Annotated in this window: 44 protein-coding genes and 2 pseudogenes (1 of these 46 running past the window's edge); 23 read left to right on the forward strand and 23 right to left on the reverse strand. The window is 69.9% G+C overall.

The genetic code is table 11. From position 1 onward, the window contains the following. Positions 1 to 157: 157 nt before the first annotated feature. The 3 genes from AB0L53_RS54240 (at position 158) to AB0L53_RS54250 (ending at position 1,267) form a co-directional block, all read left to right on the forward strand. A complete protein-coding gene (locus tag AB0L53_RS54240; RefSeq protein WP_364013278.1) occupies positions 158 to 406 on the forward strand; it encodes a hypothetical protein in 249 nt (82 codons plus the stop codon). Between the two features lie 67 nt (positions 407 to 473). Continuing rightward, the gene (locus AB0L53_RS54245; protein WP_364013420.1) at positions 474 to 635 is read left to right on the forward strand and encodes a hypothetical protein; all 162 of its coding nucleotides are present in this window, start codon (positions 474 to 476) and stop codon (positions 633 to 635) included. Next, on the forward strand, positions 632 to 1,267 hold the full coding sequence (locus AB0L53_RS54250) for a transposase (protein WP_364013417.1): 636 nt from the start codon (positions 632 to 634) through the stop codon (positions 1,265 to 1,267). The genes AB0L53_RS54245 and AB0L53_RS54250 overlap by 4 nt, the downstream gene beginning before the upstream one ends. On the opposite strand, the gene AB0L53_RS54255 is transcribed toward AB0L53_RS54250, so the two are convergent. From AB0L53_RS54255 to fxsT, 6 genes are all read right to left on the reverse strand, one after another. Continuing rightward, on the reverse strand, positions 1,155 to 2,165 hold the full coding sequence (locus AB0L53_RS54255) for a hypothetical protein (RefSeq protein WP_364013281.1): 1,011 nt from the start codon (positions 2,163 to 2,165) through the stop codon (positions 1,155 to 1,157). The genes AB0L53_RS54250 and AB0L53_RS54255 overlap by 113 nt on opposite strands. Positions 2,166 to 2,386: 221 nt before the next feature. Continuing rightward, positions 2,387 to 4,045 carry a protein kinase gene (locus AB0L53_RS54260; protein WP_364013284.1) on the reverse strand — a complete coding sequence of 553 codons (1,659 nt, stop codon included), beginning with the start codon at positions 4,043 to 4,045 and terminating at the stop codon, positions 2,387 to 2,389. A 176-nt stretch (positions 4,046 to 4,221) separates the two neighbouring features. Further along, on the reverse strand, positions 4,222 to 5,334 hold the full coding sequence (locus AB0L53_RS54265) for an FAD-dependent oxidoreductase (RefSeq protein WP_364013287.1): 1,113 nt from the start codon (positions 5,332 to 5,334) through the stop codon (positions 4,222 to 4,224). A 240-nt stretch (positions 5,335 to 5,574) separates the two neighbouring features. After that, positions 5,575 to 7,050, reverse strand: coding sequence for a S8 family serine peptidase (locus AB0L53_RS54270; RefSeq protein WP_364013290.1), 1,476 nt, complete (start codon positions 7,048 to 7,050; stop codon positions 5,575 to 5,577). Between the two features lie 27 nt (positions 7,051 to 7,077). After that, positions 7,078 to 7,338, reverse strand: coding sequence for a hypothetical protein (locus AB0L53_RS54275; RefSeq protein WP_364013292.1), 261 nt, complete (start codon positions 7,336 to 7,338; stop codon positions 7,078 to 7,080). Between the two features lie 120 nt (positions 7,339 to 7,458). Then, entirely contained in the window at positions 7,459 to 10,500 is a 3,042-nt protein-coding gene (gene fxsT / locus AB0L53_RS54280; RefSeq protein ID WP_364013295.1) for an FxSxx-COOH system tetratricopeptide repeat protein, read from the reverse strand. An 85-nt stretch (positions 10,501 to 10,585) separates the two neighbouring features. Between fxsT and AB0L53_RS54285 the strand changes: the two genes are divergently transcribed. Then, a complete protein-coding gene (locus AB0L53_RS54285; protein ID WP_364013298.1) occupies positions 10,586 to 12,610 on the forward strand; it encodes an alpha-amylase family glycosyl hydrolase in 2,025 nt (674 codons plus the stop codon). 26 nt (positions 12,611 to 12,636) lie between these two features. On the opposite strand, the gene AB0L53_RS54290 is transcribed toward AB0L53_RS54285, so the two are convergent. Continuing rightward, entirely contained in the window at positions 12,637 to 14,442 is a 1,806-nt protein-coding gene (locus AB0L53_RS54290) for a GMC oxidoreductase (RefSeq protein WP_364013300.1), read from the reverse strand. A 118-nt stretch (positions 14,443 to 14,560) separates the two neighbouring features. Here AB0L53_RS54290 and AB0L53_RS54295 point away from each other — a divergent pair, with 118 nt between their 5' ends. Then, the gene (locus tag AB0L53_RS54295) at positions 14,561 to 17,083 is read left to right on the forward strand and encodes an AAA family ATPase (RefSeq protein WP_364013303.1); all 2,523 of its coding nucleotides are present in this window, start codon (positions 14,561 to 14,563) and stop codon (positions 17,081 to 17,083) included. Positions 17,084 to 17,107: 24 nt separating this feature from the next. Here the strand turns inward: AB0L53_RS54295 and AB0L53_RS54300 are convergent, their stop codons facing one another. Both AB0L53_RS54300 and AB0L53_RS54305 read right to left on the reverse strand, forming a co-directional pair. After that, on the reverse strand, positions 17,108 to 17,974 hold the full coding sequence (locus tag AB0L53_RS54300) for an SMP-30/gluconolactonase/LRE family protein (RefSeq protein ID WP_364013306.1): 867 nt from the start codon (positions 17,972 to 17,974) through the stop codon (positions 17,108 to 17,110). Between the two features lie 41 nt (positions 17,975 to 18,015). Beyond that, positions 18,016 to 18,492, reverse strand: a complete 477-nt coding sequence (locus AB0L53_RS54305) for an MBL fold metallo-hydrolase (RefSeq protein ID WP_364013309.1) — start codon at positions 18,490 to 18,492, stop codon at positions 18,016 to 18,018. Between AB0L53_RS54305 and AB0L53_RS54310 the strand changes: the two genes are divergently transcribed. Then, positions 18,460 to 18,921: a MerR family transcriptional regulator gene (locus AB0L53_RS54310; protein WP_364013312.1), complete on the forward strand. Its 462-nt coding sequence runs from the start codon at positions 18,460 to 18,462 to the stop codon at positions 18,919 to 18,921. The genes AB0L53_RS54305 and AB0L53_RS54310 overlap by 33 nt on opposite strands. A 25-nt stretch (positions 18,922 to 18,946) precedes the next feature. On the opposite strand, the gene AB0L53_RS54315 is transcribed toward AB0L53_RS54310, so the two are convergent. Beyond that, positions 18,947 to 19,591 carry an HNH endonuclease family protein gene (locus AB0L53_RS54315; RefSeq protein ID WP_364013315.1) on the reverse strand — a complete coding sequence of 215 codons (645 nt, stop codon included), beginning with the start codon at positions 19,589 to 19,591 and terminating at the stop codon, positions 18,947 to 18,949. A 115-nt stretch (positions 19,592 to 19,706) separates the two neighbouring features. Between AB0L53_RS54315 and AB0L53_RS54320 the strand changes: the two genes are divergently transcribed. From AB0L53_RS54320 to AB0L53_RS54330, 3 genes are all read left to right on the forward strand, one after another. Next, on the forward strand, positions 19,707 to 20,330 hold the full coding sequence (locus AB0L53_RS54320) for a TetR/AcrR family transcriptional regulator (RefSeq protein ID WP_358182471.1): 624 nt from the start codon (positions 19,707 to 19,709) through the stop codon (positions 20,328 to 20,330). Between the two features lie 13 nt (positions 20,331 to 20,343). Beyond that, positions 20,344 to 21,780 (forward strand): aspartate aminotransferase family protein, encoded by a 1,437-nt coding sequence (locus tag AB0L53_RS54325; protein ID WP_364013318.1) that lies wholly within the window; start codon positions 20,344 to 20,346, stop codon positions 21,778 to 21,780. Positions 21,781 to 21,912: 132 nt separating this feature from the next. Beyond that, positions 21,913 to 23,052 (forward strand): monooxygenase, encoded by a 1,140-nt coding sequence (locus AB0L53_RS54330; RefSeq protein WP_364013321.1) that lies wholly within the window; start codon positions 21,913 to 21,915, stop codon positions 23,050 to 23,052. 105 nt (positions 23,053 to 23,157) lie between these two features. Here AB0L53_RS54330 and AB0L53_RS54335 read toward each other — a convergent pair whose 3' ends face one another. The 5 genes from AB0L53_RS54335 to AB0L53_RS54355 all read right to left on the reverse strand — a co-directional run bounded on the left by AB0L53_RS54335 (position 23,158) and on the right by AB0L53_RS54355 (position 34,774). Continuing rightward, the gene (locus tag AB0L53_RS54335; protein ID WP_364013324.1) at positions 23,158 to 25,224 is read right to left on the reverse strand and encodes a carbohydrate-binding protein; all 2,067 of its coding nucleotides are present in this window, start codon (positions 25,222 to 25,224) and stop codon (positions 23,158 to 23,160) included. Between the two features lie 214 nt (positions 25,225 to 25,438). After that, a complete protein-coding gene (locus tag AB0L53_RS54340; RefSeq protein WP_364013327.1) occupies positions 25,439 to 27,976 on the reverse strand; it encodes a carbohydrate-binding protein in 2,538 nt (845 codons plus the stop codon). A 10-nt stretch (positions 27,977 to 27,986) separates the two neighbouring features. Then, positions 27,987 to 29,156 (reverse strand): carbohydrate-binding protein, encoded by a 1,170-nt coding sequence (locus AB0L53_RS54345; RefSeq protein ID WP_364013330.1) that lies wholly within the window; start codon positions 29,154 to 29,156, stop codon positions 27,987 to 27,989. A 6-nt stretch (positions 29,157 to 29,162) separates the two neighbouring features. Beyond that, positions 29,163 to 32,243 carry a carbohydrate-binding protein gene (locus tag AB0L53_RS54350; protein ID WP_364013332.1) on the reverse strand — a complete coding sequence of 1,027 codons (3,081 nt, stop codon included), beginning with the start codon at positions 32,241 to 32,243 and terminating at the stop codon, positions 29,163 to 29,165. A gap of 104 nt (positions 32,244 to 32,347) precedes the next feature. Next, positions 32,348 to 34,774 carry a PQQ-dependent sugar dehydrogenase gene (locus AB0L53_RS54355; protein ID WP_364013335.1) on the reverse strand — a complete coding sequence of 809 codons (2,427 nt, stop codon included), beginning with the start codon at positions 34,772 to 34,774 and terminating at the stop codon, positions 32,348 to 32,350. Between the two features lie 364 nt (positions 34,775 to 35,138). Here AB0L53_RS54355 and AB0L53_RS54360 point away from each other — a divergent pair, with 364 nt between their 5' ends. Both AB0L53_RS54360 and AB0L53_RS54365 read left to right on the forward strand, forming a co-directional pair. Beyond that, the gene (locus AB0L53_RS54360) at positions 35,139 to 36,719 is read left to right on the forward strand and encodes a glycoside hydrolase family 88 protein (protein ID WP_364013338.1); all 1,581 of its coding nucleotides are present in this window, start codon (positions 35,139 to 35,141) and stop codon (positions 36,717 to 36,719) included. 152 nt (positions 36,720 to 36,871) lie between these two features. Further along, complete coding sequence (locus AB0L53_RS54365; protein WP_364013341.1) at positions 36,872 to 38,086, forward strand: hypothetical protein; 1,215 nt, start codon at positions 36,872 to 36,874, stop codon at positions 38,084 to 38,086. Between the two features lie 132 nt (positions 38,087 to 38,218). On the opposite strand, the gene AB0L53_RS54370 is transcribed toward AB0L53_RS54365, so the two are convergent. Together AB0L53_RS54370 and AB0L53_RS54375 are read right to left on the reverse strand one after the other, a co-directional pair. Beyond that, on the reverse strand, positions 38,219 to 38,920 hold the full coding sequence (locus tag AB0L53_RS54370; protein WP_364013344.1) for a hypothetical protein: 702 nt from the start codon (positions 38,918 to 38,920) through the stop codon (positions 38,219 to 38,221). A gap of 91 nt (positions 38,921 to 39,011) precedes the next feature. Next, positions 39,012 to 39,617 (reverse strand): hemerythrin domain-containing protein, encoded by a 606-nt coding sequence (locus tag AB0L53_RS54375; RefSeq protein WP_364013347.1) that lies wholly within the window; start codon positions 39,615 to 39,617, stop codon positions 39,012 to 39,014. 353 nt (positions 39,618 to 39,970) lie between these two features. Here AB0L53_RS54375 and AB0L53_RS54380 point away from each other — a divergent pair, with 353 nt between their 5' ends. Together AB0L53_RS54380 and AB0L53_RS54385 are read left to right on the forward strand one after the other, a co-directional pair. Next, positions 39,971 to 40,411 carry a cupin domain-containing protein gene (locus AB0L53_RS54380; RefSeq protein WP_364013350.1) on the forward strand — a complete coding sequence of 147 codons (441 nt, stop codon included), beginning with the start codon at positions 39,971 to 39,973 and terminating at the stop codon, positions 40,409 to 40,411. 11 nt (positions 40,412 to 40,422) lie between these two features. After that, complete coding sequence (locus AB0L53_RS54385) at positions 40,423 to 40,734, forward strand: LuxR family transcriptional regulator (RefSeq protein ID WP_364013353.1); 312 nt, start codon at positions 40,423 to 40,425, stop codon at positions 40,732 to 40,734. Between the two features lie 97 nt (positions 40,735 to 40,831). Here AB0L53_RS54385 and AB0L53_RS54390 read toward each other — a convergent pair whose 3' ends face one another. From AB0L53_RS54390 to AB0L53_RS54400, 3 genes are all read right to left on the reverse strand, one after another. Further along, the gene (locus tag AB0L53_RS54390; RefSeq protein WP_364013356.1) at positions 40,832 to 41,443 is read right to left on the reverse strand and encodes a hypothetical protein; all 612 of its coding nucleotides are present in this window, start codon (positions 41,441 to 41,443) and stop codon (positions 40,832 to 40,834) included. Further along, positions 41,440 to 42,204, reverse strand: a complete 765-nt coding sequence (locus tag AB0L53_RS54395; protein WP_364013358.1) for a hypothetical protein — start codon at positions 42,202 to 42,204, stop codon at positions 41,440 to 41,442. Before AB0L53_RS54395 ends, AB0L53_RS54390 begins: the two co-directional genes overlap by 4 nt. Positions 42,205 to 42,341: 137 nt before the next feature. After that, positions 42,342 to 43,370: an alcohol dehydrogenase catalytic domain-containing protein gene (locus AB0L53_RS54400; protein ID WP_364013361.1), complete on the reverse strand. Its 1,029-nt coding sequence runs from the start codon at positions 43,368 to 43,370 to the stop codon at positions 42,342 to 42,344. 262 nt (positions 43,371 to 43,632) lie between these two features. Here AB0L53_RS54400 and AB0L53_RS54405 point away from each other — a divergent pair, with 262 nt between their 5' ends. After that, positions 43,633 to 43,977, forward strand: a complete 345-nt coding sequence (locus AB0L53_RS54405; protein ID WP_357953342.1) for a hypothetical protein — start codon at positions 43,633 to 43,635, stop codon at positions 43,975 to 43,977. Positions 43,978 to 44,041: 64 nt separating this feature from the next. Here the strand turns inward: AB0L53_RS54405 and AB0L53_RS54410 are convergent, their stop codons facing one another. Then, positions 44,042 to 44,677 (reverse strand): Lrp/AsnC family transcriptional regulator, encoded by a 636-nt coding sequence (locus AB0L53_RS54410; RefSeq protein WP_357953344.1) that lies wholly within the window; start codon positions 44,675 to 44,677, stop codon positions 44,042 to 44,044. A gap of 107 nt (positions 44,678 to 44,784) precedes the next feature. Between AB0L53_RS54410 and AB0L53_RS54415 the strand changes: the two genes are divergently transcribed. The 9 genes and pseudogenes from AB0L53_RS54415 to AB0L53_RS54455 form a co-directional block, all read left to right on the forward strand. After that, on the forward strand, positions 44,785 to 46,362 hold the full coding sequence (locus AB0L53_RS54415; protein WP_364013365.1) for an ABC transporter substrate-binding protein: 1,578 nt from the start codon (positions 44,785 to 44,787) through the stop codon (positions 46,360 to 46,362). Positions 46,363 to 46,364: 2 nt separating this feature from the next. After that, on the forward strand, positions 46,365 to 47,432 hold the full coding sequence (locus tag AB0L53_RS54420) for an ABC transporter permease (protein ID WP_364013368.1): 1,068 nt from the start codon (positions 46,365 to 46,367) through the stop codon (positions 47,430 to 47,432). Continuing rightward, complete coding sequence (locus AB0L53_RS54425) at positions 47,429 to 48,304, forward strand: ABC transporter permease (RefSeq protein WP_357953351.1); 876 nt, start codon at positions 47,429 to 47,431, stop codon at positions 48,302 to 48,304. Before AB0L53_RS54420 ends, AB0L53_RS54425 begins: the two co-directional genes overlap by 4 nt. Beyond that, positions 48,301 to 49,143 (forward strand): ABC transporter ATP-binding protein, encoded by an 843-nt coding sequence (locus AB0L53_RS54430; protein ID WP_364013372.1) that lies wholly within the window; start codon positions 48,301 to 48,303, stop codon positions 49,141 to 49,143. Before AB0L53_RS54425 ends, AB0L53_RS54430 begins: the two co-directional genes overlap by 4 nt. Beyond that, entirely contained in the window at positions 49,140 to 50,048 is a 909-nt protein-coding gene (locus tag AB0L53_RS54435; protein ID WP_357953355.1) for an ABC transporter ATP-binding protein, read from the forward strand. Before AB0L53_RS54430 ends, AB0L53_RS54435 begins: the two co-directional genes overlap by 4 nt. An 11-nt stretch (positions 50,049 to 50,059) precedes the next feature. Beyond that, entirely contained in the window at positions 50,060 to 51,037 is a 978-nt protein-coding gene (locus AB0L53_RS54440; protein WP_364013376.1) for a M24 family metallopeptidase, read from the forward strand. A 205-nt stretch (positions 51,038 to 51,242) separates the two neighbouring features. Continuing rightward, positions 51,243 to 52,829, forward strand: coding sequence for a Na+/H+ antiporter (locus AB0L53_RS54445; RefSeq protein WP_364013379.1), 1,587 nt, complete (start codon positions 51,243 to 51,245; stop codon positions 52,827 to 52,829). 16 nt (positions 52,830 to 52,845) lie between these two features. After that, a pseudogene (locus tag AB0L53_RS54450) lies at positions 52,846 to 53,124 on the forward strand (transposase); the annotation flags it as partial. 116 nt (positions 53,125 to 53,240) lie between these two features. Further along, a pseudogene (locus AB0L53_RS54455) lies at positions 53,241 to 53,720 on the forward strand (IS5 family transposase); the annotation flags it as partial. Positions 53,721 to 53,797: 77 nt separating this feature from the next. Here the strand turns inward: AB0L53_RS54455 and AB0L53_RS54460 are convergent. Further along, complete coding sequence (locus tag AB0L53_RS54460) at positions 53,798 to 54,268, reverse strand: hypothetical protein (RefSeq protein ID WP_364013382.1); 471 nt, start codon at positions 54,266 to 54,268, stop codon at positions 53,798 to 53,800. Positions 54,269 to 54,303: 35 nt separating this feature from the next. Continuing rightward, on the reverse strand, positions 54,304 to 57,671 hold the 3' portion of the coding sequence (locus AB0L53_RS54465) for a LamG-like jellyroll fold domain-containing protein (RefSeq protein WP_364013385.1). 3,820 nt of this gene lie beyond the right edge of the window; the window shows 3,368 of its 7,188 coding nt (coding positions 3,821-7,188); its start codon lies off the right edge, out of view; the stop codon is at positions 54,304 to 54,306.

A 57,671-nucleotide genomic window follows, 5' to 3' on the forward strand; every position in this document is an offset into this window, starting at 1 on the left:
GACATGATCGTGTTTTCCCCCGAGATGGTGAATGATCTTTACAGACTTCCGTCTACGTTCGGTGATCATTTCCACACCTAGAGTGATACCCCCGGCAGCCAGGCGGAGAAGACTCGCGCTGCGGCTGCGCAGGCCAAGGTTCGACCGGGTATAGACGATGGACCGGATCGGCCTGGGGGCCGCGGCGCTCGTGAACGCCAGCGATTGCGCCTCGCCGGGGTGCCGATGTCGCGGCCGGAAACCGTCATATCCGACGGACCTGACCGATGCCGAATGGGCGGTGCTGGAAAGTGAGGCGCGGGCGGTGATGGCCGAGCTGGTCGCAGTCACCGGCAGGCCGATGGTGCATGATTTGCGAGCGGTGCTCGACGCGGTCACCTATATGACCCGGTACGGGATCGAGTAGCGGGCTCTGCCAGTGGACTTCCCGCCGCATGAGGCGGTGTACGCGTTCTTCCTGCGCTGGTCCCGGCGTGGCCTGCCCGAACGACTCGCCGGGCGGGTTACGCGGCCGTCTGCGGGTCATGGCCGGACGCGGCGAGTTGCCGACAGCCGGGCGCATCGACTCCCAGACGGTCAAGGCGGCCGAGACCGTCGCGGCCGCGGCCTGCGGTTTTGGCGGGGACAGAAGCTGAAGGGGCAGAAACGGCGTATCGCCGTCACCATCGTCAAGCGCTCCGACGACCTGCGCGGCTTCGTCATCCTGCCCCGCAGGTGGGTGGCAGAACGAACATTCGCCTGGTTGACCCGCTACCGCCGGCTCGTACGGATCTACGAACGCAAACCCGAACACCACGAAGCCATGATCTGGTGGGCCAGGGTGCACCAGATGACCCGCGAACTGGCAGGCCAACCGCCCCCTGGCCGCTGGAGCGACCCGCCCCCGCTTCCGAACCTGTCCAGTCCCGGCCGACGGCAGGGTCCTGCAACTCCTGGCCGCCGAGCCCTGGCGAGCCTGGAAAGGGTCGAACTGGCCGCCATCCTCGGAATCGAGAACATCAACAGCTTCCGCATCCAACTGTCCCAATGGTCCCACCAGGGTTACATCAACAAGATCGGACCAGCCCTCTACAGCCCCATGCCCACAAGGTCTAAAGCCTTTGCCAGCAGGCTCTTAAAGATCAAAGAATCGTCTACTCGGACGGCTATAACCGTCAGTACACCGAAATGTGCGGGTGGTCGTAGTGGTTGGCCGTGGTGCCGCCGCGGTCTGACATCGTGCGCCAGGCGCCGGTCCTGGCGTGCCAGATCCGCTGGCGGTAGATGATGTACATGATGCCCAGCCGCTTGGAGTTCTTGATCGCCCAGGCGGCGATCTCGTTGCCGCGTGCCACCTCCGCGGCCGTCGGCATCGAGCCGCCGCGACTCAGCATGAAGTCGCACGCCCTCCCGAGCGGGTGCTCGCCGCCGTCCTGGATCGCCCGGTAGCAACCGATTCCATTGGGTACGGCGAAGCGCTCCTTCACGAGGGTCTTGACCAGGCGCATCCGGGGAGTGATGTTGTCGGAGCCTCCGGGGAGCTGCGGGACCCAGGTGCCGTCCGACCGCCGGACCCCGGGAGCCTGGTAGAGCTTGTCGATCTTGTCTTTGATCTTCTTGATCAGCTGCTCGGCCTTGTCCTTGCGTTTGCCGAGGTCCGCGACCTGGTCGCCGAGTTCCTTGGCGCGGGCGGCCGCCTCCCCTTCGGCCTGCTTGCGGTCGTCCCTGACCTTGGCGAAGCCGGCCAGCCTGGCGCTCTGCTGGTCGACCAGGTGGTTGGAGAGCGCGAGGCGGCTCATGAGCGCGGAGGGATCCTCGTTCGCCGAGAGCATGGTGGCGGGGCTCGGGGGGCCGCCGTTGGTGTACTGGGCGACGGCCATCAGCCTGAGCTCGGCCGACTCTCGGTCGTAGACCTCCTGGGCGGCGGCCAGCTTGTCCTGGGCGGCCTTCTCCGCCTTCTCGGCCTTCTGATGGGCGATGCGGCCGTTGTAGTACTCGGTGATCAGCTTGTCCGACTGCTTCCCCAGGGCGGCCAGCTCCTTCTTGAGCTGCTTGATCGTCGGCTTGGGGGCCGCGTGCGCGGGCGTGGCCAGACTCGCTAACAGGAACACCGCTGTGATCATCGCGGTGAGCGCTTTGGTGAGGATCGGACGGCGCCGCCGGTCGGCGGGGCATGCAACCGCCACACTTCTCCTTCGCCCGAACTGCGGGGCCCAGAAGTACGCCCCCTATCCGAGGCTAGATAGTAGGGGATCACCTGTATCGGTCGGCAAATCAGCAAATTTTGGTATGGGCGAAATGTCCGACGGATGGGGGGCAAGCGGGCGCTTGGGCGGGCTCCGCGGTACAGCGGTCTCCGTAGTACAGCGGTCTCCGCGGACGCCTCGCTGCCGGCGGGCGGCGCGGATCACGGCTTGTCGATGTCCGGCGGAGGACAGGACGACGTGTGCGAGGAGCGGGCCCGCCTGGCTCTGCGGACGGCCCAGTGGCGGCCGAGCAGCGCGGAACCGGGGACCAGTACGGAGCCGAGCAGGCCGCTCCCGAGCCCGAGACCGAGACCGAGGTCGACGTCGAGCAGGCCGTCCTTGCCCTTGAGCACGGGTACGTCGATCGACACCTTGACCGACACCGAGACCAGCGGCCCGGCGGCCTTGGTCGGAGCGGGGGCCTGGGTGTCCGGGGGGCTGGTGGTGGCCGGGCGGGCGGACGGCTTGGGCTCGCTAGTGGCGGGCTTCGTCGTCGACGCCTGCTTGGTGGGCGGCTGGGTGGTCGGTTTGGAAGTGGCGGGTGCAGAGGTGGCTGGGCGCGTGGTCCGCGTCGGCTCCGGCCCGCGGGTGGGCTCCTGCGAGCGGGTACGGATGGGCTCCTGCGAATGGGTGCCGGTGGGCTCGGTCTGGTCCCCGGTGACCACTGGGTCCGCGGCGTCGGTGGTGGGCGGGGGGCTGGCGAGGTCGCTGGGCACCGGGGTGAGGATGGACGGCTCCGCCGTACCGGATGGCGTGGGGATCAGGGCCGACTCGGCGGGCGCGCTGACCGGCGGGAGCCCGGCGAGGCGCTCCGGCGGCGCGTCGTTCCAGATCACGAACGCCGACGCCACCGCGGCGGCGGTCGCGACCACCAGGCCGCCCGTCACCGCGACCTTGGTCACCGGCGCGAGCGCGCTGCTGAACAGGCTCGTGCCGCCGTTCCCCGACGTGGGCAGCGGCCGCGACAGAGGTAGCAAAGAGGTCAGCGGGATGGTCAGCAGGCCGAGCCTGGCGCGGCCGCGTACCTCCCAGCCGGTGCCGTAGGCGGTGTCGGCGACCTCTTCCAGCTCCGCCAGGAACGCCTCGGCCGACTCCGGCCGTTCGGCGGGGTCCTTGGCCAGGCCGTGCCCGACCAGTGCCCGCATCGGCTCCTCGATGTCCGCCAGCGGGGGTTCGGCGTGCTGGTGCTGGTAGGCGAGGGCGGCGAAGTTGTCCGCGATGAACGGCCGGTGCCCGGACAGGCACTCGAAGAACACCACGGCCGCCGCGTACACATCCGACGCCGACCCCGCCGGGGCGTCCGCCCACTGCTCGGGGGCCATGTAGGAGGGGGTTCCTGCGAGTGGGGCGTTCTCGCCGGTGTGGGCGGCGACGCCGAAGTCGACGAGCTTGCTCTGGCCGTCCTGGGAGACGATCACGTTCTCGGGCTTGAAGTCACGGTGTACGACGCCGTGCCGGTGCGCCTCGGCCAGCCCGAGCAGGGCACCCTTCAGTACGGCCAGCGCCGCCTCGGGGCCGGTGGCGCCCGCGTGCTGTAACAGGCGGCGCAGGGTGATGCCGTCCACCAGCTCCATCACGATGCAGGCGTCGTCGTGGCCTTCGACGTAATCGAGCAGGCGGGCCGTGTGCGGGCTGTCGAGCTCGCGGATCAGCCCGGCCTCGGCGCGGAAGCGTTCGACGAACAGCTCGTCGTCGCGTAATCGCGCGGCGAGGTGCTTGATCGCCACGGGCGTCCCGTCGGACGTCCGTAAAGCGAGCATCACCCGTCCGGTCCCGCCGTGTCCGAGTTCCCGAATTTCGGTGTAGCCGGGAACATCCATCGGGGGGACCTCCAGAGACGGATAAAGATCCTTTCACCCGACGCTATCCCGTGCTAACACCCCGTGTCGAGAGTGCTACCGGGCCTCTGCCTCAATCGGTATTTTTACTACTTCTCATAGTAGATCAGGCAGCTGGAATGGAGGGGGCGCGGCGAGGAGGCGGGGACGTCAGTAGGTCAGGCGGCCGGAACGGAAGGGGCCTGGGCGAGGAGGCGGCGGATGTTCCGGGCGGCGGTGCGGCCCGCGCGGTTGGCGCCGATCGTGCTCGCCGAAGGGCCGTAGCCGACGAGTTGCAGGCGCGGCTCGGCGATCACCTCGGTGCCGTCCACCCTGATCCCGCCCCCTGGCTCGCGCAGCCGCAGTGGGGCGAGGTGGTCGAGTGCCGAGCGGAAGCCGGTGGCCCAGATGATCGTGTCCGCTTCCACGTACCGTCCGTCATCCCAGCTCACCCCGCCGGCGGTGATGCGGCCGAACATCGGCAGCCGCTCCAGCGCCCCCTTGGCCAGCGCCTCCCGGACGACCGGCGTGTACCCGAGCCCGGTCACGGCGACCACGCTCTGCGGCGGCAGCCCGGCGCGTACCCGCGCCTCGACCAGGGCGACGGCGTCGCGGCGCGCGTCCTCGCCGAAGTCGTCCAGCGGGCGGAACACGGGCTGTCGGCGGGTGACCCAGAGGGTGCTCGCGGCGACGCCGGCGATCTCGGAGAGCACGTGCGCGGCCGAGGTCCCGCCGCCCACGACGACCACCCGCCGCCCGGCGAACTCCTCCGGCCCCCGGTACGCCGCGTAGTGCAGCTGACGGCCGCGGAAGGAACGCGCGCCCGGATAGTACGGCCAGTACGGGCGGGTCCAGGTGCCGGTGGCGTTGACCACGGCCCGCGCCGCCCACTCCCCCGCCCCGGAGGTGACGAGGAGCCGCCCGCCCTCCCCCGGCGCCACGGCCGTCACCTTGACCGGCCGTAGCACGGCGAGCCCAAGCTCCCGTTCGTAGTCCGCGAAGTACTCGGGGACGACCACGGCGGCGGGCCGCAGCCCATCGGCCCCGGACAGATCAGCACGACCAGCCCCAGGAAGATCAGCTCGACCAACTCCCGGCAGCCGCACACCGGGAAGGTCGAAGATGCCGTGCACCTTGTCCATGGTCAGCGACGGCGACCGGTGCCGCCATGCCCCGCCCGGCCCGTCGCCCGCGTCCAGCACCAGCGGCTCGAAGCCGAACCGGCGCAGGAAGTACGCGCTCGACAGCCCGGCCTGCCCGGCCCCGATCACCACGACGTCGATCTCGTCCACGTACGGATGCAACCGGCGAACCCCCGGCGCTCTTCCCGGGACGAGCGCAGCGTCCCGGGAAGAGCGATCGGGGCCGCGGCGGCCGCCCCCGCGTCACCGCCGCGGCCCCCGCCGGTCGAACCCCGCCACTCGGCAGGGCCGCCCGGCAGTCATTGGGCCCGTCAGACCGTCGACCCATCAGACGGCCAGCCCGTCAGAGAGCCGACCCGTCAGACCGTCGATCCATCAGGGGTCGGCCCGTCAGACGGGCGGTGGGACGGTGTGCAGGCTGCGTGGCGTGACCGAGCGCGCCAGCCGGTACGCCGCCGCGGCGTCCACGAGCCCCGCCCCGGTCGCCCCGTCGAAGCCCTCCCCCGCAAGTTCCCCCGTCCCGCTCTTGCCGTCGACGACGTCCCGCGCCGAGGCCCTGAGCAGCGCCTTCACCAGGTCGGGCGACAACCCCGGCTGGACCTGCTTCAGCAGCGCGCACACCCCGGCGATCTGCGGCGCGGCGGCGCTGGTGCCGCTGATCACGCTCCAGCCGTCGTCGGGCGCGGTGCCGTCCTTGACGGGGTAGCCGGGACCGGCCAGGGAGGAGTCGATGATGTCGCCGGGCTCGGTCGGCAGCATGATGTAGAGCGCCCTGGGCTGCCGTCCGACCAGCCCGCAGACGTCGGGCACGTGCCGGCCCGGATAGATGAGGCTGTCGAAGCTGCTCGCATAGTCGGACGCCTCCATCTTGAACTCCCCGTTGACCTGCGTCTCCTCCACGTACACGCCGCCCGCGGCGATGACGTCGGGCATCATCGCGGGGAAGGAGATGTGGCCGTTGCCCGCGGAGAAGCAGACGGTGATGCCGCGCACCCGTACGGCCTCCAGCACCGCTAACTCCAGCGGCCGCAGGAAGTTGGGCAGCCCGGTGAGCCCGTTGAGGTCGTAGCCCCAGCTGTTGGTCAAGACAGCGGGCGACAGGTCGGCGGCGGTCTTGAACGCGAGCGTGGCGTTGCCGCCCATCTTCACGCCGACGAAGTCCACGTCACGCGCGCAGGCGAAGATGTTGGCCGCCTCGGCCGTGCCGTGGCCGTACTCGTCGTGGTCCACGCGGGCGGCGTCCGGCGCGAGGGTGGCGTTGTAGTTGTAGCCGTGATGCGGATAGAAGGGATGTTTGTAGAAGCCCGTGTCGACCATGGCTACGAACACCCCCCGGCCGGTCACCCCCCGCTCGTGCACGTGGCAGGCGCGCAGGAGGAGCCCGACGTCGTCCGGCACGCGCAGGTGGTGATAGGACACCCTGGGCGGCAGCGGCGAGCCGTAGAACTGGGGCGGCGCCTGCGGGTAGGCCCGTTCGACCAGCGGTTCCAGGTCGGCGGGCAGCGTGAACGGGACCCCGGACACATGCGACAGATAGGAGACCTCGTCGCCCGGCTCGGCCGCCACGTCGGCCGGCGCGCCGCGCAGGGTGTGCGGCCTGACGGCCACGCGGGTGTTGAACGTCTCCTCCCACAGCCGGCGCGGGCCCTCCGCGCTGATGGAGAACGTCCCGACATGCCGGACGACGAACCCTCTGCGCTGCAGCGCGAGCGCGGTCTGCGCGGCCCGGTCCGGCGGTGGCCTGAGGTCGTCCAGACCCGCCGCCTGTACGGCCGACGACTCGGCGAACATGGAGGCCCGGCCCGGCGGTCGCACCACTGCCTCGAAGTGGACGGTGGACTCGCGGCGTTCGATGATCGTGGTCATGCTTCCCCCTCGGGGCATGTCAGTGGGTCAGTGCAGGTCGGGAGGCCCGGCGAGATGGATCCCTGTGACAAGTCCCCGCAGTTCGCGGGGGATGGCGGGCTCAGGCAGGCCGAACGTCCGCTCCCAGACCTCTTCCGGTGCGCTCACGCTGATCGTCGGGCCGAGGTGCAGAACGCGCAGGCCGAGCCGGCGCAACACGGCCGACGCCTGGTGCCGTCGTCCCGGCACCGGCTCCACCTCTGCGGAGATGACCCGGTGCCCCGGGGACGCGTCCGTGAAATCCGGCATGTCCCCAGAGTCGGGTCCGTGAGCTAATCCGGCCTCAGGTGACGGCTGAGGGCTAACCCTCAATGCTGAAAGCTGACAACGCTGAAAGCTGACAATGCTGAAAGCTGACAATGCTGAAAGCTAACCCTGAATGGGGCTCCTGCCACGGGCCAGAATCCGCTCGGCCCTCGCCCGGCAGGCGTCGGCCGACTCCTGCTCCACCAGCACCTCGTACGCCTCCGCGAGGTCGAGCAGGGTGCCCGCGACGTCGGGATGGCCACTCCCCAGCACGCGCTCGGTGCCCGTGAGCGCGCTGCGCAGCAGGTCCCGCGCCTCGGCGGCCCGGCCGTCGGCCAGCATGGCCTGACCCAGCCGGCGCACGCCGAGGTGGACGTGGGCATGGTCGTCGCCGTAGGCGTTCCTGAACACCTGGATCGCCCGCTCCTGGTGGTCCCTGGCCAGCTTCGGCTCGCCGGTGTCCAGGTAGACCAGGCCGAGGTTGGTCAGCGGCATGCCGACCTCGCCGTGGCCGGGGCCGTAGCAGAACTCCAGTATCGACAGCGCCCGCTCGTGGCTGACCCTGGCCTCCTCGAAGTGGCCCGACAGGCGCAGCGCGTACCCGAGCTTGTCGAGCGTATGGCCGACCTCGGGGTGCTCGTCGCCGTACACGGCGGTGAGCATGGACGCGGCCTGCTCCTGCAGCTTGACGGCCCGCTGCGGGCGGCCGGTGTCCTGGACTATCAGCCCCAGCCCGGACAGGGTGTGCGCGACGTCCGGGTGGTCGGGGCCGAGGATCGTCCGCGCGGTGGCCAGCGCCTTGGTCAGCCATTCCTGGCCGGCGCGCAGGTCGCCCGCCGTCCACGCGGCGAAGCCCAGCTCCCGGCTGACGCGGGCGATCTCCCTGCGGTCCGGCTCCTGCCGGGCGGTCAGGATGGCCAGGGCGCGTTCGAGGGTACGCCTGGCCTCGGGCAGGCGGCGCTGGCAGACCAGCACGTTGCCGAGGCGTCGCAGGACCCGCGCCACGGCCGGGTCGTCGCCGCCCAGGGCGCGTTCGGCCAGCACCAACGCCTGTTCCTGGGCGGCGCGGGCGCCGTTGACGTCGCCGGTGAGCTCCAGCAGGTTGCCGTGGTCGGACAGCACGGCCGCCAGGTCGGCGTCGGCGCCCGGCTGGCGCCTGACCAGCCGCAGCGCCAGCTCGAACAGCTCCTGCGCCCGCTCGAACGCCGCCCGTACCGTGAGGTAGTGCCCGGAGCCGCAGAGCATGCGCGGCAGGCCGGGCACGGCGATGTCCGCGCCGTCGGCCTCCTGGCCGAGGTGGATGACGTCGGGGATGACGCTGTCCCAAGTGCGCCAGGTGGTGGGGTTCTCGGCGTCGGCGGGCACGACCGAGCTCAGGATCCTGACGGCGCAGGTCACCCAGGTACGCCGCTCTTCGTCGGGCAGCCTGGCCCAGACCGCCGCCTTGACGAGCGGATGCATGCGCAGCCGTCCCCTGTCCCGCTCGACGAGCGAGTGGCGCAGCAGGTGGGCGATGGCGTCCTGCAGGGCCAGCTCATCCTCGACCGCGTCCCTGAGCGCGGGCGGCAGGACCTCGGGCATGGAGTCCAGCAGGTCGAGCGAGACGCCGCCGGGGCCCAGCGTCGCGCACAGGTGCAGCAGCTCGATGGCGACCGGCGATGCCCGCGCGACCCGCTCGAAGGCGAGCTGCCAGACCGTGGCGAACGCCTTGTCGCGGGTCAGCAACTGGTCCGCGCGGCGGCGGAACAGGTCGCCGTACTCATCCAGCTTCATGCCGGTCTGCTCGCTGTAGGCGGCGGCCTGCTCCAGCGCGAAGGGCAGGTCACCGAGCTGTTCGGCCAGCGTCCAGGCACCGCTGGTCCTGGCCACGCGGGTGGACAGGAAATCGACTGACTCGGCCCGGGAGAAGGAGCCCACGCGCACGCCCACGGCCAGCTGGCCCCAGGCGGGGTTGCGCGAGGTCACGATGACGTGCCCGGCCCGCAGGGACGACAGGAACGCCTCGATCAGCGTGCCGTCCTCGACATCGTCGAGGATGAGCAGCCAGCGGTCCATCCCGGCCAGGCGCTCGCTCAGCGCGGCGAGGATCTCGCCCCGGTCGGCCTGCTGACGTACACCAAGACGCAGCGCCAGCTCCGCCAGCACGCTCCAGAAGGCGACCGGCTCGGCGGCCGGCGCCTCCCAGACCACGTCGTAGTCGGCGGCGTGCCGGTGCGCGTACTCCAGGGCGATCTGCGTCTTGCCGGTGCCGCCGAGCCCGTGCAGCGCCACCACCCGGGGCGGCGGGCGCGTCGTCGGCTCGGTCAGCGCGCCCTCGATCTCGGCCAGGATCGTCTGGCGGCCGGAGAACACGTGGTTGCGCGAGGGCAGGTTGATGATCCGCCGCGGCGGCGCGTCCTGGCGCGGCGGCGGGGCGGGGCTGCCGTCGAGTCCCGGATCGTGCAGCAGGATCGCCTGGTGGGTGGCCTGGAGCGCCGGGGCGGGGTCCACGCCGAGCTCCTCGGCCAGGATCCGGCGGACCCGGTCGTAGACGTTCAGCGCGTCACCCTGCCGCCCGCACCGGTAGAGCGAGCGCATGAGCTGGGCGACGGACCGCTCGCGCAGCGGATGCTCACTGACGCGCTGCTCCAGCCGCGGCAGCGCCTCGGCGTGCCGTCCCAGGGCCAGCTCGGCGTCGGTCCTGCCCTCCTCGGCGCTGAAGCGTAACTCCTCGAGCCTGATGGCGTCGCACTGCGCCCACGGCTCGGTGGCGAACTCCGTCAGCGCCGGACCGCGCCACAACTCCAGCGCCTGGCTGTACAGCGCCACGGCCCCCGCCCAGTCCTGCTGGGCCAGCGCGCGGGCGCCCTGCTCGACCAGCCGCTCGAAGCGGAAGGCGTCCACCTTGTCCGGCTCGACGACGACGCGGTAGCCGGAGCCGTAGGACTGCAGGATGTCGGCGCCGTTCAGCGCCTTGCGCAGGCGTGACACGTGCGCGTGCAGCGCGCTGAGGGCGCTCTTGGGCGGTGTCCCGCTCCAGACGTACTCGATGAGCTGGTCAGAACTGAGGACCTCACCCTGGTGGAGGAGGAGGACTGCGAGAATGGCCATCCGCTGCGGTCCGCCGAGCGCGACGGAGTCGCCCTCGATCAGGACGTCGAACGTGCCCAGAATCCGGATGTCCACGCCTCTCCTCTCCTCTTGCCTGCGACTGTAACCCGGTTCAGATTGGGCAGACAGGCAGGAATACACAGCCAAGGAGCCCGGCGCCATGGCGAACATCGACGAGATCATCGGCCAAGCCCCGCCCCGAAGCATTTGGGAGGCCGTCTGGCCCCAGCGTGAGAGCTATCACCCGTCGCCGTTCGACTGGCGGGACGAGGTCATCTATTTCCTGCTGCCCGACAGGTTCAGCGACGGCCGCGAGCACGGGCGCGAGCTCGTCGACCGGGCCCGGCCGGCGAACTCCCGCCCGGCCGGGTGGATGTGGAACCAGTGGGCGGCCTCCGGCCGGGACCGCTTCCAGGGCGGCACCCTGCGGGGGGTCATCTCCAAGCTCGGCTACCTGCGCGACCTCGGCGTGACCGCGCTGTGGATCGCGCCGGTGTGGAAGCAGCGGCCCGTCACGACCGTGGACGGCGTCCCCGCGCCGGACGACCCCCACGGCTACTCCATCCAGCACTTCCTGGATGTCGACCGCAGATTCGGTACCCGCGAGGACCTGGTGGAGCTGGTCGGCAAGGCCCACGAGCACGGCATCCGCGTCATCCTCGACATCCTCATCAACCACACCGGCGAGAACTGGGACTATGACCTCGGCACCCCGGGCTCCCCCCAGTACGTGGTCCGCCCACCGTACGCCGGCCGGGACGGGAAGCTGCCGTTCGGCGCCTGGCGTGACGGCACCGGGGGGCGCCTGCCGCACGGCAGCGCGCCCACCGAGCCCGACCACGGCGTGTGGCCGAGCGAGCTGCACGACCCCGACGCCTACACCAGGGCGGGCGGCGACGGGCTCGGCTGGGGCCAGGGCGGCGACGACGAGCCGGACGCGCCCTACCGGCGGGCCGACTGGTTCAGCCGGGACCTCGACCAGTCCAAAGAGCTGCAGACGCTCATCCGAATCTGGACCTACTGGATGGCGCTCACCGACTTCGACGGCGTACGCATCGACACGCTCAAGCACGTGCCGCCGCGCGACGCCACGCTGTTCTGCGGGGCGCTGAGGGAGTTCGCCGACGGGCTGGGGAAGGCGAACTTCCTCATCGTGGGAGAGGTCGGCGGCGGCGACACGATCGAGGAGCGCTATCTGGACCTGATCGGGCGCAACCTGAGCGCCGTCCTGGAGACCGGCGAGACGCGGCGGCTCCTGCGCGATGTCGCGCTCGGCCGGGAGGGCTTTCCCTTCCCCGACGCCGTCGAGGAGTTCTTCCGCAGGTTCGCCACCCAGGGGGTCTCTCATCGCTCTCTCGGTTCCGTCTACGTCTCGATGGTGGACGATCACGACGATCTGTCGATCGATCCCCAGCTCCGGTTCGGCGCGCTGACGCCACCGGGCCACAGTGAGCCCGATCCCCGCCAGGTCACGGTCGGGGTGGCGCTGCTGCTGTACTCGCTGGGCATCCCGTGCCTCTACTACGGCATCGAGCAGGGGCTGACGGGCCCGGAGGAGAGCGAGCGGGGGTGGCTCATGGGCGAGGGCTGGGGCCGCCGCGAGCTGTCGGGGGATCGGTATCTGAGGGAGGCCATGTTCGGGCCGGAGCATCCGCGCAAGGCGGGCGCCGCCGGGCGGCCCGCCGACGGCGAGTCGCCGACCGCGGCGCACCTGTTCGACACGGAGTTGCCGGGGTTCGGCCCATACGGCACCACGAGCCACCACGTCTTCGACCAGGACAACGAGGTCTACCAGCGGGTCAGGATGCTGCTGGCCGCGCGGACGGCCCACCGGGCGCTGCGGGCCGGGCGGCAGTACCTGCGCAGGCTCGGCCGGGCCGACGGCGGCTACGCGCTCCCCCGGCCCGGCGACGTACTGTGCTGGTCGCGCGTACTGGCCGGGACCGAGGTGGTCTGCGTGGTCAACCCGAGCCTGACCGAGACGCGCGGCGCCCTCGTCGAGATCGACGGCGCCCTCAACGCCCGCACACAGGGGCTCACCGTGGTCGCCAACACGGCCGAGATCGGCGGGGTGACGAAGCACCCGCTCAGGTCGGCCGTGACCGTGCTGCCCGGCCCGGGTGCCTCGCGCCACATCGAGCTGCAGGATCTGCCTCCCGCGTCCGCGCTGGTCCTGACGAACTAGCCCGCGTTCGTCAACTCCAGCACTGATCAACCAGAAAGGTGGTCCGCCAACCGCATCGCCAAGGCCGTGAGCGTCAGCGAGGGGTTCGCGGCCGGCGATGTCGGGAAGACCGACAGGTCGCAGACGTAGAGGTTGTCGTGCCCCCACGCCTTCAGGTCGGGGTCGACCACGCCCATGCCGGGGTCCTCGCTCATCCGCAGCGTTCCGACCTCGTGACCGACCGCCCCGAGATCGGCGGCGAACGGCTCCGAGGCCGCCGGGTCGCCGCCCATGATGCGGATGATCCGGCCGCCGATCTCCCGCACCGCGGCGAGGTAACCGGGGACCTCGACCGGCTTCATCGTGATCACCGGCCGGCCGGTGTCCGGGTCCAGCTCGACGGTGTTGCCGTCGAGCAGCGGCACCGAGGGGAAGAAGACGATCTCGCAGTCCATCCTGGAGACGTCCGCGTGCGCCGGGACGGCGTCCTCGTCCACCCGGTACTGGTTGAGCCCCACACCCATCTCCACCACCACGTTGAGCGGCATCGCGCCGACCGAGCCGCGCAGCAGGATCTTGACCGAGTCGTGCGCGGCGTATCCGGGCGCGTCGCTCGGCAGCGTGAACTTCCAGACGTACGTGGGGTGGTCGGTGATCCCCTTGCCGACCCACTCGTTGTCGACCCGCGCCCGGCGGGCCAGCACGGCGCTGCCCACGGTGCCGGCCGCCATGATCACCCGCCCGCCGTCCGCCACGCGGAACACCCGGTCCTTCCCGGCGATCAGGTCGCGGGCGCGCACGGCCGCCACCCTGGCCCGGCCGCCCGAGCGGTCCCACTCGAACCCGACGACCTCGTGGTTGAGGTTGACGTGCAGGCTCTTGTTCCAGCCGTCGCGCAGGCGGTCCTCCATCAGTAGCGCCGCCGTCGAGAAGATTCCTGAAGGGATGCCCAGCCGGTGCGCCATCGAGTTCTCGGCCGCCACCTGCACCTCGTGCTGGCGGAAGCGCTTCATCTGGGTGCGGAGCAACTCCTTGATCGTCCTGCGGTAGTCGCTGAGCGTCGGGCGCGTGCCGTGCATCAGGTCGGTGGCCTCGTCGTACCACTCGGTACGCAGCTCCTCTCGGACGCCACGCGGCCACGACTCGAACTCCCGCCCGTCCATCGGCGGGATCAGCGCCCCCCAGAAGACCGACTTGCCGCCCAGGCAGAACGCCTCGGCGACCTGCATCCCGGACGAGCTCGTCCGGTAGCGCGCCGACCGGTACTGGTACCACAGCCCCCAGACGGTCCGGTTGGCCTCCGCGCCGGAGCTCTGCAACCTGGGCATGTTGCCGACGTGGGTCGAGAACAGGTACCCGCCGGCCTCCAGCACGAGGATCTGCGGCATCCTCCCGCCCTTGGCCGCGGCCATCCTCGTCAGCTCATGGGCCAGCACGCCGCCGCCCATGCCGCTGCCGACCAGGATGTAGTCGTACACCGCGGCCTCGTCCAGCTTGGGGGCGAAGTGGCGGCGGGCCGGGAGCGGGTTGGTGACGATGATGTCGTCGCGGGTCGGGAACAGCTCCGACTGGGTGCCGGTCATCGTCTCGATCCGCTGACCCGCCGCGATGTCCGCAGGCCAGGCGGTACGGTTGCCGTCCAGCGCCTCCCACGCCCCGTCACAGTGGAACTTGAACTCCACGGCCGTCCCGGCGGGCGGCCTGTCGAGCTCCACCCGCCACTCGTCCGCACCCTCCACATAGCGGCAGGGCACGCGGGCCCGCCAGCCGTCGAGGCTGCTGAACACCCCCAGCCTCGCGTCGGGACGGATCGCCCCGCCCCTCAGCACGATCGTGAACGTCTCCCCATCCATGCAAGCCCCCCTCGCATGTCGCGCTAAATCTCCCGATGCTGGTATAGCTCGCGCCGCTTAACCTTCGCTTGCAGTCGGCGACAAGGGAGCTGCGAGCGCACAAGAGCACTCTGTGCGCATGCGAGAACGAGAGCTGGAATCACTGACGGACCGCTTCGAGCTGGCCCGCCGGGGTGAGCCGGGGCTGGTCCTGATCCACGGCCCCGCCGGCATCGGGAAGAGCACCCTGCTGCGCCGGTTCCTGGCCACCCTGGACGACCAGGCGCACGTGATCGCCGCCGACGCCGTGGAGAGCGAGTCGGTCCTGCCGTACGGCGTGCTCACCAGGATCGCCGGTCTGCAGCCCGCGGACCCGTTCGAGGCGGGGGCCCGGCTCCGCGACCGGCTCGACGAGCTGCAGGAGGCGCGGCCGGTGGTGATCGCCGTCGACGACGCGCACTGGGCCGACTCCGTCTCGCTCACCGCGCTCGCGTTCGCCTGGCGACGGCTGCGGCCCGCCCGCGTCCTGGCCGTGCTGACCAGCCCGGACCCCTACCAGCCCGCCTCACTCCAGCCGCTGCTCACCCGAGAGATGTCGGTACGGCTGGCGCTGACCGGCATCGGCGCCCGGCAGGTGCGCGCGCTGACCCACCTGCCCCTGACCGAGCAGGCGGCCGGGCGGCTGTGTGAGCACACGGGCGGCAACCCCCGGCACATCCTGCAGGTCCTGGAGGAGACGGACCTCGACGAGCTGGCCGACCCGCAGATCCCGCTGCCGGTGCCGGGGCAGCACGCCCGCGACGCCCTGGCCCGGCTGGCCTGGTGCAGCGAGCCCGCCCGGTCGTTGGTCGAGGCGGCGGCGGTCCTGGCCTGCGACATCGCGCCGGGCGGCACCGGCCGGACGGTGGGCGAGGTTTCGCTCGGTGCGGCCGCCAAGCTGGCGGGCGTCGGGGCGCCGCTCTCAGCACTGGAGGAGGCGCTGGGGGCCGGGCTGCTCGTGGAGCGGCCGACAGGTGCCGGGATCCTGATCCGCTTCTCGTACCCGCTGCTCAAGGGGGCGGTCTATCAGCACATGGGCCCCACCAAGCGGCTACGGCTGCACGCCGCGGCGGCGACGCTGACCGAGGACGAGACCACCCGGCTGGAGCACCTGCTGCGAGCCGCCGAACGTCCCGGCCCGGAACTCGTGCGGGACATCGCGGCGGCCGGGCGACGCAGGGCCGCGGCGGGCGACTGGGGGCAGGCGGCGCGGCTGCTCGCGCAGGCGGCCCGGCTGGACCGGGAGCCGGGCGCCGACGCCGTCGAGGCCCTCCTGTTCGACGGCCGCCCGGCCGAGGCCCACGCTCTGGCGGTACGGCTCGGCGCCAACGAGCCGACCACCCGGACAGGCACCTCCCCCACGACCTCCCCGACTGCCCTCAGGGTCGACACGGCGGACGGTCGTTTCGCGCGAGGGGTGCTGGCTCACTACGCCGGCTGTACCGATGAAGCGGTGGCGGCGCTGGTGGAGGCGCGGGAGCGGTGCACGCGGTCCGCGCTGCTCGCCAGGATCGACGCTTGGGGCTGCCGCCCCGAGCCAGGCGACTACCTGCGGCTGATGCGTCACTCCGGCGGGCTGGGGGGCTCGCCACCGGCCAGGCTGCTCACCGCTGTGATGGGCAGCCTGGCCGACTTCCAGCAGGGGCGCTGGGACGAGGCCGCGGCCCTGGGGCAGCTCGCCGCCGCGGTCGCCGACGAGCTCGGCCCCTGCTGGATGTCGGCGCACGCCCACGCGGTGGCGTCTCTCGTGCCCGCCGCCAGGGGCGACTGGCAGCGCGCCGGACAGCACGCCGAGGCGGCCCGGCGGCTGGCCAGGGACGCGACGGCGCCGGTGGCGGTCATCGGCCCCGCGTACGCCGCGGCCCACCTGGCCGCCGCCCGGAATCGGCCGGACGAGGTGATCGCCCTGCTGACACCGCTACTCGACCTGGTCACCGCGCCCGCGTCCGCCTCACCCGACCGGACCGCGAACGTCTCGCCCAACCGGACCGCGTCCGCCCAGCCCGACGCGACGGCCTCTCCCCAGCTTGGTCTGCCCGACGCAACGAACCAGGCCGAGCGCGGGCTGCTGCCGTGGTGCGATCTGCTGTTGGACGCGCTCATCACGGAGGGCGACCTGCGCCGGGCCGGTGACGTACCGGCCGCCTCTCCCGGTGTCCTGGCTCGGCTGCTGGCGGCGGGGCACGAGACCGAGGCGGCCAGGGTGGCGTTCGAGGCGGCGTGCGCGGAGACCGGGGAGCCGTTCGACCGGGCCAGGACCCTGCTGGCGTACGGCTCGTTCCTGCGCAGGCTCGGCCGCCGGGCCGCGGCGGCCGAACAGCTCAAGGAGGCGCTGCGGGAGCTGGAACGCCTGGAGGCGGTGCCCTACGCGCAACGCTGCGAGATCGAGCTGGCGGCGTGCGGGCAGCAGCACGCGATCTCCCCCCTCGGCCTGACGCCGCAGCAGGACACCGTGGCCCAGCTGGTGGCCACCGGGCTGACCAACCGGCAGATCGCCCGCGAGCTGCTGCTGAGCGTCAAGACGGTCGAGTATCACATCAGCCAGGTGTACGCCCGCCTGGGCGTGTCGTCCCGCGTCGCCCTGGCCAACGGCGTCCGCGCCCGCGCGGGCTCGTCAAGCTGAGGAGTCGTCGCGCAGGGAGTCCGTTCAGAGCGCGCACTGCAGGACGGGGCGGCCGCGCACACCCGGCTCGGCGGCGAAGAGCGCGCCCGCGGCCGGCTGTTCCACCCGGTCGACGTCGAGGGCCGAGGTGGTGATGAACAGCTGGTCGAGGTTGTCTCCGCCGAAGGCGACCGCGGTGACCTTGCGTACCGGGAGCCGGACGACGGCCTCGAGACGGCCCTCCGGGCTGTAGCGGTGTACGGCGGCGCCGCCCCACAGCGCCACCCACACGCCGCCCTCGGAGTCGACCGTGAGCCCGTCGGGGGCGCCGTCGGCCGGGTCCACGACCGCGAACGGCCGCCGCCCGGTGAGCCCGCTCTCCCGGTCGTAGTCCAGCACGTCGACCCGCCCCGTGGTCGTGTCGGCGTAGTAGGCGAGGTCGCCGGCCGGGCTGAAGTCCAGGCCGTTGGAGATCGTGACCTCCGGCAGCACCACGCGCAGCCCACCACCGGCCTCGGCCACGTAGAGGGAGCCGCGGCCCGGGGTCTCGTCGTAGGCCATGCTGCCGATGTAGAAGCGGCCGTCGGGGTCGCAGCCGCCGTCGTTCATGCGTACCGACGAATCGCTCCACGCCTCGCCGAGCGAGCGCAGCGGCGCGTCCAGCTCGTCGGAGTCGGCCAGCAGCAGCTCCCGCTCGGCCGCGACCACATAGCCCGCGCCGGCGGCGCGCGGGCGGATCGTCGCCGCGACCGCGCCGACGTGGCGGCGGCCGACCGAGCCGTCCGGATCGAGTGCCAGCACGTCGCCGGCCATCATGTCGACGAACCGGAGGCCGCCCCAGCGAGCGGACCACACGGGGCCCTCCCCGTGCTCGGCGACGGGTGCGGTCACGGTGTACGCGGCGATGGTCATGCCGATCTCCTCCAGCTGGTCTCAGACCTCCCCATTGTCGATCACGAACGGCTGACCGCCGGGTAGGTCCACCTCTGGCCCGTCGGCAGGTTCACCACGTCGGGTCCCTCCGCACGGGCGTCCGCCAGGGACTTGGCCTCGATACCGGTGCCGTTGCGGCGGATCACGCGGGCGAGCAGGTCGTCGTCACCGTGGGCGTCGTGCACGGGAACCAGTACGCGCGCCCCCAGGGCGCTGCTCCCGGCCACGGCCTGCTCGGGCCCCATGACGATCGGCGGCCCGACGAACGCCCGCAGCCCGTTGACCGGCAGCAGCGCCAGGTCGACCGACGGGTGTTCGGCCCGATAGCGCTCCAGGAGCGACACGTCGCGGATCTCGCCGCCGAAGAAGACGCGGAGCCCGCCGCTGCTGAGCACGTACGCGTTGTGGCGCCACAGGAGGGTGCGGCCGGCGGGGGTCGCCTCGATCGAGAGCTCCTCGGTGGGATGGCCGCTCCGCCCCCATTCGAGGTGTTCCACCTGCCGGAAGCCGAGGTCCCGCGCCTGGCGGGCCAGCCCACGCACGTGCTGCGGCACTGGGAGAGCGCCGGGCTGCTGGACCCGGCCAGGCACGAGAGCGGCCACCGCCGCTACGGCCCGGCCGACCTGCGGCGCGTGGCCATGATCTTGCTGGGCAAGGAGGCCGGCTTGGGCCTGGGCGCGTTGCGCGAGGTGCTCGGCTCGCCCGACCCCATGGACCATGCCGACCTGCTCAAGGGGCATCTCGCCGTACTGGAGCAGCGCATCGCGCAGGCGCGGGCGGCGAAGGAGCTGATCGAGCACGCGCTGGCGTGCCCGCTGCGCTTCGACGAATGCCCGCACGCCCGCGAGCAGATCGAGGCCCGCATTCCGGCACGCGGGCCCGCTCCATCAGCCGGGCCCGCACCTGGTGGCGGTGCTCCTGGGTGAACATCGCCCGACCCCACCTCGGTGATCAGGGCGAGCAGGTGCCGAGCATCTCGTTCAGCGCGGCCTTCTCCGCCTTCGTGATCCGCAGCGCGTAGTGCCGCTTGACGGTGATCCACGACCGGGCGTACGTACACCAATAGCCGATGACCGGGGGCCGCCAGGTGATCGGCGTGCTGCCGCCCTTGTCGATGTTGGCGGTGGCGCTGACGGTGACCAGTTCGGGGCGGATCAGGTCGTTGGCGAAGGCGTGCCGCTGGGCGTCGGTCCAGGTGTCGGCGCCCGAACGCCAGGCGTTGGCCAGGGGGACGAGGTGGTCGACGTCGATGTTCGCCTCGCTGGTGAGCAGCTTGCCGTCGTAGCGGCTGTACCAGGTGCCGGCCAGGACACGGCAGGACGCGTCGCGCCGGACGGCCTGTCCGTCACGGTTCAGGACGATCTCTCGGGTGTCGCACGCGCCCCGCTGTGGGGCCCATTCGGGCATGAAGCGGGTGTGGCTGTAGCCGTGGAGTGTGCCCCTCTCTCCGACGGTCAGGCCGTCGAGCGCCGTACGGGCTTCGGTCACCGAGATCGGGACGGGCATCGTGCGCGCGGTCGCGGCGGCGCCGGCCGGCGGGACGAGCAGGAGAGTCGCGAGGAAGGGGACCACGAACCGCCCTGAGAAGATGGTCATGGATTACCAGTAACAGCCACCTCAAAGGAATGTCACGAGAAGTAATTGAGATAGCACCTAAAGTGACTCCATCAAATGATTGACGGAGCGGCGGAGGCCGAATTAGTTTCGTTCCATGAGAGACAGTGACCAGGTCACCGTGATCATGAAAGTCGCGACACAGCTCTTCGCGGCACTCGGCTTCGACGGCACCTCCACCAGGCAGATCGCCGACGCGGCGGGCCTGAACATCGCCACCGTCAACTACCACGTCGGCGGCAAGCGGGAGCTCTACCTCGCCGTGATGGAGCGCGCCCACCAAGCCGAGCGCGCCGCCCTGGAGGGGGCGCTGGGCCGCCTGGGCGGCGACGACCCGGTCACCGGGATTCACCGGCTGATCGACGACTACCTGGACTTCTGCGTGGTCCATCCCGAGGTGCCCGCGCTGTGGATGCACCGCTGGCTCTCCGACGCCAGCGACCTCACCGAGCTCGAACGCCACTATGTCCAGCCGCTGGTGGTGATGGTGACCGACGCCCTGCGTCCCTCGGTGGCGGCCGGGGTGATCGACCGCGCGGTCGACCTGGAGTACGCCATGTGGTCGGTGATCTGGTGCGTGCACGGGTTCGCCAAGGGCGGCGTGCTGGACGAGGAGGGCCACCGCAGGGGCGGGAGCGACACGGTGGCGCTGCGCCGCTTCCGCGCCCACCTTCACCTGACCGTGCACCGCATGCTCGGGCTACCCGGCGAAACCCCGTGACCACGGCGGCGCCATGATACGAGGAGAGCGTGTCAACCTGCCCGACACCGGGAGGACCGCCGACGAACTGCTGGCCGAGATGGCCCGGCTCAAGGAGCACGATCTGCCGGTCAGGGGCGGCCAGGTGACCGCCTATGTCTACGACAGCGGCCGGGACGGCGTTCACGAGGCGGCGGCCCGCGCCTACGCGGAGATGCTGGAGGTCAACTGCCTCGACCCGACGGCGTTCCCCAGCGTGGTGGAGATGGAGAGGCAGGTCGTCGGCGCCGTCGCCGACCTGCTGGGCGGCGGCCACGGCATCTTCACCAGCGGCGGCACCGAGTCGATCATGCTGGCGGTGAAGGCCGCCCGCGACGCGGCCGGGCGCGACCGGCCCAACCTGGTGCTCCCCGTCACCGCCCATCCGGCCTTCCACAAGGCGGCGCACTACCTCGGGCTCGAGGTCAGGCCGGTGCCGGTCGATCCGGCCACGTTCAAGGCCGGCGCGCGGGCGGTGGCGGCGGCGATGGACGACGACACCGTCCTGGTCGTCGCCTCGGCGCCGTCGTACCCCCAGGGCGTGATCGACCCGGTCGAGGAGATCGCAGCCGTGGCCGCCGCCGCGGGAGTCGGCTGCCATGTGGACGCGTGCGTGGGCGGGTGGCTGCTGCCGTGGCTGCGGGCGGCCGGCGCGGCGATCCCGCCGTTCGACCTGTCGGTGCCCGGGGTCACCTCGCTCTCCTGTGACCTGCACAAGTTCGGGTACGCCCCGAAGGGCGCCTCGGTCGTGCTGTTCGCCGACCCGGCCACGCGCCGAAAGGCGTACTTCGCCTCGGCCGCCTGGCCCGGCTACACCGTCATCAACGCCACCGTGCAGAGCTCCAGGTCGGCCGGGTCGCTCGGCGGGGCGTGGGCCACGCTCCAGGCTCTGGGCCGCGACGGTTACCTGGCCCTGGGCCGGACCACGCTGGAGGCGACGGCCAGGTTACGCGCGGGCATCGCGGCGATCCCGGGGCTGCGGGTGCTGGGCGATCCGGAGAGCTCGCTGGTGGCGTTCACCTCGCCGGAGCTCGACGTGTTCGTCCTGGCCGACGAGGCGCGGCGGCGCGGCTGGTACCTCCAGCCGCAGCTGTCGTACGCGGGCATCCCGGCCAACCTGCACATCACGGTCACCGGGGTGACGCTCTCGGGGATCGAGGCGCTGCTGAAGGTCATCGGCGAGTCGGCGGCGGCCGCCCGGACCCGCGGCCCGGCCGTACTCCCCGACGGGCTGATCGACCTGGTCGTGGACCTGGACCTGGAGGCGCTGGACGACGCGGCCTTCGCCGAGCTGGCCGCGGCGGTCGGGGTGGACCTTCGGCCCGGCGCGGGACAGCCGGAGATGGCACTGGTCAACGCGGTCCTGGACGCGCTGCCCGCGCCCCGGCGGGAGGCGGTGCTGGTGCGCTTCCTGTCAGTGATCTACAGCTGACAGGTGGCGATCTACAACTAACGTTGCAGTCCCGTGCATTCGGGAGGCGGACGTCGGCCGTCATTCCAAGGAAGGACACGGAACGTCCTCCGGAAGGATGTCCCGCGCCGGGTCACGCGGGACCGTGGAAACATGATTCGACTAGCCCGTATCGCCGCCTCGTGCGCCGTGGTCGCCCTGCTCGCCTCGTGCGGGACGGCCACCACGGCCACCCCGGCGGCCCACCCGAGCCACGCCGGGGGACATGGGGCCAAGGTCGCGCCGGTGGCCGCCCCCTTACGCGACGGCGAGCGGTTCGAGTCCCTGACGATGGCGGAGCCCTACACGCCGCACGCCCCCAACGGCGGCACCGACGACTACCGGTGTTTCATCATCGACCCCGAACTGACGAAGCAGGCGTTCCTGACCGGAGCCCAGTTCCAGCCGCAGAACGCCGACATCGTGCACCACGCGATCTTCTTCCGGGTCGACCCCCGGCAGGCCGCCAAGGCGAAGACGCTCGACGACAGCACCCCCGGTCAGGGCTGGACGTGCTTCGGTGACGCCGGCGTGGACGACGCCTCCTGGGTGGCGCACTGGGCGCCGGGGACCAACGAGACGCTGCTGGACTCGCGCTACGGCTACGCGTTGCCGCCGGGCAGCAAGCTCATCATGCAGATCCACTACAACACGCTGAACGTGGAAGGCACCCCCGGGTCCGACAAGTCGGGCATCCGGCTGCGGCTCACCGACAAGACCCTGGAGCCGTTGGAGACCGCGCTGCTCCCGGGGCCGGTGGAGCTGCCGTGCACGCCGCAGGAGTCCGGCGCGCTGTGCGACCGGGCCGCCGCCGTCAAGGACGTGGCGCGCAGGTTCGGGCCGGGATCGGAGGAGCAGGTCGACCAGCTGGCGAAGATGTGCGGGCCGCTCAAGCCGGGGCCGACGCAGCACTGCGACCGGCCTGTCCCGGGGCCCATCACGCTGCACGCGATGGCCGGGCACATGCACCTGCTCGGGCGCTCCATCAAGGTCGAGCTCAACCCCGGCACGCCCAAGGCGCAGACGCTGCTGAACGTCCCGAACTACGACTTCGACGACCAGGCGCTCCGCGTGCTGGCCAAGCCGGTCACCCTCAAGAAGGGTGACATGCTGCGGGTGACCTGCACGCATGACGCCGGGTTGCGCGCGCAGCTGCCGCAGTTGCGCAAGGTGCGACCGCGCTATGTGGTCTGGGGTGAGGGGACCAGCGACGAGATGTGCCTGGGCCTCGCCATCTGGTCGAAAGCCAAATAACGCAGGGCGCACGCACACCGCCAGGCCGGTGTGCGTGCGCCCGTGGTCGGGTCAGCCGAGCATGACGTGATCCAGGCCGGGGGGCCGCCGCCCGCGGCCGGGGCGTCAGCCCAGCGTGACCCGGTCCAGGTTGGGGCCGCCGCCCTCGGTCGTGGCCGTGAGACGGATCGTGTTGGCCCCTGCCTGGAGGTCTACCGTGACCGTGCCGTCCGCCCAGGTGTCCCAGTTCGCGGTGGCGGGGAACGACCGGGTGGTCACCGCCGTGCCGTTCACCGCGACCTCCATCGGCCGGTCCACCGCCGTCCCGTTGGCGTACCGGATCGTCAGGGGCGTCGAACCCGCGGCGGCGGCGTTGACGGCGAACTCGACGTAGGAACCCACGAGGTTGTCGTAGTTCACGAAGCCGGTCCCGGTGAAGCCGGTGTGGTTGGACTCGGCCACACCCTGCGAGATCGTCGCGCTCTCCGCCTGGTAATCGGTGCCGGGCGGGGTGGCGGCCGAGACGTCGATGTAGTCCGCGTTCGGGCCGCCGTTCGCGGTAGTGGCCGTCGCGCGGATGGTGTTGGCCCCGGCGGTCAGCGGCAGCGTGAACGTGGCCGTCGCCCAGGTGTCCCAGTCGCCGGTACTGGGGAAGTCACGGGTCAGCGTGGTGCCGTTGGCGGTGATGGTCATCGGGCGGTTGACCGTCGTGCCGTTGGCGTACCTGAGGGTGACGTTGGCGTTGCCGGCCGCGGTGGCGTTGACGGTGTACTCGACGTACGAGCCGACGACGTTGTCGTAGTTGACGAAGCCGGTGCCCGAGTAGCCCGCGTGGTTGGACTCGACGACGCCCTGCGAGATCGTCGCGTTCTCCGCCTCGTAGTGGGGGGTCACGGTGGTGGGCCGGGCGCGGATGAGGCGGGTCTCACCGGGGCGCAGCGTGGCGCTGTAGGAGGAGGCGACGGTGCCTTCTGAGCCGCCGGACCACAGGTTCGTGACCTCGGCCGGGCCGGTGAAGCCCACTTGCGACCAGGTGACGCTGACGGTGGAGTTGCCGGACGTACCGGTGTTGTAGAGCGCCACGATGTAGTCGCCGTTCGACTCCCGTTTACGCCACACCTGGTTGACACCACTGTTCACAACCCGGCTGGCCGCGACGCCGTCCTGGTCGACGGCGATGAGCCGGTCGTTGGTCAGCATGGCCAGGTCGGTCGAGGTGAGCGCGGTCAGGTCGGTGCCGAGCAGCAGTGGGCTGGAGATCATGGCCCAGTGCGTCATGTGTGTACGCCGCTGGTCGGCGGTGAGGCCGACCTGGTCGCCGTTGCCGACCTCCAGGGAGTCGTAGTCGTTCCAGCCGCCGGGACCGGCGTACTGCTGCCAGCTGGCGGCCGAGGTGAACCGGCTGGACACGTGCGACCAGTCGGTGAGGGGGAACCCGCTCCCGTTCGCACCGGGACCGCAGTAGCACTCGACGTCGCCCTGGGTACGCCAGCTGTTGGCCAGCCGCTTCCACGTGGTGGCCTGGGCGATGGGCAGGTTGTTGGACAGCGCGAAGTTGATCGGCCGGCCGGTCTGGCGCAGCGCCTTGTCCCAGGCTTCGACGTCGGCGACCGTCGTCGCGTCCACGCCGTCGATCTTCAGGTAGTCGACGCCCCACGAGGCCATCTGGTTCGCCCAGGAGTTGATGAACAGCTGCGCGCCGGGGTGGGAGTAGTTCAGCCGGTACATGTTCTTGCAGTTGTAGTTCTTGTGCGTCTGGGAGGTGTCGGCGATGTCCTGCGCGTGGTACGAGGTGCCCTCGACGGGCTTGTTGGCGGTGACGGCGTTCTTGGCGATGCCGGGCGTGACGTAGAAGCCGAACTTCAGGCCTTTGGCGTGCACGTAGTCGGCCAGCGCCTTGATCCCGCCGGGGAACTTGGCGGTGTCGACGGCCCACCGCCCGAAGCCGTCGACCTGGAAGCCGTTGGAGTCGCACTTCTGGTAGAAGTCGTCGAGGTTGACGTAGACGTAGCCGTGCGCGGCCAGGCCGCTGCTGACCAGAGCGTCGGCCTGGGCCTTCATCTTGGTCTCATCGGGCCAGCGCCGCACGAAGCTCCAGCTGCTCCACCCCATGGCGGGCCTGATCGACAGGCCGTTGTCGGACGCGGCCGCGGGCTGAAGGCCCACGAACAGGCCCGCTAAGAGCACCGCCACCGCCGTGACTATCCCTCTCCCTCTCACGGGATTCTCTCCTTTGCTCGTACGGCCGGCCCGGTGGGCGCCAAGCGCCGTACGGGGCCGGGGACTGTCCAGGGGAACGCTCCTCCGGTGGAGCCGGCGCGCCGCCGCTACGTGCGCCTTGTGGGCCGTGGCCTCCGTTGGTGCCGGCCGCCGTGCGAAGCGTCCGCGCCCGCACGGCGGCCGGGGTTCAACCGATCGTGACGCGATCGAGGTTCGGACCGCCGCCGGCCGTGGTGGCGGTGGCGCGGATGGTGTTGGCGCCCGCGTTCAGCGGGACCGTGATCGACTTGGTCGTCCAGGTGTCCCAGTTCGCCGTCGGGTCGAAGGCGAGCTCGTCGGAGACGAGGGTGCCGTTGACCGTGACGTCCATCGGCCGGTTCGCGGAGGTGCCGTTGGCGAACCTCAGCGTCAGCGTGGCGTTCCCGGCCGACTCGGCGTTCGCCGTGAACTCGACGTAGGAGCCGACGAGGTTGTCGTAGTTGACGAACCCGGTCCCGGTGAAGCCGGTGTGGTTGGACTCCGCCACACCCTGGGAGATCGTGGCGTCCTCGGCCTGGTAGTCGGTGGTGGTTCCGCCGCCGCCCGGTGTCACGTCCACGTCGATGTAGTCGATGTTCGGGTTGCCGTTGGCCGTGGTCGCCGTGGCGCGGATCGTGTTGGCCCCGGCGTTGACCGGGACCGTGAAGGTGTCGGTGGCCCAGGTGTCCCAGGTGCCGGTGCTGCCGTAGTCGCGGGCGGCGAACACCGTCGTGCCGTTGACCGCGATCGCCGACGGCCGGTTCGTCGTCGTCCCGTTGGCGTACCCCATCTTGATCGTCGCCGTGCCCGCCGCGGCGGCGGTGATGGACCACTGCAGGTAGGACCCGGTGGCGTTGTCGCCGTTGACGTAGCCCGTGCCGCTGTAACCGGTGTGGGAGTTCTCGAAGATGCCCTGCGAGATCGTCGCGTCCTCCGCCTCGTAGCGGCCCGGCGGAGGTGTCGTACCGCCGCCGGCCGCGTACTGGCCGCCGACCCACGCCTCGTCCACCCGCCAGCGGGAGACGCCGTGGTGGCCGGTCTTGGTGAGCCTGACGTAGCGGGCGGTGGTGGCGGTCAGGTCGATGAACTGCACGCCGCGCGCGTTCGGCACGGTGCCGGTCTTGACCGCGCTCCCCCAGCTCGACCCGTCATTGCTGACGTACACCTGGTAGCCGGAGATACGGGCCGACCCGGACGACGGATAGACCGTCGAGTCCTCCCGCTGGTTGAACGCCAGGTATTGGATCCGCTTGGCCGAACCCAGGTCGAAGGTCAGGGACGCGGGCTCGGCGGCGTTGCTGTCCCAGTAGGTGAGGTAGTCGCCGTCACCCGCCGCCGAGGCGCCGTGACCGCTGGTGGAGGAGCTCGCCGACAGCGTGACGCCGCTGTAGATGCCCTCACGGCCGCTGGAGATCACCTTGAAGACCGTGTCGTACTGGTCCCAGGAGGAGATGCCGCTCAGCGTCAGCGTCCCGTTGGCCTGCGTGAACGTCACCGGCGAGCCGGTACGCAGGTTCGTCACCGAGCTGATCCGGTAGCCGCTGTCGCGCACGGACAGCGTGCTGCCGGACGGCGGCGTGACGACGTGGATGTAGTGCCGGTTGGGATCGGTCTTGGAGATCGTGGTCACGCCGTGGGCGCCGTTGTTCCAGAAGCCCGGTTTGAGCCCGCCGAACATGTAGCCGCCGCCCTCGGTGCCGCCGAGCGACTCCCAGATATCCTCCAGATAGGTGTTGGCGAAGTTGTTGAAGCTCACCTGCTGGGCGGGGAACTTGCCGTTGACCATCGCGGTCTCGGCCATCAGCGCCTTCACCGACGATCCGGCGTTGGTGATGAGCCGGCCCAGCGTGAGCTTGCGGTCCACCGCCTCGTCCGACCCGCCGTACCACCAGGGGCCGCCGGTCGGCAGCTTGAAGTCGGCCTCGATCAGCCTCGGCAGCGCCGTGTAGACCGCCTGCGGGTAGTCGTAGGAGGGCGACATGCCGGTCTTCTGCTCGTTGCTGATCATGTCCATGATCGGCGTGTCTTCGTTGTTGTTCGAGATCGTCATGTCCGGGCGCTGCTGGTAGATCTTGGCGTAGAGGTTGTTGCTCTCCCAGTAGGCGTTGTCGTTGTCGATCCAGAACCCGGCCAGCTTCGGATAGCGCTGCATCTGCTCGAAGAACTGCAGGTAGCTGAACTCCCCGAACCCGTCACGGGTGGTCAGGTCCACGTTGTGGCCCACGTAACTGGAGAAGGCCGAGGAGTTGAGCCAGTCGCCGGAGCTGAGCCCCTCGTTGTGCCACTGCGGGTCGTCGGTCATGTAGTTGATGACCTTCAGCCCCTGCGCGTCGGCGGCGTCGATCAACTCGCCCAGGAAGTCCCGCGTGGTGCGGCACGAGCCGGGGATCGACGACGGGTACGGCCGGGCGTAGCCGAGCCTGCTGTGGAAGGTGGCCAGGACGATGTACTGGGCGTGCAGCTTCTTGGCCTCGTTGACCCAGTAGGAGGCGCTCCAGCCGCCGTTGGTCACATCGGCCTCCCAGCCGCTGCAGCTGGTGTGCTGCGGCGAGGTGCGCTCCCCCCAGTGCAGGAAGAGGCCGGCGATCGAGTTGCGGAGGAACGCCTGCCGCGGGTGTTGCAGGTCGGCCCGGGCGGGCAGTGCGGTGAGCAGGCCGAGCAGGAGGGCGAGTACGGCGAAGACCGCCGTACGCGACACACGGGACATATGCGTGCTCCTAGGGTCCGGTGATGTCGAGGTAGTCGAGGTTCGGGCAGCCGTTGGCGGTGGTGGCGGTGAGCCTGACCGTGTTCGCGCCCGCGACCAGGTTGGCGTTGACGGTCTTGCTCGCCCACGTGGTCCAGGCGCCGGTGCCCGCGAAGCTCAGGCCCGAGGCGACGACGGTGCCGTTGACCGTGACGTCCATGGGCCGGTTCGCGGAGGTGCCGTTGGCGTACCGGATGGTGAGGGTCGCGGGGCCCGCGGTGCTCTGCTGGAATCCCCACTGGGTGTACGCGCCCGCCACGTTGTCGGAGTTGACGAAGCCGGTGCCGGAGTATCCGGCGTGGTTGGACTCGACCACGCCCTGCGAGATCGTCGCGTTCTCCGCCTCCAGGCGGGTCGCGGTGACCTGCACCTGCTTGTAGGCCCGCATGTTGGTGAGCAGCATGTAGCAGTTCTGCAGCGAGCCCGAGGTGTCGCCGAGCGAGCGGTAGATGCCCCACTTGGGGCGGACCCGGTCGCCCAGGAACGTGTCGCCGGTCTTGGTGGCGTCGACCAGCGTGGTGCTCCCGTCGCGCAGCACCCAGCGGACCGAGCCCGCGCTGCCGTCGCCGATCTTGATCTCGTACTCGGCGTCGATCCACTTGTCCTGCAGCGGCTCCAGGTTGGTCCGGCCGACCAGGATGCCCTGCTCGTAGATCGTGTGCTCGATGGTCTGCACGCCGTTCACCCGGCGCAACGAGGTGGTCGTGATGGGCAGCCCGCCGGTGCCCGGCATCTTCGTCTGGCTGATGTGGGTGAAGGTCGTGGTGGCCTTCAGCGAGCTCGGGATGAACATCGAGTACGTGACCCGCCACGTCTCGCCCTTCAGCCACTGCAGGTAGCCGCTGGGGTTGCGGGTGCCGGTCACCTCCTGCCGCTGCCGGTCGGTCATCGTGTCGCGGTCGACCGTGTGCATGTTGAAGCGGAAGTTGTTGCCCTCGGCGAAGATGTGCGGCTGGCCCGCGGGGTGTGAGTCGGCGCGGTCGTCCTCGATCGTCTCGAACGCGCCGAGCCCGACCGACGACGCCTCCGGCGCCCACATGAGCTGCCAGGCGACCGCCGCCGCGGCCGGGCGGGCGGGCAGGTACGGGGTGAGGAGCGCCGCGCCTACGAGGGTCCCCAGCTGGCGTCGGGTGATGTCCATGGCTTCCTATCCGATTGTGATCTTGTCGAGGTTGGGGCCCCCGTTGGCCGTCGTGGCGGTCGTCCTGATCGTGTTGGCCCCGGCCGTGAGCTGGACGGTGAGAGTGGCGGTCTGCCAGGTGTCCCAGTTCCCGGTGCCGGCGAAGTCGCGGTTCACGGCCGTGCCGCCGTTGACCGCGATGGCCATCGGCCGGTTGACCGTGGTGCCGTTGGCGTAGCGGATCGTCAGCGTGGCGGGCCCCGCGGCCGCGGCGGCGACGGCGAACTCGGCGTAAGAACCGGCGACGTTGTCGAGGTTGACGAAGCCGGTGCCGGTGAAGCCGGTGTGGTTGGACTCCACGACGCCCTGGGAGATGGTGGCGTCCTCGGCCTGGTAGTCGGTGCCGCCCCCCGAGGCGGCCACCACGTCGATGTAGTCGATGTTCGGGTTGCCGTTGGCCGTGGTCGCGGTGGCCCGGATCGTGTTGGCCCCGGCGTTGACCGGCACGGTGAAGGTGTCGGTGGCCCAGGTGTCCCACGTACCAGTGCTCGCGTAGTCACGGGTGGCGAACACCGTCGTGCCATTGACCGCGATCGCTGACGGCCGGTTGGTCGTCGTGCCGTTGGCGTACCGGAACTTGATCGTCGCCGTGCCGGCCGCTGCCGCCTCGATGGCCCACTCGATGAAGGCGCCCGCCGCGTTGTCGCCGTTGACGTAGCCCGTGCCGCTGTAACCGGTATGGGAGTTCTCGAAGATGCCCTGCGAGATCGTCGCGTCCTCCGCCTCGTAGCGGCCCGGCGGCGGCGGGGTGCTCGCGCCCGGCAGGCCCCAGGCGGCGCCCGGCGTGGCGATCGGCACCGGCGCGATGACCAGGTCCGGGACCGAGCCCGCATAGAGGAGCACCTCACGGTTCTTGGGCAGGGTGATGCCCAGGACGCCGCCGCCCAGGTCCGAGACCGTGGCGGGAGTGCCGTCGTCGAGCACGGCGGTGACCGTGCCGGTCAGTCCGTGGTCGAGCTTGAGCGGCTCACCCGCCAGGCTCCTGACCCGGACGAAGCGGGTCGCGCCCGCCTGCCGTACCGCGGAGACGAGGAAGGCGCCCTGCGTACGGAAGTCGTGCAGCGTGACATCGGGCCACCAGCCCGGGATCGCGGGGAAGACGCGGACGACGCCGCCCCAGCTCTGGCAGAGCAGGTCGTGGATCGACTGCGAGGCCGACAGCGGCGTCTCGATGACCGGTCCGGCCTCGGTGTAGTGGGTGTTGGCCCGGCACGGATAGGAGGTCGAAGGGTCGAAGAACTTCAGCAGGTAGGACAGCGCCGTGTCGCCCCGCCGCATCATGGCGTACATGGAGGCGGCGCCGGTGTAGCTGTAGCCCCGGTGGGCGCCGGTCAGGGCGTGCCACCGGACGATCGACTTCTCGATCAGCGAGCGGTTGCCCGTCTGATCCCAGTTGACCAGGTAGAGGGGATAAATCATCAGAAGGTGGGAGTAGTGGCGGTGGGACTGCGCGTACGGCGTGCTGCCGCCGATCATGTAGCCGTTCGTGTCCGTCGGGTACGACACGAGCGTGCTGAGCACCTGCTGCCACTTGGTCTTCAGCGGATCGTCGACGCCCAGGCGGGCCGCCGAGTCGAGCAGCGTCTGACAGCCCCACCTGATCAGGGCCAGGTCGTAGTTGGTGTCCTGGGGCGGGACGGTCGGGTACTCGGGCGACAGCGTGCTCGGCAGGTGCAGCTTGCCGTCGCTGCCACTGGCCAGGAAGTGCAGGTAGTAGTTGATCGCCCGGCGCAGCAGCGGGAACAGCGTGTCCCTGAGCAGCCCGTCGTCCATCGTGTGCCGGTAGGACAGCCACACGTTGTGCAGCGCCCAGGTCAGGTCGCCGACCTCGGCGCCGCTGCCGGGCGTGCCGACGCTCCGGGTGGCGAACATGTCCGAGCTGCGGCCCACGCCCGAGGAGTCGCTCCGGTACGCGCTGGCCACGTTGGCGGTCAGCTGCGCCCGGTTCTGGTCGAGCGTGCTGGTGACCGAGTCGAGCTCCAGATGGTTGGAGCCGTGGATGAGCCAGTACTCCAGCTGCACGTTGAGGTTCCACCACACGCCGGGCCACGGGGTGGGCTCCAGCCACGGGCCGGTCGTCGCCATCACCGGCGCGCCGGCGCGGGTGGCGGAGGCCACCTTGTAGAGCTGGATCCAGTGGAAGCTCTGCAGCCGCTGGTCCGGGAAGGACACGAAGCTCTTGCGGTAGAAGGCGTGCCACCAGGTCCGGTGCGCCGCCCGCAGCGTGTCGTAGGTGCCCGCGTTCTGGATCCGGCCGAGCGAGGTCGTCTCGGCCGCGGTGTTGGACGGGAAGCTGTGGGCGACCGACAGCAGCAGGAGGTTGCCGCTCTGCCGGTAGGCGGTGGCGGTCTGCCCTCCCCCGGCCAGTCCTTGGAGCACCTGCTTGACGTCGCCGGTGGTCTTGGTGGTGTAGGCCGGGTTGTGCGTGTAGCCGGACGGCGGGTCCTCCGAGGCCTGCCTGGGGCTGTCGGCCACCTCCGGGTGGAAGGTCCACCGGACCTGCTCACCGCCCGTGACCGAGGCGCTGGCCACGAACGTCTCGTCATGGATGAACGCGGTGAACGTGATCTTCCCCGACGAGGTGGTGACGGTGCCGGTCAGCTCGGCGTCCCACAGGCTCAGCCGCCAGTCGACGGCGGTGATGGTGCCGACGGGGTCGAGCGTGAGATGGCCGACGGGCAGCCGGCAGGTGCCGAACCCGCTGCCGAACTCCGGCCGGTGGTCCTGGACCCGCCCGTGCTGGGTGGTGAAGCGGACCTTGTTGGCGTCCGGCTCCTTGTAGATCATGCTGCCGAGCAGGCCGTCGCCCAGGAACGGGCCCTCGTGCCAGAGCATGGGCAGCTTGGCCCACAGCAGGTCCTGCTCCCGCAGGAACGCGGCCCACTGGGCGTCCGAGGTCATCCGGACGTCGAGCGTCCAGGGCGCCGACCGCGCCTCGGCATGAGCGGGGTCGGGGGTGCCGGTCAGCGCGGCCGCGGCCAGGGTGCCGAAGGCGCCGCCCAGCACCACCCGGCGCGTCGGCTTACTCTCACTGTCGTCAGGTTCCATCACGCGAGGTTCTCCAGCTGCTCGGGGGTGCTCCCGGAGGGGGGTTGTTCCGGGGGTGGCAGGCGGCCGCGCCGAAGCGCGGCCGCCTGGTGAGGGGGCGTGCGTCACTGGATGTTGGAGCGCCTGATCACGTCGGCGTCACCGTTGCCGTTGTTGTCGGAGTTGGTGGAGCCGAACCAGATGGCGCTGGCGTTCGGCACCTTCTCCACCGCGCGGAGCCGGCCGTACGTGCTGTTGAAGTAGGAGTTGACCGTCGAGACGTTCTCGCCGTTGAGCACGATCCGCCACAGCCGCTGGCCGCGCAGCGCCGCCATGAACACCGTGTTGTTCACGATGGCGATGCCGCTGGGCGATGCCTCGGAGACGCTCCACGTGTACTTGGGGTTGGTCATGCCGGTGGTGCTGCAGGTGCCCTCGCAGGTGGGCCAGCCGTAGTTCTTGCCCGGCTGGATCAGGTTGAGCTCGTCCTTGGAGGAGTTGCCCAGCTCCGACTCCCACAGCCGCCCGGCCGAGTCCCACGCCAGGCCCTGCGGGTTGCGGTGGCCGTAGCTGTAGACGCGGGTGCCGAACGGGTTGCCCGGGGCGGCCGCGCCCGTCTTGGTGATGCGCAGGATCTTGCCGTTGAGTGAGTCGAGGTCGGGCGCGTTGCTGCTGCTCTGCGCGTCACCGGTGGTGACGTACAGATAGCCGTCGGGGCCGAACCTGATGCGGCCGCCGTTGTGGTAGCGGTTCTTGTCGATCATGCCCTGCAGGATCGCGCTGTAGCCGCTGAGCGTGGTGCCGTTGAAGTTCATCTTCGCGACCCGGTTGCCCTCGGAGGCGGTGTGCATGAAGAACACCTCCTGGTCGGTCGTGCCGTTCCAGGTGGGCGAGAAGTCCAGGCCCATCAGGCCGCCCTCGCCGTCGGTGGTCACCACGTTGGGCACGGTGCCGACCTGCGTCTTGGTACCGGACGGGGTGATCTTGAATACCTTGAACGAGTCCCGCTCGGTGACCAGCGCGTACGAGCCGTCGGGCGCCCAGGAGATGTCCCACGGGATGTCCCAGCCGCCGGCGATCGTGGTCGGCGTCTGCGGCACGGTGCCGCAGCTACCGGTCGTGAACGACGCTGAGGCCGCGCTCGGGGTGGACAGCTGGTTGGCACTGTCACGAGCGACGACGTCGAGCGTGTAGGTGTGCGCGCACTCCAGCGGCACGCTGGCGCTGGTCGCGGGCGGCGTGCCGGTGACCGTCTGCAGCACGGTGCCGTTGGCGTGGTCGCGGATCAGGTAGGCGCGGACGCCGTTGTCATCGGTCGAGGCGGCCCAGGTCGCGGTGGCCGAGGTGGGCTGCACGCCGGTCACGGTGAGCTGGCCGGGCTGCGACGGCGGGTTGTCCGCGGGCGCGGGCAGCGTGCGGCAGTTCGCCTCCGGGCTGCTCAGCGACACGTTCCCGGACGCGTCCCGGGCGAACACCGAGATCTGGTACGGGAAGTCGGAGTTCAGCCCCGTCACCGTGTACGGTGGCGCGGGCGCGGTGGCGATCTGGGTGCCCTGGTGGAAGATGTCATAGGCCACGACGCCGATGTTGTCGGTCGACGTGGGCCAGTCCAGCCGGATGCTGTTGTAGGTGATGTCACTGCAGACCGGCTGACCCGGGGCCGTCGGCTTCTCGGTGTCACCGGGGCCGCTGACGCGCAGCCGGTCCAGGTTCGGGCCGCCGTTGGCGGTGGTGCCGGTGGCTCTGATCGTGTTGGCGCCGGCGTTCAGTGTGGCGTTGAGGCTGATCTCCTGCCACGTGGTCCACGCGCCGGTGCCGGGGAAGGACTGGCTCGCCGCGATGGTCGTACCGTTGACCGTGACGCTCATCGGCCGGTCCACGGTGGTGCCGTTGGCGAAGCGGAACGTCAGGGTCTGCGGCCCGGTGGTCGCGGCGCTCACCGCGAACTCGACGTAGGAGCCGGCCACGTTGTCGTAGTTCACGAAACCGGAGCCCGTGTAACCGGCGTGGTTGGACTCGACGACGCCTTGCGAGATCGTTCCGCTCTCCGCCTGGTAGTCGGTGAAGTTCGAGCCCGAGGCGACCTCGGCCTCCAGGTAGTCCCAGTTCGGGTTGCCGCCCGCGGTGCTGGCGGTGGCCTTGATCGTGTTGGTGCCGGCGACGACCGGCGCGGTCAGCGTGACCGTCGCCCAGGTGTCCCAGTTCGTGGTGGCGTTGAACGCCCGCGCCGCGGCGACGACGGTGCCGTTGACGGCGATGTCGCTCGGCCGGTTGGCGCTGGTGCCGTTGGCATAGCGGAAGGCCAGCGTGGCGGTGCCCGCGCTGGGCGCGTTGATGGTCCATTCGACCGAGGATCCGGCGACGTTGTCACCGTTGACGAAGCCGGTGCCGGAGTATCCGGTGTGGTTCGACTCCACGACACCTTGCGAGATCGTGGCGCTCTCCGCCTCGTATCGGGTGGGCGCCGCGGCGGCCGGAGGGGCCACGACCGTCAGCGCCCCGGCGAAGAGCGCGAGGACACCGGCGAGGACGCGGAACCTGCGTAAGTTCATTCGATCACTCCTGCGGGGGGTGGTATCTCGGCGAGAGATTGGAGCTTTTCATCGTGTTCCCACAAATAGTCACAACCGTCAACAGATTCTAGATCTTGGAACGATCCAATCTTTAGGAAACTTTCCTAACCCCACTTATGGTCATCCGGAGCAGAGATCGGATGTCCTGACACCTGGACAGGGAGAGAGCCGGGATGTTTGGCTATGCGGCAGGCGAAAGGTTGGATCTGTCTCTCGGCGCACTCGATGGCACGCCAGGCACTTCACCGCACTCAGGGCCGCCGAGAGACATCACAGGTCAGAAGATCACAGGTGAGACCTAGGATGTCTTACCTGTGACGCTCACCAGCGTGAGGAGAGTCCCTTGCCCCTCAGAATCCGACATCGAGTGGTGGCCGTGGTGGCCCTCGGTGCCCTGCTGATCCAGCCCGTGCCCGCGGCCGTCGCCGCGGCCACGCTCCACGAAGCCGAGAACGCCACCATCTCGCAAGGCGTCGTGGAATCCAACCACGCCGGGTTCACCGGCACCGGTTTCGTCAACTACGACAACGTGACCGGCTCGTCGGTCGAATGGGCGACCGACTCACCGCAGGCGCGCCAGGTGCGGCTGATCCTGCGGTACGCCAACGGCACCACGGTGGACCGGCCGATGAGCATCTCCCTCAACGGCACGACCATCGCGACCGGCCTGTCCTTCCCCGGCACCGGGGCCTGGACCACCTGGCGGACGGTGACCGTACAGGCCTCGCTGGTCGCCGGCCCGAACACCGTACGGGCCACCGCGACGACCGCGAACGGCGGCCCGAACGTCGACTCGCTCACCGTCGACGACGGCACCACGGGCGGCGGGACCGACTGGTCCAAGGCCGTCGTCGACTCCACGATGGCCCGCTTCACGCCCAGCTCGCTGGGCGGCTGGAGCTACCCGCAGGGCTTATACCTGTGGGGGCAGTATCTCGTCTGGCAGCGCACCGGCGACGCCCGCTACCTGCAGTACATCAAGGACTGGGCCGACCGGTTCGTCGACAGTTCGGGCAACATCTCCAACAGCTTCAGCAACCTGGACAGCATGCAGGCGGGCAACGTCCTGCTGGCCCTGTTCAAGGAGACGGGCCAGGCCCGCTACCGCACCGCCGCCACCAAGATCCGGACCCGGCTGAACACCTACCCGCGCACCTCCGACGGCGGCTGGTGGCACTCCACCTCCGACTCGCGGCAGGGCCAGCTCTGGGGCGACGGCGTCTACATGGCCGATCCGTTCCTGGCCCGATACGGCGCCTGGGTCGCGGGCGACACCTTCACCAGCGCCGAGCCGGCCAAGCAGATCGAGGTCTACCACAGCCACCTGCGCCGCACCTCGGGCACGGCGGCCGGGCTGCTCTACCACGCCTACGACGAGCCCGGCGGCCTGACCGCCTCCTGGGTGAAGCCGTCACTGGGCAACACGAACGGGATCTCGTGGTGCCGGGCCATGGGCTGGTTCGGCATGGCCACGATCGACATCCTCGACCTCATCCCGGCCGACCACCCGCGCCGGGCCGCCTTGATCGACATCATCCGCGACCTGGTGCCCGCCTACGCCCGCTGGCAGGACCCGGCGACCGGACGGTGGTTCCAGGTGGTCACCGAGACGACGAACTCCGCCAACTGGACCGAGACGTCCTGCTCGGCGATGTACACGTACACGATCTCGAAGGCGGTCGAGCGCGGGTATGTGGACGCCTCCTACCGCGCCAACGCCGACCGGGGCTACCAGGGGGTGCTGAACAAGATCTCACTCGGCCAGGACGGGCGGACGAACCTCGTGGACGTCAGCGAGGGCACCAACGCCAGCGACTCGCTCAGCTACTACTTCAACCGGGGGCGGCCGGTGAACGACTTCCACGGACTGGGCGCTTTCTTGATCATGAACGAGCAGATGATGCGCGTCGGCCCCGGCAGCTGACCCGCACGGCGCCCCTGGGACCGGCGCACACGCGTCGGCCCCCGGGGTTGGCCGGATGTTCGTGATCAAAATGTTCCTGCTACTCGGAGATCATCCCCCATATCCGACTTACGCTACGACGGACGGCGCACGGGATGGGGATGGGGGATCGCATGGCGACATTGATGACGCGGATGGCCGCTGCCTTGAAGGGGGAGGTCCGGGCCGACGAGCTCGAGGCGTACCGGCGGGCAGGCGGGATCGTGTACACCGAGCTGGAGCAGGCCGAAAGCCTCCGGGGCCGGTTGGCCCTGGAGGGGGTGAACCTGTGGCACGGGCCGCAGGGGGCCGCCGGGCAACTGCTGTGCGTGTGGAACGCGTTCGTCCTCCAGGCCATCGGCGAGCACCTGCTCGACGCCGACTACGCCGCCGACCCCCGCACCTCCGGATTCGTGCCGCCGGTGACCGCCCAGCAGGTGGGCGCCTGCTTCGCGCAGGTCGAAGGGTGGGTATCGCGGGCGCGGCAGGCGGCGGGCAATCCCGGCTACCTGGTGGAGCAGGAATTACTCCTCCCGGCCGACCTGCCCGAGTGGGCCGAGGCCGACCCGTGTCCGCTGCCGCACCTGCACGGCATGCTGGCCGCCTCCCGCGCGATCCGCCAGCACGCCGAGGTCGCGCTCGGCGTCTTCGAGAAGACGGTCGCCGACGCCGACCGGCACATGGACGCCCTGCGGCGGCTCAGGCAGCTCGTCGCCGAGGCCGCGACCGCCGCCGACTACGCCGAGGGGCTGCTGGACACCGACCCGAACCCGCGGATGCACGAGGCGATCGAGCAGCGGCTGCAGCGGGCGCTGGAGATCTACTACCACCTCGGCCAGCTGACCGCGATGCCGCAGCTCATCGCCGACTACAAAGGGGTGGACGCGAGACGGGCCGTGCCTCCCGTCGCGACGCCGCCGGTGAACCCCCGCAGTTTCGACCCTTGGTGCCTGACCGACCCGCAGAAGCGCGGCGTTTGGCAGGCGGATCCCCGTGCCCGACAAGCGATCAAGGAGATGTGGGAGTACGACCCCGACGCGGCCCACACCCTGCGCATCCAGGCCGAGATCGACGCCGCGTTCACCAGTGGCGCCATCACCTACGCCACCGACGCCGGGGGCAAGCCGTACGGCAGCTACTACTGCTGCCCGTGGGCGGCCATCTACCTGGTCCGGCGCCCGATCGTCATCGGTGGTACCCGGCTTCGTACGATGCAGCAGTTCACGTACGAGGTGTCGGCCGAGGACGTACCAAAGGGCGGCCGGTTCAAACGCGAGATCATCGTGTCCAACTTCAGGCCCACGGACGAGGTCGACTACTGCGACCCCGACGGCCTGCACGGAGACTGAGCGGGCTCGCCCGAACCTCCAATCGCCGAAGCTTCATCGCCGCTCGCCGAGTGCCGAGCATGCCGGATGATCGGATCCAGCATGGTCAGGCACCCGGCGTGGTGGCTGGTGGCGGTGGCCAGTGGCGTGTGGCTAGTGGCCCATCACCGGCCTTACCCCGGCGCTCGGGATCGGCAGATGCTCGCGGATGAGCAGCCAGCTCGCGGCCAGCACCCACAGCGCGGTGAGCACTCCGGGCACGAACGCCACCAACGCGCCGCCGGGCGCCAGCGGACCGCCGGTGATCGCGACCGTGAACGCGCCCAGGACGCTTACCACGGCGACGATGATGGCGCACCAGGCCATCCATTGCGGAAATACGTGCGTGCGCATGATGGCGGCGGCCGAGGCCGCGAACGGCACGGCCAGCGCGATTCCCATGATGGCGTCCATCACGGTCAGCGAGATGTACGGCCCCGCGGCGATGGCCAGCAGCGGCCGATGCGTGGTGACCGCGTAGGTCATCCCGGCGAACACGGATATGCCGATGAATCCGGTGGCGGCGAGGACTATGTACCCCGCGAGCACCATCGCGGGCGCGTCACTGGTCTCATCCGAACGGCGGAAGGCAGTGGCCAGCGCCACGCCGAACCACAGGAACAGCGCGGTCGCGATGGCGTACAGCAGCGCCGCCGCCAGAATCTGGGCCCGGCGCTCGACCAGATACCCCGAGATCGTCATCGCGGATTCCGTGATCTGCGGCGCGTTCCCCATTACCAGGCGCCCGATGATCGCGACCACTATGGCCGCGACGCCTGCCACTCCACCCCAGCGGAGCTCATGACTTTCTTTCATCGAAGTCACCTCCCACCTGCCATTATTCGGCGCCCTCGCTGCGCCTGGCAGGGTCAAAGGTCCCAATCTCGCGAGGCGGCCCACACGCTGATCAGACCTTGCCGCTCTTCTGCAGCGCCTGGGTGAGCTCTTCCTTGGTCATGGATGAGCGGCCGGGGACCTTGGCCTCCTGGGCTCGGTGGTACAGATCCTCCTTGCTCGGTTCCTTGGATCCTCGGCTCTGCTTCCTCGATTTGTTGCCGCTCCCCGCAGGAAGACCGTGCTGGATCTCCTGTGCCTTGCGTTCGCTGAAGGCTCGGCCGAGCTCCTCCAGGCGCTCGCGGGAAACCGCCTTCTTGAGCGCTGGGAGGATCTCGCTCTCCTCCTCCTGAACGTGATGCGCGACTGCCAGAACGAGCTCGTCCAGCAGCTTGTCGAACTGCGCCGTGTCGGTGTCGACGTCCAGGAGTTTGAGCAGCATCCGCTCGGCCTGGTGGTGTTCCTCCGCTCCCTCTCGGACCTGGTCCTTCTCACTGGGTACGGTCTTGGCGATCTCCGGGTAGACCAGTTCCTCCTCCCCTCTGGAGTGAGCGACGAATTTGGCGGCCAGTTCGGCTAGCAGGGCCGGACGGTCCTCGGTGTCCTTCTTGAGCCGGCCGAAAAGCCGCTCCACGTCGCGATGGTCTGACTTGATCATGCTGATGACGTCCAATGTCATGGCTCCCCCTCTCTGGCGCCCCGGTACCCGGCAAGGACGGTCGTACGCGAAGTTGAAGGACAACGGAACAGTTGTTTGCGCTTCTTGGACGCTGGCCGCTGTTTGCGCTTCTTGGACACTGGCCGCCGCGCTACGCGCGCCATCCGCCGCGCCGGGCTTGCGCCGCGTCGTCGTCGGTGCCCGGCCAGCGCTCCTCGTTGGTCCGGCCAGGCGCACGCCGCCACCAACGTGCCGCTTGTACTGCGCAGATGAGACAGGCGCACTGTTAGGAGCGTTGTCACAGATCGGGGCGCTGTCTTGTCTGAGCTGGTATACGGCCGGATCGAGCCGGCCACTTCTGGGAAGGAATCGCGATGAGCACCGATCACGCTCAAGCCCACCACCTCGAGAACCCCGACAAGAGCGGGCCACCGCCGAAGATCGACGTGGTCGGCAGCGTGCCGGGGGCGCCGCCCGCGCCGGAGGGGGCCGAGGCGATGACGCTCCGGGTCACGCTGCCGCCGAACAGCCCTGGTGCGCCGCCTCACCGGCACTCCGGGCCTGCGTACGGCTACGTGATCAAGGGCGCCGTCAATTTCGAGCTCGAAGGCGACCCCGTGCGGGTTCTCCGGCCTGGTGACGCGTTCTGGGAGCCCGGTGGAGACGTGATCCACTACCAGGACGGCAACCACCTCACCGACGAGGAGTCGCAGTTCGTGGTGACGATGTTCTGCGCGCCTGGACAGCCGATGCTGATCCCGGTCAGCCCGGAAGAGTTGGAAGCTCGGCGAGACCGTCGCGCCCCACAGTCATGACCAAGGTCTCGTTGACCGCCCTCGTTCGCGATCAGCTCACGCTTGCCCGCGAGGCGGACAGCGGTCGCAGCGCCACCACTGTCCACGGGGGACACGATCGTTCGCTGCGGCAGACCGTCATGGTGTTGCGACAGGGCGAACACCTACACGAACACGAGCATCCTGGCGAGGTCACGGTGCACGTACTGCACGGGCGGATGCGGCTTGTCGCCGGGCCCGACTCCTGGGACGGGATGCCCGGCGATCTGCTGGTCATGCCCGAACGCCGCCACCGCGTGGAGGCCGTACAGGATTGCGCGTTCCTGTTCACCACCGCACGCTGAAAGCCAAGAAGGCGGGAATCGGTTTCGATTCCCGCCTTCAGCGTCGCCAGACGGTTATTCGACCAGCTTGCCGATGGTGGAGACCCGGGTGCCGGTTTTATCTCACGGACGCGAACGCCACAGCCGTGGTGGAGGCGATGGCCGTCGTGAGAACCACCATCAGGAGCACGGTGCCCAGCGGCTTCTTCCGCGGGCGCGGTGGCGGGGTGCGATGGGCGCGGACGTAGGCGACCGGGGGCTTGGGCGTCGGCTTGAGGGTCGGTGTGGGTTTCGGTGTCGGCTTCGCCGGCTTGACGCGGACGGGTTGGGGTGCGATATGCGGCACCCGCACACGGTTGGGTGTCGGCCGCTGAGTCGGCTTGGGTTTCGCGGGGCGGGGAGTGATCACGACCCGCACCCTGGGCGTCACCTTCGGGGTGGCCACGGGCTGCGGCTTCGGGGTGGCGACGGGGCGCGGCTTCACGATCACCACGGTCGGCGGATTCACCACGGTTGGCGGATTCACCACGGTCGGCGGCTGCACCGCCGGTGCCCCGCAGCGCCCGATGTGTACGCTCACCAGCGGCACGTCCACACACACGGTCGCGTCAACGCCCACCCTCACCGTGGCGTCGCCCGGATCCGGATCGGCCGCGGCGGGAGCGCTCGCCGACAGCGCCAACAGCGTGCCCGCCAGGAGCAGCGGCATGCGCCAGGCCCCCACGGTCACACGCCTCCGGCTATCCGGGCGAATTCCTGCAGCGCGCCCTTGTACGCTTCCGGCCCCACGGCCAGCGGTCCGTCGAAGGCGTGGGAGATGTCCCAGGTGAGGTAGACGCCGAAGCCGAGCATCGCGGCCATCGCCAGCAGCGGCAGGACCGCCAGCCCGGTCGGCCGCGCTCCGGCCAGGAACGGGAACAGGACGACCAGCAGGCCGGTGAGGATCGTCAGGGCCAGCAGCCCGTCGGGCGGCGTCGCGGCGGCGTCTGCGGTGCGCTGGGAACGGGCGGAGGCGAGCGCCGCGAGGTGGTCGAGGACCGCGGTCTTGGCCTCCTTCTGGTCGGTGGTCACCTGCAGCGCGGCGACGCGGGCCCGGAGCGCGTCGAGCCGCTCCGTGCCGACGGGATCCATCGAGCCGCGCTGCATGACGGGCCACTCGTCCCGGACGACGAACGTGATGTAGTCGCGCAGCCCGGCGCGCACCACGTCGGGGGCGGTGCCGGGCAGGCCGGACGCCGACCAGTAGGCCTCCACGGCGGCCTGGCTCTCAGCGTGCGTGTTCTGGCTGGCGGAGTCGGCGGTGGTCCACGGCACGATGATCGCGATGGCGAAGACCAGGAGGAACAGTGCGGACAGCATCGCGCCCGCGTGGCCCGCCGACGGTCCGCCGGCGTCGTTGTCGTCGCTGCCCTTCTTCGTGAGCCTGAACAGGGTGGCCGCGAGCGCCACCACACCCACCGCGGCCACGGCCGCGATTACGTATTGCAGCATAAGGATCTCCCCAATCCCCACCGAACACCGAGCGTGACATTACTATCACAGACCGCATGACTACTCAGGGGATAGATTGCGGTACGGTACGTCACCGATCGGTAACGGTCAGGCGGAGTTTCCGCTGCGATGGTCGATCAGTTCCCGGTGGTCAGGACCATGCGGAAGCGGGCCTGGCCGGAGAGCATCTTCTGGAACGCCGCCTGGGCCTCCTCCAGCGGAGCCTCCTCGATCCACGCCCGGACACCGCTCTGGGCGGCGAACCTCATGGTGTCCTGGATGTCGACCGCGTTGCCGGAAGCGTGCCCGTACACCCGCCTGGCCGCCCCCACCAGCTGCAGGGGCGTGACACGCACCGGTTCCATGTCGACGCCGACGACGATGAGCTCACCGCGGGGCCCCAGGCCGTCGACGGTCGCGGACATCGCCTCGGCGTTGGTCACCGTGGCCAGCACCACCTTCGCTCCTCCGCATGCCTGTAGCGCGTCGGCCACCGGCGCGGTGGCGCTGTCGACGTAATGAGCGGCGCCGAGCTTGTGCGCCAGCGGCGCCTTGTCGGGACCGCGGGCCAGCGCGATGGTGTTGAAGCCCATCTTCGCGGCGAACTGGACGCCCAGGTGCCCCAGGCCGCCCACACCGAGGATCGCGACGGTGTCGCCCGGACGCGCGGAGCTGTGGCGCAGCGCGTTGTACACGGTCACGCCGGCGCAGGCCAGGGGCCCGGCCTCCACCGCCGTGAGCTCGTCCGGGATCGCGGCCAGGGCGACGGCCGGCACCACGACGGAGTCGGCGAACCCGCCCGCGTACGCGGCACCCGGCACCTGCAGCTCGGGGCACAGGATGCCGTCTCCCTGCCTGCAGGCGTCGCAGTGGCCGCAGCTGCCTCCGTACCAGCCGACCGCCACCCGATCACCGACGGACCAGCCGGCGACGTGGTCGCCGACCGCGTCGACGCGTCCCGCGATCTCGTGCCCGGCCGTGACGGGGAAGGTGGTGCCCGGGATGTGGCCGGAGGTGATCAACGCGTCGGAGTGACACACCCCGCACGCCTCGACGGTGATCCGCACCTGGCCCGGGCCCGGCTCCCGGGCGTCCGCCCGGACGAGAGACAGGTCCCCGCCAGGCTCGCCGACCTGCATGGAACGGTTCGTGGCCGAAGAAGACATGGCGTCTCCTTTTCTTCTCGCGGGAAGCTTCGTCTCATGGGAAGCGGCGGCCTGCGGAGCGGCCGTCATGAGTCCATCGTTCCACTCAGCTCTTTGACCACCTGTCTGACCCCCGGTAAACCTCGACCACGAGAGCCGGTTTCCTGACAAGTCCCGTTTCGCGGCCCCGGCGGCTGGACGGATCGCCGAGAAGATCTCGGCGTTCGGCGAGAAACGTCCAGCCTGACGCTCCGTGTCAGGAAATATCGGGAGCATGGGCGGCGTGAACCTTCTCAACGGCCGCAGATTCGTGATGGTGAGTTCGACGGCGAGCGTGGTGGACCAGGAGCGGCCCACCGCGTTCGACTACTGGGAGGCCGACGGGGTGGTGTGGGGCAGCTACACGGGCGACACCGTCACCCACGGCCGTTTCGTCGGCACCAGGGACGGTGACCTGGTCTCCATCGCCTACGCGCACGCGCTCAAGGCCGGGGGCAAGGCGGGCGGCCAGAGCAACAGCCGCATCGAGACCGAGGCCGACGGACGGCTGCGCCTGGTGGAGGAGTTCCAGTTCGAGGGTGACGACACCCGGCACGTCAGCGTGTGCACCGAGGTCGTCACCGACTGATCCCGGCACGTCAGCGTGTGCACGGGGGTCGTCACCGGCTGACCTGACCGTCCTTCCGCCTGACCTACCCGTCCTTGCGCAGGGCGGCCCTTCCCTCCGCGGCGCCGACGAAGCGCATCTTGCCGAGCGGCACGTCGCCGGGGGCCTCCTGGGCCGCCCGCCGTGCCGGACGGGCCTTGTCACGGTCGCTGGGCAGCACGTACGGCCGCCTGAGCACCTCGTCCAGGATGAAGACCGTCTCGGTCGCCTTCACGGCCGGGATGTTGGCCAGCCGGTCGGTCACCATGGCGTGGACCTCGGCCACGTCCGACATCCGTACCTGGATCATCGCGTCGTGCTGGCCGGTGGTGATCGCGCAGTACTCGACTTCGGGCATCCTGGCCAGCTCGGCCCTGAACTGCTTCCACATCTGCTGCCGCACGGTCACGAAGATCAGCGCGGTGATGCCGAGCCCCGTCCTGACGTGGTCGATCTCGGCGGTGAACCGCTTGATCGCGCCGTCGGCGCGCAGCGCCTCGAAGCGGGTGTAGGCGTTGGCCCGGGAGATGCCCACCCGCTCGGCCAGCGACGAGACCGAGATCCTGCCGTTCTCACGCAGGACCTCGAGGATCTTCAGGTGGACGGCGTCGAGCTCCAGGCCGATGCCGATCCGTCCAGGCTGACCGCTACCGCTGGCACCATTCCTGGAAATTTCACTCATAGTTACCCCCAGCCCATTTATATACGTCTCAGCGACCGCACAGTACCTGGACGTTCTGCCCGACAATCCTCGACATCTTTCGGCCAACCGTCCAACTGGAGGACTCAATGGCGACCCGCTCGCAGACGGCGGCTGTGCTGCTCGCCGGTGCACTCGCCCTCGCCGCCTGCGGAAGCGGCGGTTCCCAGACCCCCGCCGCCCAGAGCGGCGGCGGCAAGACCCTGGTGATCGACACGTCCTTCGACCTCAAGACGGCCGACCCCGGGCGTACGTACGAGCCGACCGGCCTGACCGTCGAGAAGGCGATCTACGAGACGCTCCTCACCTTCGACGGCGCCGACGTGACCAAGCCGGTGCCGGCGCTGGCCGAGTCGTACGAGCTGTCCAAGGACGGCAAGGTGCTCACGCTCAAGCTCAAGCAGGGCGCGACGTTCGCCGACGGCTCCCCCGTCACCGCGGACGACGTGGTGTTCTCGCTGAGCCGGGTGCGTGACATGAAGGGGACCCCGTCGTTCCTGCTCGACGGCGTCGAGGTGGCCAAGGAGGGCGACTCGACGATCACGCTGACCTCCAAGGCGGCCAACCCGGCGCTGCCGTTCATCCTGCCGAACCCGGCGCTCGGCATCATCAACAGCAAGCTCGTCAAGCAGCACGGCGCGACCGCGGACGCGCAGGACAAGGCCGAGCAGTACCTGAACGCTTCCTCCGCCGGCTCGGGCCCGTACACGATCGAGTCGTTCAACGTGAGCAGCCAGGTCGTGCTGAAGGCGAACCCGAAGTACTACGGCACCAAGCCCGCCTACGACAAGGTCGTCATCCGCAACGTCGAGTCCGCCACGCAGAAGCTGAACGTCCAGCGCGGCGACAGCCAGGTGGCGCTCAACCTGTCGGGCGACCAGGTGACCGGAATGCCGGCGAACCTGCAGGTCAAGAAGACCGCCTCGGCCAACGTGATCTTCCTGCTGGCCAACCAGGACGACAAGGTCAGCAAGACGACGCCGAACGCCAAGTTCGTCGAGGCCGTGCGCAAGGGCGTCGACTACGCGGGCCTGCTCGAACTGGCCGGTGAAGGCTCCACGCAGGCGCCCGGCGTCATCCCGTCGCAGCTGCTCGGCGCGCTGCCCGCCGACCAGGCGGCCAAGCGCGACGTCGAGGGCGCCAAGGCGGCCCTGGCCGCCAGCGGCGTGGCCAACCCCACGGTGAAGCTGGAGTACCCGAGCGAGCTGACCGTGAACGGCCTGTCGTTCCAGCCGCTGGCCGAGCGGATCCAGGCCAACCTCAAGGAGGTCGGCATCACGGTGGACCTGCAGCCCGCGCCGGTCACCACCGCGCTGGACAACTACCGCAACGGCAAGGAGGAGATGGGCCTGTGGTACTGGGGCCCTGACTACCCGGACCCCAGCGACTACCTGGCCTTCCTGCCGGGCAAGACGGTGGGCCTGCGGGCGGGCTGGAAGGCCGGCGCGGCCAAGGAGATCGAGGCCGCCGGTGAGAAGGCCGCGGTCGCGATCGGCGACGACGCGCGCAAGCAGGCGTACGCCGACGTGCAGACGAAGCTGAACGCCTCGGGCCCGTTCATCCCGCTGATCCAGCCGAGCCAGAACATCGTGACGGCCGCCTCGGTGACCGGCCTGGAGTATCACCCGGTCTGGACCGTCGACGTCGCCGACCTCGGCGCGAAGTAGGCATGCCCGCCACCCCCGCCCCGCCCCGCCCGTCCAGGCGGCGCGGGGCGCATCCCCTCGCCCGGTTCCTGATCCGGCGGATCCTCATGGCGCTCCTGCTGGCCTGGGGCATCACACTGGTGACGTTCGTGCTGACGAACCTGGTGCCCGGCGACCCCGTGGCCGCGAACCTGGGCCAGCGGGCCCTGGGCGACCCGGCCATCGTCGCGCAGTGGCGCAGCGAGCACGGCCTGGACAAGCCGCTGTGGGAGCAGTACCTGCTGCATCTGCAGGGCGTCGTCCACGGCGACCTCGGCACCAGTCAGCAGAGTCACCGGCCGGTGAGCCAGGACCTGGCCGAGTTCGTCCCGGCGACGCTGGAGCTGGCCGGGGCGGCGATCCTGGTCTCCCTCGTGCTCGGCGTGGCCTTCGGCGTGATCGCCGCGCTGCGCAGGGACCGGCTGTCGGACCACGCGCTGCGGGTGCTGAGCCTGATCGGCATCTCGGTGCCGACGTTCTGGCTGGCGCTGGTGGCCTTCTACGTGTTCTTCTACCGCCTGCAGATCACCCCGGGCAGCGGCAGGGTCGACGCGGCACTGGGCACGGCCCCGGCCGTCACCGGTCTGCAGACGGTGGACGCGCTGCTCGCCGGCCGGTGGGACATCTTCGGCTCGGCCGTCGGCCACCTGATCACGCCCGCCCTCGTGCTGGCCCTGTACACGATCGGGCTGCTGACCCGCTTCACCCGCTCGGCCGTACTGGAGGTGCTCGGCCAGGACTACGTGCGGGCCGCCCGCGCCAAGGGCCTGCCGGGCCGGACGATCCTGTTCCGGTACGTGCTGCGCTCGGCGCTGGTGCCGATCATCACCGTCGCGGGCCTGGCGTTCGGCAGCCTGCTGTCCGGCACGGTACTGGTCGAGGCGATCTTCGCCTGGCCGGGCGTCGGCCAGTACGCCTACAAGAGCGCCACCACCCTCGACCTGCCCGCCGTCATGGGCGTCGGGCTGGTGGTCGGCGTCGTCTATCTCGTCATCAACCTGATCGTGGACGTGCTGTACGGCGTCATCGATCCCCGAGTGAGGCTTCAGTGAAACGGGATCCCCTGGCCCGCAAGGGCCTGACCGGGCGGCTCCCCCATGCCTGGCGGCAACCGCTGGCCATCGTCGGCGGCGTGATCGCGATCGCCTGGCTGGTGATCGCGCTGGCCGCGCCGGTGCTCGCGCCGCACGACCCGCTGGCCCAGGACCTGCCGCGCCTGGCCGCCCCGGGGCCAGGCCATTGGTTCGGTACGGACCAGCTCGGCCGGGACATCCTCAGCCGGGTCATGCACGGCGCGCGGGTGTCGATCCCGCTGACGCTGATGCTGGTGGCGCTGTCGGTGCTGATCGGCGGCCTGCTCGGCGCCTGCGCCGGATATTTCGGCCGATGGGTGGATGAGACGATCATGCGGGTGGCGGACCTGGTGTTCGCGTTCCCGACGGTCATCCTGGCCATGGTGGTGGCCGCGGCGCTCGGGGCCAGCCTGACCAACGCGGTGCTGGCCGTACTCGTCGTGGCCTGGCCCGCCTACGCCCGCGTGACGCGCGGGCTGGTGCTGGGCGTGCGGGAGCGGGAGTTCGTGCTGAGCGGGCGGCTGCTGGGCTTCTCGGCCTGGCGCTCGCTGCGCGTGGACGTGCTGCCGAACGTGACCGGCCCGGTGCTCGTCCTGGCCACGCTCGACATCGGCACCGCGCTGCTGCTGCTGTCGGGACTGTCGTTCCTCGGTCTCGGGGCCAAGCCGCCGTCTCCGGAGTGGGGCGCGATGGTGGCCTCCGGCGTGGAGGTCTTCGACAGCTGGTGGGTGGCGACCTTCCCCGGCCTGGCGATCCTGACCGTGGTGCTGGCCTTCAACTTCCTCGGCGACACGCTGCGGGACGCCCTTGACCCCCGTACGGCCCGCGCCATCAAGGAGCGTGCGCTGTGACCCTGGACATCACCGATCTGAAGGTCACCATCGCCGGCAAGGAGATCCTGCGCGGCGTGGACCTGTCGCTCCAGGAGGGCAGGGTTCATGGCTTGGCGGGCGAGAGCGGGTCCGGCAAGACGATGACCGGCCTGGCCGTACTCGGACTGCTACCGCACGGCTCGCGGACCACCGGCAGCATCGCGCTCGGCGACCGCGAACTGCTCACGCTGCCGCCGAAGGAGCTGAACCGGGTGCGCGGCGGCGAGGTGGCCATGGTCTTCCAGGACCCGGCCACGAGCCTGCACCCGATGCTCACGATCGGCAAGCAGCTCACCGAGCACATGCGCCACCACCTCGGCGTCGACAAGCGGGAGGCCCGGCGGCGGGCCGTCGAGCTGCTCGGCAAGGTGCGCATCCCCGGCGCCGAGGAGGCGTACGGGCGCTTCCCGCACCAGTTCTCGGGCGGCATGCGGCAGCGCGTCGCGATCGCCATCGCGCTGGCCTGCTCCCCCAAGGTGCTGATCGCGGACGAGCCGACGACCGCGCTGGACGTGACCGTGCAGGCGGGTGTGCTGCGGCTGCTGCGCGGGCTCTGCGACGAGCTGGGGCTGGCCGTGCTGCTCGTCACCCACGACCTGGGGGTCATGTCGGCGGTGGCGGACGAGGTGAGCGTGATGAAGGACGGCCTGGTGGTGGAGACGGGGCCGCGCGGCCGGGTGCTGCGCGAACCCGCCCACCCGTACACCCGTTCCCTGCTCGACTCGCTACCCGACGCCTCACTACCCGACAGCTCACTGCCCGACGCCTCGCTACCCGACACCGGACCGGCTCTCGCTCCCCGTTCGGAGGACTCATGACCCTGCTGGCGATCGACGACCTGGTCGTCGAGCACCGCTCGCCCGGGCGCCCGATCGTCAGGGCGGTCGCCGGGGCGAGCCTGTCCGTCGGGCCCGGCGAGGTCGTCGGCCTGGTCGGCGAGTCCGGCTGCGGCAAGTCGACGCTGGCCCGCGCCGTCTGCGGGCTGAACCCCGTCACCGAAGGCTCGATCACATTCGACGGACAGCCAGTCACGCCGCTGGGCCTGCGGCGGCGGAAGCTGACGGGCATCCAGATGGTGTTCCAGGACCCGTACGCGTCACTGAACCCGCGCCGCCGCGTGGGCGACCAGATCGCCGACGGCCTCCGTACCTCAGGCGACACCGCCACCGCGCCCGCCGACCTGCTGGAACGCGTCGGGCTGCCGCGCGACTTCGCGAGCCGGCACCCGCACGAGTTCTCGGGCGGCCAGCGGCAGCGCATCGCGATCGCCAGGGCGCTGGCGGCCCGGCCCCGGCTGCTGATCGGCGACGAGCCGATCTCGGCGCTGGACGCCTCCGCCCAGTCGCAGGTCGCCACCCTGATGCGCGACCTGGCCGTGGACTCGGGGGCGGGGCTGCTGTTCATCAGCCACGACCTGTCGGTGGTGCGGCTGATCGCCGACCGGATCGCGGTCATGTACCTCGGCCGGATCGTCGAGGTCGGGAACACGGCCGAGGTGTGGGCCAACCCCCGGCACCCGTACACGCAGGCGCTCCTGCGCGCCATCCCCAAGCCCGACGGGATGGGCGTCCTGCCCGCCGAACTGCCCGGCGACGTGCCTGACCCGGCCGACCCGCCGGCGGGGTGCCGGTTCAATCCGCGCTGCCCGCAGGTCATGGACGTGTGCCGGGACAAGGAGCCCGACTTCGGACCGGTCGCCTGCTGGCTGCACGAGCCCAAGTGACGGACCCTGACGTGACGGAACCGACCCTGGAGGCTGTGCGGGCGGCCATGGCCGAGGCCGAGGTCGACGCCCTGGTGTTGCGGCCCTCGCCCGACTTCAGGTTCCTGGGCGGGCGGGGCGACGGGTTTCTCGTCGTCACCCTGGACACGGCCGCCGAGACCGCCGACCCGGTCCCGCTCGTACCCCGGGCCGCGCGGCGCGTCGGCGTGGACCCGGAGATGCGGGTCCGCGAGCTGTTCGGCCTCGCGATCGAGGCCGAGCTGGTGCCCGCCACGGCCGTGCTGGCGCCCCTGCGGCTGCGCAAGCGGCCGCACGAGATCGAGGCGGTTCAGCGCGCCGTCGTGGCCGCGGAATCGGTGCTCGGCCAGGCTCGCGAGCTGTCCTGGTTCGGCGCCACGGAGCGCGCGATGGCGGCCCGGCTGCGGTTACTGCTGATGGAGACCGGCTGCGAGGAGGTCCTGTCGCTGCGGGTCGCCGCGGGCGAGCACACCGCGCGCCCCGCGCACCTCCCCGGCGGCCGGGTGATCAACCCCGGCGACGCGCTGCTCGTGTCGCTCTGCGGCCGGTGGGACGGCTACTGCGCGGAGGTGGCACGGGTGTTCGCCGTCGCCGAGCCGCCGGAGGACTTCGAGGCCATGTACTCGGTCGTACTCGCCGCACGGGCCGCCGCCCTACGCTCGGCGGCCCGGCCGTCGGCCGTCGCCGAGAGCGTGGCCAAGGCGGTCGGGGACGTGATCGACGGCAGCGGGTACGGCCGTTTCGCCGCCACCCACTTCGGCCGGGGCGTCGGGCTGGGTCACGACGAGGGCCCGCGCGTACAGCCCGGCGACGGCACGCCACTGGAACCGGGGATGACCCTGTGCTTGGAGCCCGCGATCTACGTGCCTGACCTGTTCGGCGCCCGGGTGGCCGACGTGGTCGCCATCACGGCGTCGGGCCCGACCCCCCTCGGCTCCGCCCACCACACCCTGCAGGTCCTCGACCACTGACGCCGCCCCCGCACGGATGCACCTCCGGGGCCCAGGCCCGCCCCCGCGGCCCCGGATCGCACCTCCGGGGCCCATCCCCCGTCCACCCGGATCGCACCTCAGAGGATCCCCTCCGTGGCCTCGGATCGCACCTGCGGGGACCGCCCCTCCGTGGCCTCGGCAAACGACCCGTCTAGGCTGATTGAGACGATCATCGGAGGGCGTCGTGGACCAGTTCGTGCTGCTCATGCTCATCCTGCTGGGCGCCCTGATCACGGTGCCGCTCGGCGACCGGCTCGGGCTGCCGCCGCCCGTGCTGATGACCCTGCTCGGCATCGTCCTGGCCCTGCTGCCGTTCGTGCCGAACGTGGATGTACCACCGGACATCGTGCTGCCGCTCCTCCTCCCTCCCCTGCTGTACGCGGCGGTGCGGCGGACGTCGTGGCGGCAGTTCGCGGCGAACTGGCGGCCGATCTTCCTGCTCGCCGTGGCGCTGGTGTTCGTGACGACGGCGGCCGTCGCGGTGACGGCGCACGCGCTCATCCCGGGCCTGCCGATCGCGGCCGCGGCGGCGCTCGGCGCGCTGGTGGCGCCGCCCGACCCGGTGGCGGCCACGGCGGTGGCGGGCCGGCTGGGGCTGCCCAGGCGGCTGGTGTCGCTGCTGGAGGGCGAGGGCCTGTTCAACGATGTCACGGCGATCGTGCTGTACAAGGTGGCGATCACGGCGGCGGTCACCGGCGTCTTCTGGTGGCCGGGCGCGCTGGGCGAGTTCGTGCTGTCGGCGGTGGTGGCGGTCGCGGTGGGACTCGGGCTCGGCTGGCTCGCCGGCCGGCTGATGGCCCTGCTGGGCGATGCCACGCTGCAGGTTGGGCTGTCGCTGCTGGTGCCGTTCGTCAGCTACGCGGTGGCCGACAAGTGGCACGGCTCGGGGGTGCTGGCCGTACTGACCAGCGCGTTCTACTTGAGCGACCGCATGTCGGACGCCGACGACGTGCACGGCAGGTTCGCGTCCGCGACGTTCTGGCAGATCGTCGACACGCTGGTGACGGGGGTGGCGTTCGGGCTGATCGGGCTGGAGTTGCACACCGTGTTCGGGACGCTCGGCGGGCGGCTGGGCCAGGTGCTCGTCTGGAGCGCCGCCGTGGTGGGCGTCGTGGTGGTGGTACGGCTGGTCTGGCTGCTGCCCGCAGCCTGGCTGGCCAGGAAGACCCGCCGGGCCGGGGACGACGACTCCGAGGTGCCGCTGAGCTGGCGCGAGACGGTCGTCATGTGGTGGGCGGGCATGCGCGGCGTCGCCTCGGTGGCACTCGCCCTGGCGCTCCCCCTGAAGACGGAGGACGGGTCGCCGTTCCCGGAACGGGCCGTCCTGGTGTTCATCGCGTTCGCCGTCATCCTGGTCACGTTGGTCCTCCAAGGTCTGACATTGCCCTGGCTGGTGACCAAGCTGGGCGTCAAAACCGACACCGCAGCCGAACGAGACCTGGAACGCCGCCTGGCCATCAGCGCCGCCAAAGCCGCCAAACGACGCCTCAAGGAAATCGACGAAGCCGAGGACCTGCCCGAAGAGATCGTCGAACTGCTCTCCAAACGCATGACCGACATCGGTATGCGCATCAGCGCCGAGGCCGCCGACGAGGAGCGGCGCGCGGCCTACGAGAAACGAGCCGAGCGGGTACGGACGGTCAGGCGGGTCGAGTCGGAAATGCTGTCCGCCGCCCGCCAGGCAGTAATCGACGCACGCCGCGACTCAACCGCCGACCCCGAGGTGGTCACGAGGGTGCTACGCCAACTCGACGCCCGGAGCATGCACTGACCCGGAGGGCAGCCTTCGGGGCGGGCGGTGAAGCGACCACCGCATGACCATCAATGGTGTGTTGTATCGGGCCCGTACCGGGTTGCCGTGGCGGGACTTGCCGGAGCGGTTCGGCTCGTGGATGACGGTCTACAAGCGGCACCGCCGCTGGTCGGCCGATGGCACCTGGCAGATGCTGCTGACCGCGATCCAGGCCGAGCAGGACGCCGAGGAGCGAGTGGACTGGGATATCGCGGTGGACTCCACCACCGTGCGGGCGCACCAGCACGCCGCCGGCGCGCCCCGCACCCCACCCCCGCCGCCTCCCGTGCCAGGACGGCAAAAGGGGGATGCCGCAGGGACAAATCGGGGCGATCCCGTGCTGGCCGCGCTGGCCGCCCGGCTGGCGGAGGTGGTCAGGCTGGGGAGTGCCTAGGTCGTTCCCGGGGTGGCTTCACCACCAAGATCCATCTGTCCGCGGACGGCCGCTGCCGGGTGCTGTCGCTGGTGCTGACGCCTGGCCAATACGGCGACAGCCCGCAGTTCCGCAAGGTATTGAGCCACATCCGCGTTCCCCGGCTGGGACCGGGACGGCCGCGCACCCGGCCGGACTACCTGACCGCGGACAAGGCTTGCTCTTCCCGCGCCAACCGCACCTTCCTGCGCCGCCGCAAGATCCGCCACACCATCCCCGAACCTCGCGACCAACGTGCCAACCGCCGCCGGCGCGGCCCGGCCGGCGGACGCCCCACCGGCTTCGACGCCGAACGATACAAGGGCAGGAACGTCGTCGAACGAGCGATCAACCGGCTGAAGAACTTCCGAGCCATCGCAACTCGCTATGACAAACGCGCCTACATCTTCCTCGGCACCGTCACCCTGGCCGCCCTGATCATCTGGCTCCGCACCTGATTCAAGAAACAGCTCTTAAGCGTAACAGTTTCTTGCGCTGCTTCTGCCGAGCGTACAGGGCAACCCTCGCTCCTGGCTCATTCTTCCACTGCCGATAGCGATGCCACAACATAGGCGCTCGACTTTTCCGAATCAGCCTGGAGCGCTTTTTCCACCTCTGGCCCCAGCTTTGCCCCGAGCGCATCTATGTCCTCGAGACGGCCAAGCCTTGCAGTGGTTCCATTCCAACGGCTCGACGTCATGATGACAGTGACGTCAGTATTACTACCTACGCTCCATCCATGCTGCTCCAGACGGCGCCGCGCCACGCTAAGCGCTTCGGCGAAGTTGGAAGGACCAACGTCGAGCACCAAAATCTCTACGACTTGTACAGTTCGTTCATAGATTGGATCCGCAGTGGTCCGCGCAACGATGCGACCAAGGCTGCGCACTTCCTTGATCACTGCAGGATCGACTTTGATTACTGTCGTATTTTTGGAGAACCATGACGCCTCGCAGCCAGAAACCGCAACCAACATAAGCAATATCACTAATAGGCGCCTGGTCATCTAAATGACGTCTCCCTCGCCGTGGAGCGACAGCCTTACCCACCACTCCATATTTTCCAGTACTCCCTGGAAGCCTCGTAGGCAAATCCACCTTGATACATAGAATTGTACCGCTTCTTAGCCTCGTCTCTGTCCTTAGTGCGCAACTCTCCACCGGCCATCCAGTCGGTGAACGCAGCCGTGCTCCACTTTCCCGTGCTTTTACTCTCCGTCACTCCAGCGCATCCGCAGTAGGCGACCGTTGCCTCATGCCAGGAGATCGGTCGATTATAATATCCACCTTCATCGGCGGTCGCACGCACCGTGATCGTATCCTTCAGATACCTGAGATACATCGCAGCATAATCGAAAGAGCCTTGAGGGGTAAGCAACTCGTCAATAATGGTCTCGACGCTCTTTCCGCCTTTCTTGAAATGTTCCAAGGCGCGCTGCACTTTGTAGGGCTCGAGTTGCGCCAGGCCGTAGGAGGTATTCTTATCTATGCCGAGGGCTTTTTTGGCGATTGCCTTCGCCCCTAGAGATACAGCGATATTTGTTGCAATTGATTCAAGATCCTGATACTCGTAGATGATTACGGCGGCCAGCGTCTCCTTTGGCACACCCCACCTATCCGCAGCCGCCTTGATGTCATCGGCATAGACTGTGAGGGCGCTATACATACGGTAGAACTTGCCACGGGGATCAGTTGGAGAGATGCTTGCACCGGCGGCCAGGCAACTGCGACAGCCGCCCTTCTGCGACATCCCTAATGTGAAGCCTGCGAGCCGTGGGTCGTTGGGGTTCCCCGCGGCGGCTCGTTCCATCGCCTTGATGCTGGCCAGTCCGCCGACCGCCACCCAATTGAAAGCTAGTTGCTTGTTGGTGAGTGTTGGTGACCATACTTCCATGTACGCGTTCTGCACTTTTTCGCTGGCGAACCAGAAGTTGGGCTGGTCGACGGGTCGGCCGTTGGGCATGATTTTCCAGCCCAATCTCTTAAGTTCGTCTTCCCCGGCCCAGAATCTCTTTTCGTTCTCCACCTCGCGCATCCGAAGGTAGCTCGGATCGACCTCGGCACCTGCGCAGCTCCAGATGTCGCAGGCGATGGCTCCGCCTGAGTAGTTGCCGATGGAGCCGCAACTGCCGATGCATTGTCCGTAAGAGTCGATGGTTTGGTAAGTGAGGCCTGGCGTGCCCCCGACGTGGCCGATCGCGTCTTCGGAGGTGATGATGGTGGAGTGGCCGGTGGGGTCGGCGCCGGTCATCGGTGAGGCGTTGGCGTAGGTGTAGCGGTTGGCCTGAACGGACGGGCTCGGGTTGAGGGTAGCGGTGTCGCGGCTGGTGAAGGTGCCGGTGCCGGGTTGGTACCAGCGGGCATGCATGTTGACCTTGCCGGTGTCCGGGTCGGTGTACTCGCCCTGGTAGCCGAGCTGCGTTTTGGTGCCGGTCTGGGCGATGGCGGTGCCGAACGGGTCGTAGGCAGTGGAGGTCTGCAGGCTGCTGGTGAAGGTGGCCACCAGGTCGCCGTGCAGGTCGGTGAGTGCTGCCACAGCGGCACCCATGCCTTCCTTGAGGCCGAGCAGGGCGCCGCCGGGGTCGCGGCCGTACATCGCCTGGATGGCGCCGCCGCTGTCGGTGATAGCGGCCAGGTCGTTGCCGAGCCCGGAGTAGGCGAAGGTCTGCTTGGCGGTGCCGCGGATGCGGGAGGTGAGGCGGTCGAGGGCGTCGTAGCTGTAGAGGCTGTCGCCGTCGGCGATGAGCCGGTCGAAGGCGTCGAAGGTGTAGTTGGTGGTGGCGCCGGCCTTGGTCTGGCTGGCCAGGGTGCCGCGTGGGGTGTAGGTGTAGTCGGTGCCGTCGCCGTTGGTCAGGCGGTTGCGTTCGTCGTAGGTGAACGTCGCGTTCCCGGCCTTGGTGCGGTTGCCGGACTTGTCCCATTCGTAGGCGGTGACGGCGCCGCCGGGTGCGGTCCAGGAGGTTAAGCGTCCGGCATGGTCGTAGCCGTAGGTGTTGGTGCCCGCCCCGGCGGTGCCTGCGGTGATCTTGCTGGTGAGGTTGTCGTCCTTGTCCCACCCGTAGGTGATCTTCGCGAGTTGGGTGCCGGTGCTGGTGCCCTTGCGCAGGGTCTGGGTTTCGGGCCGGTTCAGCTTGTCGTAGGTGAAGATCTGGGTGTCGACCGTGGTGGTGCCGGTGGTGGCGGTCAGCGAGGTCAGGTTGCTCTTGTCGTAGCCGTAGGTGATCTTCCGGCCGGTGACCGGGTCAGTGGCGGTGGCCGGGCGGCTGTTCTTGTCCCAGGTGAAGGTGGCCGTCCCAGCCGCGTCCACACGTTGGAGGGGATTGCCGAGCTCGTCGTAGCTATAGCCAGTCTGCTGACTGGCGCCACGCTTGATGGACAAGGGCAGGCTGCGGTCGTTGTAATCGACGCTCAGGTCGCCGGCAGTGGTGCGGCGGCCGGCCATGTCGTAGCCGAAGGTGCGCTCGGCAGTGGCGGCGCCGCCGCCCGCGCCGGTCTCGTTGGTGAGGCGGCCGAGGTGGTCGAAGGTGCGGTCGGTGCGTACCCCGCCGGGCTGGATGGTGGCTTTCTGGTTGCCGGCCGCGTCGTAGATCTGGGTCCAGGTGCGGTCGGCCAGGTCCGGGTGCGCGGTGGTGGCCGGCTCGGTCACGGTCTCGGCCAGGCCGAGGCTGTTGTAGCTGGTCCAGGTGGCGTTGCCGCGGCCGTCGGTGATGCGGGTGCGGGCGCCGGTGGCGTCGTAGCCGAAGCTCGTGGTGATCTGATCGCTGGCCGAGACCGGTTCGATGAGTGAGGTGGCGCGGTTCAGCGCGTCGAAGGTCTGCTTGGTGATGTGGCCTTCGGGGGAGGTGGTGCTGGTCGGGTTGCCCGCGAGGTCGTAGCCGTAGCCGTAGGTGCGCTGCACGACTCCGGCGTTCAGGTCTTTGACGGTGGTCTTGCGGCCGGCCAGGTCGTAGTCGGCGGTGCTGACGTTGAGGTTGGGATCGGTGACCTTGGTCGGGCGTCCGGCCAGGTCGTAGTCCGTGGTGGTGGTGTTGGTCAGGGGATCGGTGACCGTGGTGGTTTCACCGGCCGCGTTGACCTTGAAGCTGGTGACCTTGTTGCCCGGGCCCGGGGCGGTCTGCTTGAGCAGCCGGCCCGCGTCGTCGTACTCCATCGTGGTGGTGTAGCTGGCGGTGGCGGGCTTGCGCTCGATCTGCGTGGCGGTGATCTGCCGGCCCAGATCGTCGTAGGTGGCCTGGCTGCGCGCGCCGGTCGGGTCGATACCGGCCAGCTTCTCTCCGGCCATGTCGTACTCGCTCACCCAGGTGCCCGCGCTCTGTCCGTCGGGGGCGGGGTCGGTGACGCGGACCTGGCGGCCGAGCTGGTCATAGTCGTAGGAGGTGACGTAGCCGCGCGGGTCGGTGGTGGTCTTGC

The sequence above is a fragment of the Nonomuraea sp. NPDC052129 genome (genome assembly GCF_040680095.1).
Taxonomy (GTDB): domain Bacteria; phylum Actinomycetota; class Actinomycetes; order Streptosporangiales; family Streptosporangiaceae; genus Nonomuraea.

Excerpts from the sequence above, each read along its gene's own strand:
- AB0L53_RS54270 (WP_364013290.1), bottom strand. The coding sequence starts at position 7,050 with ATGACCACGATCATCGAACGCCGCGAGTCCACCGTCCACTTCGAGGCA.
- AB0L53_RS54355 (WP_364013335.1), bottom strand. The coding sequence starts at position 34,774 with ATGAACTTACGCAGGTTCCGCGTCCTCGCCGGTGTCCTCGCGCTCTTC.
- AB0L53_RS54420 (WP_364013368.1), top strand. The coding sequence starts at position 46,365 with ATGCCCGCCACCCCCGCCCCGCCCCGCCCGTCCAGGCGGCGCGGGGCG.
- AB0L53_RS54350 (WP_364013332.1), bottom strand. The coding sequence starts at position 32,243 with ATGGAACCTGACGACAGTGAGAGTAAGCCGACGCGCCGGGTGGTGCTG.
- AB0L53_RS54415 (WP_364013365.1), top strand. The coding sequence starts at position 44,785 with ATGGCGACCCGCTCGCAGACGGCGGCTGTGCTGCTCGCCGGTGCACTC.
- AB0L53_RS54460 (WP_364013382.1), bottom strand. The coding sequence starts at position 54,268 with ATGACCAGGCGCCTATTAGTGATATTGCTTATGTTGGTTGCGGTTTCT.
- AB0L53_RS54260 (WP_364013284.1), bottom strand. The coding sequence starts at position 4,045 with ATGGATGTTCCCGGCTACACCGAAATTCGGGAACTCGGACACGGCGGG.
- AB0L53_RS54375 (WP_364013347.1), bottom strand. The coding sequence starts at position 39,617 with ATGACATTGGACGTCATCAGCATGATCAAGTCAGACCATCGCGACGTG.
- AB0L53_RS54310 (WP_364013312.1), top strand. The coding sequence starts at position 18,460 with ATGGCCGCTCCGCCCCCATTCGAGGTGTTCCACCTGCCGGAAGCCGAG.
- AB0L53_RS54340 (WP_364013327.1), bottom strand. The coding sequence starts at position 27,976 with ATGTCCCGTGTGTCGCGTACGGCGGTCTTCGCCGTACTCGCCCTCCTG.
- AB0L53_RS54410 (WP_357953344.1), bottom strand. The coding sequence starts at position 44,677 with ATGAGTGAAATTTCCAGGAATGGTGCCAGCGGTAGCGGTCAGCCTGGA.
- AB0L53_RS54285 (WP_364013298.1), top strand. The coding sequence starts at position 10,586 with ATGGCGAACATCGACGAGATCATCGGCCAAGCCCCGCCCCGAAGCATT.
- AB0L53_RS54435 (WP_357953355.1), top strand. The coding sequence starts at position 49,140 with ATGACCCTGCTGGCGATCGACGACCTGGTCGTCGAGCACCGCTCGCCC.
- AB0L53_RS54300 (WP_364013306.1), bottom strand. The coding sequence starts at position 17,974 with ATGACCATCGCCGCGTACACCGTGACCGCACCCGTCGCCGAGCACGGG.
- AB0L53_RS54275 (WP_364013292.1), bottom strand. The coding sequence starts at position 7,338 with ATGCCGGATTTCACGGACGCGTCCCCGGGGCACCGGGTCATCTCCGCA.
- AB0L53_RS54365 (WP_364013341.1), top strand. The coding sequence starts at position 36,872 with ATGGCGACATTGATGACGCGGATGGCCGCTGCCTTGAAGGGGGAGGTC.
- AB0L53_RS54295 (WP_364013303.1), top strand. The coding sequence starts at position 14,561 with ATGCGAGAACGAGAGCTGGAATCACTGACGGACCGCTTCGAGCTGGCC.
- AB0L53_RS54400 (WP_364013361.1), bottom strand. The coding sequence starts at position 43,370 with ATGTCTTCTTCGGCCACGAACCGTTCCATGCAGGTCGGCGAGCCTGGC.
- AB0L53_RS54395 (WP_364013358.1), bottom strand. The coding sequence starts at position 42,204 with ATGCTGCAATACGTAATCGCGGCCGTGGCCGCGGTGGGTGTGGTGGCG.
- AB0L53_RS54315 (WP_364013315.1), bottom strand. The coding sequence starts at position 19,591 with ATGACCATCTTCTCAGGGCGGTTCGTGGTCCCCTTCCTCGCGACTCTC.
- AB0L53_RS54290 (WP_364013300.1), bottom strand. The coding sequence starts at position 14,442 with ATGGATGGGGAGACGTTCACGATCGTGCTGAGGGGCGGGGCGATCCGT.
- AB0L53_RS54330 (WP_364013321.1), top strand. The coding sequence starts at position 21,913 with ATGATTCGACTAGCCCGTATCGCCGCCTCGTGCGCCGTGGTCGCCCTG.
- AB0L53_RS54325 (WP_364013318.1), top strand. The coding sequence starts at position 20,344 with ATGATACGAGGAGAGCGTGTCAACCTGCCCGACACCGGGAGGACCGCC.
- AB0L53_RS54320 (WP_358182471.1), top strand. The coding sequence starts at position 19,707 with ATGAGAGACAGTGACCAGGTCACCGTGATCATGAAAGTCGCGACACAG.
- AB0L53_RS54370 (WP_364013344.1), bottom strand. The coding sequence starts at position 38,920 with ATGAAAGAAAGTCATGAGCTCCGCTGGGGTGGAGTGGCAGGCGTCGCG.
- AB0L53_RS54380 (WP_364013350.1), top strand. The coding sequence starts at position 39,971 with ATGAGCACCGATCACGCTCAAGCCCACCACCTCGAGAACCCCGACAAG.
- AB0L53_RS54345 (WP_364013330.1), bottom strand. The coding sequence starts at position 29,156 with ATGGACATCACCCGACGCCAGCTGGGGACCCTCGTAGGCGCGGCGCTC.
- AB0L53_RS54240 (WP_364013278.1), top strand. The coding sequence starts at position 158 with ATGGACCGGATCGGCCTGGGGGCCGCGGCGCTCGTGAACGCCAGCGAT.